This window comes from Burkholderia sp. BCC0419 (genome assembly GCF_902830285.1).
In the GTDB taxonomy this organism is placed as follows: domain Bacteria; phylum Pseudomonadota; class Gammaproteobacteria; order Burkholderiales; family Burkholderiaceae; genus Burkholderia.
In genome coordinates, this window is the sequence record NZ_CADESR010000001.1 from 1,197,472 (window position 1) to 1,253,849 (window position 56,378).

At 66.8% G+C, this 56,378-nt stretch carries 55 protein-coding genes (2 of these 55 only partly in view); 40 read left to right on the forward strand and 15 right to left on the reverse strand.

Annotation, left to right across the window (positions count from 1 at the left end; translation table 11 throughout):
- Together aceF and lpdA are read left to right on the forward strand one after the other, a co-directional pair.
- Positions 1-421, forward strand: the 3' portion of a protein-coding gene (gene aceF / locus HWW87_RS05255; RefSeq protein ID WP_175819519.1) for a dihydrolipoyllysine-residue acetyltransferase. Its footprint begins 1,232 nt before the window's first position; only the last 421 of its 1,653 coding nucleotides appear in the window; the start codon falls outside the window, past its left edge; the stop codon is at positions 419-421.
- 284 nt (positions 422-705) lie between these two features.
- Positions 706-2,478 (forward strand): dihydrolipoyl dehydrogenase, encoded by a 1,773-nt coding sequence (lpdA, locus tag HWW87_RS05260; RefSeq protein ID WP_175819520.1) that lies wholly within the window; start codon positions 706-708, stop codon positions 2,476-2,478.
- Positions 2,479-2,632: 154 nt separating this feature from the next.
- Here the strand turns inward: lpdA and HWW87_RS05265 are convergent, their stop codons facing one another.
- A complete protein-coding gene (locus tag HWW87_RS05265) occupies positions 2,633-3,076 on the reverse strand; it encodes a hypothetical protein (protein WP_244107140.1) in 444 nt (147 codons plus the stop codon).
- A 159-nt stretch (positions 3,077-3,235) separates the two neighbouring features.
- The gene (locus tag HWW87_RS05270; protein WP_006478382.1) at positions 3,236-3,802 is read right to left on the reverse strand and encodes a phasin family protein; all 567 of its coding nucleotides are present in this window, start codon (positions 3,800-3,802) and stop codon (positions 3,236-3,238) included.
- A 654-nt stretch (positions 3,803-4,456) separates the two neighbouring features.
- Here HWW87_RS05270 and pbpG point away from each other — a divergent pair.
- Positions 4,457-5,623 (forward strand): D-alanyl-D-alanine endopeptidase, encoded by a 1,167-nt coding sequence (pbpG, locus tag HWW87_RS05275; protein WP_175819521.1) that lies wholly within the window; start codon positions 4,457-4,459, stop codon positions 5,621-5,623.
- 113 nt (positions 5,624-5,736) lie between these two features.
- Here the strand turns inward: pbpG and HWW87_RS05280 are convergent, their stop codons facing one another.
- Entirely contained in the window at positions 5,737-6,546 is an 810-nt protein-coding gene (locus tag HWW87_RS05280) for an IclR family transcriptional regulator (protein WP_050013008.1), read from the reverse strand.
- 182 nt (positions 6,547-6,728) lie between these two features.
- Between HWW87_RS05280 and HWW87_RS05285 the strand changes: the two genes are divergently transcribed.
- From HWW87_RS05285 to iscX, 12 genes are all read left to right on the forward strand, one after another.
- Positions 6,729-7,451 (forward strand): (Fe-S)-binding protein, encoded by a 723-nt coding sequence (locus HWW87_RS05285; protein ID WP_175819522.1) that lies wholly within the window; start codon positions 6,729-6,731, stop codon positions 7,449-7,451.
- 34 nt (positions 7,452-7,485) lie between these two features.
- Complete coding sequence (locus HWW87_RS05290; RefSeq protein WP_175819523.1) at positions 7,486-8,898, forward strand: lactate utilization protein B; 1,413 nt, start codon at positions 7,486-7,488, stop codon at positions 8,896-8,898.
- Positions 8,899-9,026: 128 nt separating this feature from the next.
- Positions 9,027-9,254, forward strand: a complete 228-nt coding sequence (locus HWW87_RS05295; protein WP_175819524.1) for a hypothetical protein — start codon at positions 9,027-9,029, stop codon at positions 9,252-9,254.
- Between the two features lie 101 nt (positions 9,255-9,355).
- On the forward strand, positions 9,356-9,838 hold the full coding sequence (locus HWW87_RS05300) for a low molecular weight protein-tyrosine-phosphatase (protein WP_175819525.1): 483 nt from the start codon (positions 9,356-9,358) through the stop codon (positions 9,836-9,838).
- A gap of 114 nt (positions 9,839-9,952) precedes the next feature.
- Positions 9,953-10,492, forward strand: a complete 540-nt coding sequence (iscR, locus tag HWW87_RS05305) for a Fe-S cluster assembly transcriptional regulator IscR (RefSeq protein WP_009691731.1) — start codon at positions 9,953-9,955, stop codon at positions 10,490-10,492.
- 65 nt (positions 10,493-10,557) lie between these two features.
- On the forward strand, positions 10,558-11,781 hold the full coding sequence (locus tag HWW87_RS05310; RefSeq protein ID WP_174389661.1) for an IscS subfamily cysteine desulfurase: 1,224 nt from the start codon (positions 10,558-10,560) through the stop codon (positions 11,779-11,781).
- Positions 11,782-11,848: 67 nt separating this feature from the next.
- Complete coding sequence (gene iscU, locus HWW87_RS05315; protein ID WP_006478389.1) at positions 11,849-12,256, forward strand: Fe-S cluster assembly scaffold IscU; 408 nt, start codon at positions 11,849-11,851, stop codon at positions 12,254-12,256.
- 66 nt (positions 12,257-12,322) lie between these two features.
- A complete protein-coding gene (gene iscA / locus HWW87_RS05320; RefSeq protein WP_014896627.1) occupies positions 12,323-12,646 on the forward strand; it encodes an iron-sulfur cluster assembly protein IscA in 324 nt (107 codons plus the stop codon).
- A 96-nt stretch (positions 12,647-12,742) separates the two neighbouring features.
- Positions 12,743-13,270, forward strand: coding sequence for a Fe-S protein assembly co-chaperone HscB (hscB, locus tag HWW87_RS05325; RefSeq protein ID WP_006491598.1), 528 nt, complete (start codon positions 12,743-12,745; stop codon positions 13,268-13,270).
- 53 nt (positions 13,271-13,323) lie between these two features.
- Positions 13,324-15,192, forward strand: a complete 1,869-nt coding sequence (hscA, locus tag HWW87_RS05330; protein ID WP_175819526.1) for a Fe-S protein assembly chaperone HscA — start codon at positions 13,324-13,326, stop codon at positions 15,190-15,192.
- 88 nt (positions 15,193-15,280) lie between these two features.
- Complete coding sequence (gene fdx / locus HWW87_RS05335; RefSeq protein ID WP_006478392.1) at positions 15,281-15,622, forward strand: ISC system 2Fe-2S type ferredoxin; 342 nt, start codon at positions 15,281-15,283, stop codon at positions 15,620-15,622.
- A gap of 19 nt (positions 15,623-15,641) precedes the next feature.
- Positions 15,642-15,851, forward strand: coding sequence for a Fe-S cluster assembly protein IscX (gene iscX, locus HWW87_RS05340; RefSeq protein WP_006478393.1), 210 nt, complete (start codon positions 15,642-15,644; stop codon positions 15,849-15,851).
- A gap of 149 nt (positions 15,852-16,000) precedes the next feature.
- Here iscX and HWW87_RS05345 read toward each other — a convergent pair whose 3' ends face one another.
- From HWW87_RS05345 to HWW87_RS05365, 5 genes are all read right to left on the reverse strand, one after another.
- Positions 16,001-16,729, reverse strand: coding sequence for a glycine zipper 2TM domain-containing protein (locus HWW87_RS05345; protein WP_175819527.1), 729 nt, complete (start codon positions 16,727-16,729; stop codon positions 16,001-16,003).
- Positions 16,730-17,076: 347 nt separating this feature from the next.
- On the reverse strand, positions 17,077-18,603 hold the full coding sequence (gene lysS / locus HWW87_RS05350) for a lysine--tRNA ligase (RefSeq protein WP_175819528.1): 1,527 nt from the start codon (positions 18,601-18,603) through the stop codon (positions 17,077-17,079).
- A 73-nt stretch (positions 18,604-18,676) separates the two neighbouring features.
- Positions 18,677-19,781, reverse strand: a protein-coding gene (prfB, locus tag HWW87_RS05355) for a peptide chain release factor 2 (RefSeq protein WP_102961735.1) whose coding sequence is annotated in 2 segments (ribosomal slippage) — positions 18,677-19,699 and positions 19,701-19,781 — 1,104 coding nt in all. Because the reading frame shifts where the segments join, the coding sequence is not laid out codon by codon here.
- 153 nt (positions 19,782-19,934) lie between these two features.
- A complete protein-coding gene (gene recJ, locus HWW87_RS05360) occupies positions 19,935-21,632 on the reverse strand; it encodes a single-stranded-DNA-specific exonuclease RecJ (RefSeq protein WP_175819529.1) in 1,698 nt (565 codons plus the stop codon).
- Positions 21,633-21,646: 14 nt separating this feature from the next.
- Positions 21,647-22,723, reverse strand: a complete 1,077-nt coding sequence (locus HWW87_RS05365) for a regulator (RefSeq protein ID WP_175819530.1) — start codon at positions 22,721-22,723, stop codon at positions 21,647-21,649.
- A gap of 150 nt (positions 22,724-22,873) precedes the next feature.
- Between HWW87_RS05365 and HWW87_RS05370 the strand changes: the two genes are divergently transcribed.
- The 9 genes from HWW87_RS05370 to ftsB all read left to right on the forward strand — a co-directional run bounded on the left by HWW87_RS05370 (position 22,874) and on the right by ftsB (position 33,963).
- Entirely contained in the window at positions 22,874-24,127 is a 1,254-nt protein-coding gene (locus HWW87_RS05370) for a lipoprotein-releasing ABC transporter permease subunit (protein WP_174389654.1), read from the forward strand.
- 55 nt (positions 24,128-24,182) lie between these two features.
- Positions 24,183-24,878: a lipoprotein-releasing ABC transporter ATP-binding protein LolD gene (gene lolD / locus HWW87_RS05375; RefSeq protein WP_034174517.1), complete on the forward strand. Its 696-nt coding sequence runs from the start codon at positions 24,183-24,185 to the stop codon at positions 24,876-24,878.
- Between the two features lie 66 nt (positions 24,879-24,944).
- Complete coding sequence (locus HWW87_RS05380) at positions 24,945-25,733, forward strand: TatD family hydrolase (protein ID WP_175819531.1); 789 nt, start codon at positions 24,945-24,947, stop codon at positions 25,731-25,733.
- A gap of 57 nt (positions 25,734-25,790) precedes the next feature.
- Positions 25,791-28,280 carry a DNA internalization-related competence protein ComEC/Rec2 gene (locus HWW87_RS05385; RefSeq protein ID WP_175819532.1) on the forward strand — a complete coding sequence of 830 codons (2,490 nt, stop codon included), beginning with the start codon at positions 25,791-25,793 and terminating at the stop codon, positions 28,278-28,280.
- A gap of 240 nt (positions 28,281-28,520) precedes the next feature.
- A complete protein-coding gene (locus tag HWW87_RS05390; protein WP_175819533.1) occupies positions 28,521-29,366 on the forward strand; it encodes an alpha/beta hydrolase in 846 nt (281 codons plus the stop codon).
- A 190-nt stretch (positions 29,367-29,556) separates the two neighbouring features.
- Positions 29,557-31,215, forward strand: coding sequence for a CTP synthase (locus HWW87_RS05395; RefSeq protein WP_175819534.1), 1,659 nt, complete (start codon positions 29,557-29,559; stop codon positions 31,213-31,215).
- Positions 31,212-32,066 (forward strand): 3-deoxy-8-phosphooctulonate synthase, encoded by an 855-nt coding sequence (gene kdsA / locus HWW87_RS05400; RefSeq protein ID WP_175819535.1) that lies wholly within the window; start codon positions 31,212-31,214, stop codon positions 32,064-32,066. Before HWW87_RS05395 ends, kdsA begins: the two co-directional genes overlap by 4 nt.
- Positions 32,067-32,172: 106 nt before the next feature.
- Positions 32,173-33,456, forward strand: a complete 1,284-nt coding sequence (gene eno, locus HWW87_RS05405) for a phosphopyruvate hydratase (protein ID WP_175819536.1) — start codon at positions 32,173-32,175, stop codon at positions 33,454-33,456.
- Between the two features lie 81 nt (positions 33,457-33,537).
- Complete coding sequence (gene ftsB / locus HWW87_RS05410; protein WP_027784847.1) at positions 33,538-33,963, forward strand: cell division protein FtsB; 426 nt, start codon at positions 33,538-33,540, stop codon at positions 33,961-33,963.
- 89 nt (positions 33,964-34,052) lie between these two features.
- Here the strand turns inward: ftsB and HWW87_RS05415 are convergent, their stop codons facing one another.
- The 3 genes from HWW87_RS05415 to HWW87_RS05425 form a co-directional block, all read right to left on the reverse strand.
- Complete coding sequence (locus tag HWW87_RS05415; RefSeq protein WP_174431793.1) at positions 34,053-34,418, reverse strand: hypothetical protein; 366 nt, start codon at positions 34,416-34,418, stop codon at positions 34,053-34,055.
- 136 nt (positions 34,419-34,554) lie between these two features.
- The gene (hslO, locus tag HWW87_RS05420; RefSeq protein ID WP_175819537.1) at positions 34,555-35,505 is read right to left on the reverse strand and encodes an Hsp33 family molecular chaperone HslO; all 951 of its coding nucleotides are present in this window, start codon (positions 35,503-35,505) and stop codon (positions 34,555-34,557) included.
- Between the two features lie 25 nt (positions 35,506-35,530).
- Complete coding sequence (locus HWW87_RS05425) at positions 35,531-36,055, reverse strand: gamma carbonic anhydrase family protein (protein ID WP_006478410.1); 525 nt, start codon at positions 36,053-36,055, stop codon at positions 35,531-35,533.
- A gap of 143 nt (positions 36,056-36,198) precedes the next feature.
- Between HWW87_RS05425 and HWW87_RS05430 the strand changes: the two genes are divergently transcribed.
- The 11 genes from HWW87_RS05430 (at position 36,199) to HWW87_RS05480 (ending at position 45,553) form a co-directional block, all read left to right on the forward strand.
- The gene (locus HWW87_RS05430; protein WP_175819538.1) at positions 36,199-37,056 is read left to right on the forward strand and encodes a ferritin-like domain-containing protein; all 858 of its coding nucleotides are present in this window, start codon (positions 36,199-36,201) and stop codon (positions 37,054-37,056) included.
- Between the two features lie 180 nt (positions 37,057-37,236).
- Positions 37,237-38,127, forward strand: coding sequence for an alpha/beta hydrolase (locus tag HWW87_RS05435; protein WP_174431797.1), 891 nt, complete (start codon positions 37,237-37,239; stop codon positions 38,125-38,127).
- An 82-nt stretch (positions 38,128-38,209) separates the two neighbouring features.
- Complete coding sequence (locus HWW87_RS05440; protein ID WP_175820678.1) at positions 38,210-39,040, forward strand: 3',5'-nucleoside bisphosphate phosphatase; 831 nt, start codon at positions 38,210-38,212, stop codon at positions 39,038-39,040.
- Between the two features lie 72 nt (positions 39,041-39,112).
- Positions 39,113-39,745, forward strand: coding sequence for an L-threonylcarbamoyladenylate synthase (locus HWW87_RS05445; protein ID WP_174431798.1), 633 nt, complete (start codon positions 39,113-39,115; stop codon positions 39,743-39,745).
- A gap of 47 nt (positions 39,746-39,792) precedes the next feature.
- Positions 39,793-40,455, forward strand: a complete 663-nt coding sequence (locus HWW87_RS05450; RefSeq protein ID WP_011549479.1) for a site-2 protease family protein — start codon at positions 39,793-39,795, stop codon at positions 40,453-40,455.
- Between the two features lie 8 nt (positions 40,456-40,463).
- Entirely contained in the window at positions 40,464-41,666 is a 1,203-nt protein-coding gene (locus tag HWW87_RS05455) for a tryptophan--tRNA ligase (RefSeq protein WP_174431800.1), read from the forward strand.
- Between the two features lie 8 nt (positions 41,667-41,674).
- Positions 41,675-42,277, forward strand: a complete 603-nt coding sequence (locus HWW87_RS05460; protein ID WP_175819539.1) for a class I SAM-dependent methyltransferase — start codon at positions 41,675-41,677, stop codon at positions 42,275-42,277.
- A gap of 46 nt (positions 42,278-42,323) precedes the next feature.
- Positions 42,324-43,229 carry a 4-hydroxy-tetrahydrodipicolinate synthase gene (dapA, locus tag HWW87_RS05465; protein ID WP_175819540.1) on the forward strand — a complete coding sequence of 302 codons (906 nt, stop codon included), beginning with the start codon at positions 42,324-42,326 and terminating at the stop codon, positions 43,227-43,229.
- Positions 43,230-43,340: 111 nt separating this feature from the next.
- On the forward strand, positions 43,341-44,486 hold the full coding sequence (gene bamC / locus HWW87_RS05470; RefSeq protein WP_175819541.1) for an outer membrane protein assembly factor BamC: 1,146 nt from the start codon (positions 43,341-43,343) through the stop codon (positions 44,484-44,486).
- 4 nt (positions 44,487-44,490) lie between these two features.
- Entirely contained in the window at positions 44,491-45,267 is a 777-nt protein-coding gene (locus tag HWW87_RS05475) for an MBL fold metallo-hydrolase (protein WP_175819542.1), read from the forward strand.
- Positions 45,268-45,388: 121 nt separating this feature from the next.
- Entirely contained in the window at positions 45,389-45,553 is a 165-nt protein-coding gene (locus tag HWW87_RS05480; RefSeq protein WP_174389636.1) for a hypothetical protein, read from the forward strand.
- Between the two features lie 322 nt (positions 45,554-45,875).
- On the opposite strand, the gene HWW87_RS05485 is transcribed toward HWW87_RS05480, so the two are convergent.
- Positions 45,876-47,096 (reverse strand): cupin domain-containing protein, encoded by a 1,221-nt coding sequence (locus tag HWW87_RS05485; protein WP_175819543.1) that lies wholly within the window; start codon positions 47,094-47,096, stop codon positions 45,876-45,878.
- 32 nt (positions 47,097-47,128) lie between these two features.
- Here HWW87_RS05485 and HWW87_RS05490 point away from each other — a divergent pair, with 32 nt between their 5' ends.
- Positions 47,129-47,671 carry a peptidylprolyl isomerase gene (locus HWW87_RS05490; protein WP_174431805.1) on the forward strand — a complete coding sequence of 181 codons (543 nt, stop codon included), beginning with the start codon at positions 47,129-47,131 and terminating at the stop codon, positions 47,669-47,671.
- Here HWW87_RS05490 and HWW87_RS05495 read toward each other — a convergent pair.
- Both HWW87_RS05495 and mutS read right to left on the reverse strand, forming a co-directional pair.
- Positions 47,651-48,919 carry a hypothetical protein gene (locus HWW87_RS05495; RefSeq protein ID WP_175819544.1) on the reverse strand — a complete coding sequence of 423 codons (1,269 nt, stop codon included), beginning with the start codon at positions 48,917-48,919 and terminating at the stop codon, positions 47,651-47,653. The genes HWW87_RS05490 and HWW87_RS05495 overlap by 21 nt on opposite strands.
- A complete protein-coding gene (gene mutS, locus HWW87_RS05500; RefSeq protein ID WP_175819545.1) occupies positions 48,900-51,557 on the reverse strand; it encodes a DNA mismatch repair protein MutS in 2,658 nt (885 codons plus the stop codon). The genes HWW87_RS05495 and mutS overlap by 20 nt, the downstream gene beginning before the upstream one ends.
- A gap of 348 nt (positions 51,558-51,905) precedes the next feature.
- Here mutS and HWW87_RS05505 point away from each other — a divergent pair, with 348 nt between their 5' ends.
- From HWW87_RS05505 to HWW87_RS05520, 4 genes are all read left to right on the forward strand, one after another.
- Positions 51,906-52,232: an EthD family reductase gene (locus tag HWW87_RS05505; RefSeq protein WP_175819546.1), complete on the forward strand. Its 327-nt coding sequence runs from the start codon at positions 51,906-51,908 to the stop codon at positions 52,230-52,232.
- 164 nt (positions 52,233-52,396) lie between these two features.
- Positions 52,397-53,338 (forward strand): LysR family transcriptional regulator, encoded by a 942-nt coding sequence (locus HWW87_RS05510; RefSeq protein ID WP_175819547.1) that lies wholly within the window; start codon positions 52,397-52,399, stop codon positions 53,336-53,338.
- Between the two features lie 125 nt (positions 53,339-53,463).
- Positions 53,464-54,189, forward strand: a complete 726-nt coding sequence (locus tag HWW87_RS05515) for an alpha/beta hydrolase (protein WP_175819548.1) — start codon at positions 53,464-53,466, stop codon at positions 54,187-54,189.
- Between the two features lie 264 nt (positions 54,190-54,453).
- Complete coding sequence (locus HWW87_RS05520) at positions 54,454-55,149, forward strand: isoprenylcysteine carboxylmethyltransferase family protein (protein WP_175819549.1); 696 nt, start codon at positions 54,454-54,456, stop codon at positions 55,147-55,149.
- Between the two features lie 117 nt (positions 55,150-55,266).
- On the opposite strand, the gene HWW87_RS05525 is transcribed toward HWW87_RS05520, so the two are convergent.
- A protein-coding gene (locus HWW87_RS05525; protein WP_175819550.1) for an NAD(P)/FAD-dependent oxidoreductase crosses the window boundary here: on the reverse strand, positions 55,267-56,378 show its 3' portion. Its footprint extends 511 nt past the window's final position; 1,112 of the gene's 1,623 nt are visible here — the last part of the coding sequence; the start codon falls outside the window, past its right edge; its stop codon occupies positions 55,267-55,269.

Consider the following 56,378-nt stretch of genomic DNA (forward strand, 5'->3'; position numbering starts at 1 on the left):
ACAGTACTTCCACGTCGGTTTCGCGGCCGATACGCCGAACGGCCTCGTCGTGCCGGTGATCCGCGATGCGGACAAGAAGGGCCTCGTCGACATCGCGAAGGAAATGAGCGACCTGTCGAAGGCCGCGCGCGAAGGCAAGCTGAAGCCGGACCAGATGCAGGGCGGCTGCTTCTCGATCTCGTCGCTCGGCGGGATCGGCGGGACCAACTTCACGCCGATCATCAACGCGCCGGAAGTGGCGATCCTCGGGTTGTCGCGCGGCCAGATGAAGCCGGTGTGGGACGGCAAGCAGTTCGTGCCGCGGCTCATGCTGCCGCTGTCGCTGTCGTATGACCATCGCGTCATCGATGGTGCGGAAGCCGCGCGGTTCAATGCGTATCTCGGAGCGTTGCTCGGGGATTTCCGTCGCATCATTCTTTGATGAGCTGAGGGGCTCGCGGGGGCGTGGGGTTTTTGTCGGTTCGCCATGTCCCGTCGTTGAACCTGTTTTGCCAACGGTCTGCTAGCGTCGCCCCTGCGCGGGGCGGCGGTCACTTTTCTTTGTCTTCCAAAGAAAAGTAACCAAAAGAAAGGCGCGTCCTTGGGCGGACGGCAAAGGTGGTCCTGCCCAACGTCGCGTTCTCTCGTCAGGCCGCATGTCGTCAGGTTCCGTCTTTACGCCAGTCCCTCCCTCTCTCTCTGCAGCTAATCAAGAAGGGGACAGTCATGAGTCTCATCGAAGTCAAGGTTCCGGATATCGGCGATTTCAGCGGCGTCGATGTCATCGAAGTCAACGTCAAACCCGGCGACGTGATCGAAAAAGAGCAAACGCTCATCACGCTCGAATCCGATAAAGCCTCCATGGAAGTGCCCAGCGACGTCGCCGGCACCGTCAAGGAAGTCAAGGTCAAAGCCGGCGAGAAAGTCTCGCAAGGCACCGTCATCGCCATCGTCGAAGCCTCGGCAGGCGCAGCCGCACCCGCTCCCGCGAAAGCACCGGAACCGGCCAAGCCCGCAGCGGCCGCACCGGCTCCGGCCGCAGCCGCTCCGGCGCCCGCGCCGCAAGCCGGCAGCTACGGCGGCGCCGCCGACATCGAGTGCGACATGCTCGTGCTCGGCGCCGGCCCCGGCGGCTACTCGGCCGCGTTCCGCGCCGCCGATCTCGGCATGAAGACGGTGCTCGTCGAACGCTACTCGACGCTCGGCGGCGTGTGTTTGAACGTCGGCTGCATCCCGTCGAAGGCGCTGCTGCATACGTCGCTCGTCGTCGAGGAAGCCGCGGCGCTCGCGTCGCACGGCATCACGTTCGGCAAGCCGGAGGTCGACCTCGACAAGCTGCGCGACTTCAAGGGCGGCGTCGTCAAGAAGCTGACGACGGGCCTCGCCGGCATGGCGAAGGCACGCAAGGTCGAAGTGGTCACCGGCGTCGGCGCGTTCGTCGATCCGTTCCACATGGAAGTGCAGGGCGAAAACGGCAAGAAGGTCGTCAAGTTCAAGCAGGCGATCATCGCCGCGGGCTCGCAAGCCGTGAAGCTGCCGTTCATGCCGGAAGACCCGCGCGTCGTCGATTCGACGGGCGCACTCGAACTGCGCCAGTTGCCCAAGCGCATGCTCGTGATCGGCGGCGGCATCATCGGCCTCGAAATGGCGACGGTGTACTCGACGCTCGGCGCCGAGATCGACGTCGTCGAAATGATGGACGGCCTGATGATGGGCGCCGACCGCGATCTCGTGAAGGTCTGGGAAAAGTACAACGCAAAGCGCTTCGGCAACGTGATGCTGAAGACCAAGACGGTCGGCGCGGAAGCGAAGGAAGACGGCATCTACGTGAAGTTCGAGGGCGAGAAGGCGCCGGCGGAAGCGCAGCGCTACGACCTCGTGCTCGTCGCGGTGGGCCGCAGCCCGAACGGCAAGAATATCGGTGCCGACAAGGCCGGCGTCGCGGTCACGGATCGCGGTTTCATCGACGTCGACAAGCAGATGCGCACGAACGTGCCGCACATCTTCGCGATCGGTGACGTCGTCGGCCAGCCGATGCTCGCGCACAAGGCCGTGCATGAAGGCCACGTCGCCGCGGAAGCCGCGCATGGCGAGAAGGCGTACTTCGACGCACTGCAGATCCCGTCGGTGGCCTACACCGATCCGGAAGTGGCGTGGGCCGGCAAGACCGAAGACCAGTGCAAGGCCGAAGGCATCAAGTACGGCAAGGCGGTGTTCCCGTGGGCCGCATCGGGTCGCGCGATCGCGAACGGCCGCGACGAAGGCTTCACGAAGCTGCTCTTCGACGAGGAAACCCATCGCGTGATCGGCGGGGCGATCGTCGGCCTGAACGCAGGCGACCTGATCAGCGAAGTGTGCCTCGCCGTCGAGATGGGCGCGGACGCGGAAGACATCGGCAAGACGATCCATCCGCACCCGACGCTCGGCGAATCGGTCGGCATGGCCGCCGAGCTGTACGAAGGCGTCTGTACGGACCTGCCGCCGCAGCGCAAGAAGTAACGCGACCGGCACGGCCGGCCAAAGGGTCGGCCAGAAAAAGCGCCGCCGCTCGGGACCTCCCGGGAGGCGGCGTTTTTTTCGGCACCTGGCAACGCGGCCAGGTGTGGCTGCCTATGCCGAAGCGCGGTACCGGACACACGCAGAACCGACGGGACTAATTCGCGGCCCTGATAAATTGTGCAACGGTGCCGAGTTTTTCGCCGAGTCGTTTGATGAACGCCCGCGATTCGTCGCGTGGTGCGGCAGCGCCGTGGGGCGGGGGCTGCTCGCCCGTCGAGATATCGATCGTCAGGTAGGTTTTGTCCGGATTCGATTTCGCCGGCATGACCGCGATTACATATCGGTAGTGGCTGATCTCGTCCTCTCCAGCGATCACATGTTCGTCGGCAATGTCGACCGTCCCGTTCTTCGCCAGCAATGACCGGGCCGCATCCACGACGTTGGCGAAGGGCAACTGGAGTGCGTACATTTCCGTCGACGGCGGTGTTTGCGTCCGTTGAGGCGGCGCGGTGGCCGGGGCGGCCGTGGCACGGTCAGCCAGCGCTGCCGCGACGGAAATGACTGCTGCGAAGGTGATGTATCTGAGCGTTCCGTACATGAATGAAATGCGGGCGCAACGTTCTTCTTCGTGACGGCCCCGTGTGGTCGCGCAACCGACGATGGCAATTTCCCGGAAGGGGTGCCACCAGATTGCACGGTCCGGCGCCAGAAACGAAAAAGCCGCGCTGGGCGCGGCTCTTTCAGGAGCAGGGGACGCTTACGCGGCCGGCTTGCTCGAACGACGTGCGGCAGCGGCGGTTGCAGCCTTCGTGGCGACGGCAGCAGCGGCGTTGAAGTTCGTTTCAGCGATTTCGACGGCTTGCTTCGTGGCCTTCTGAACCGTTTCGTACGTGGTGTTCGCAGCGTTCAGTGCCGACTTCAGCGCGGCGACAGCCGTTTCCGAACCGGCCGGGGCGTTCTTCGCGACGTTGTCGACGAGTGCCTGGACCTTCTTGTTCTGCTCTTCGAATTGCGCTTCGGCAACCTTCGCGAACTCGGCTTGCGTCGACGATGCGATTTCGTACAGGTGACGGCCGTACGACAGCACCTTTTCCGCGACCGGCTGCGACAGGCTCGCCTGCAGCGCGATCAGTTCCTGCGCGTCCTTCACCGACAGCAGACGCTGGGCATTTTCCTGGCTCTCGGTCAGCGTCGACTTCACGACCTGCAGGTTGAGTTCGATCAGCTTTTCGACGCCTTCGAACGCCTTGGTCGTCAGACCGAACAGGCTTTCGAGGTTGGCTTTTTGGGCGGCGGCGATTTGCTCGGGGGTCAGCAAGGACATGTCAAGCTCCTGAAAAGCGATCGCGTCGATCGCAGGATAAAGGGCACTACACTGGGGAACTTCGGCGATACGTGCTTTGTGCAACGCAGCAATGAGGCCTATTTTAGGGCACAGAAAACGGATGTCAAGTACTTTTTGTGCGTTGCACAATCGCGACAAATTATCGATAAAACAACAAGTTATCGCGGCCGTCCGGAATCGGTTTCAGCCGCGTTCCCACATGGTGCGCACGGCGACGGGGCAAGCGCGCCGCACCATGATCACGCACAGGTAAACCTGACAGGTCCATGGAACGTTATCCTTCTGTTCCTGTCGAAAAGCGCGCCGTTTCGATGCGCGTGCCGTGGCGACGTGCCACCGCCACGGTCGAGACCGGCGCCTTTGGCACGCCGAGCACCGGATACGTAGTTTCCCCGCTTTAAATCGCCTCCGAAGTGACGTTATCTCAATTAACCGTGTGGTAATCGGGAGACGGGCGCTGTCGGGCAGTGCATCCCATGGATTTTTTCGATGGGATCGGAAGGGTCGATTGGCCGGAGGTTGGCCGACTCTTACATTCCGGTTTAAAGACGATCGGTAAGTGCCTAATATTGCTCTTTTTTTAAGCTTTAACTACACTTGCGGAAACCTCCCGCCCGCTTTGTCCAGACCCCAATGAAAGCCGAATCGTTTTCACCGCGCAGACTGTTGCAGAGCATGACGCTCGGCACCGCTGTGTCGGTCGCAGTCGCGTTGCTCGCGACCACCGCGTCCGTCACGCCTGCTGACGCCTTCGCCGCCACTGCGAAGACCCAAGCCGCCAAGAAAAAGGCCGTCGCTCCTGCTTCGTCAGCGAAGAAGAAGTCGGCCCAGGCGAGCTCCGACAAATCCGCGAAGGTCGCCGCGGCCGATGCGCCGCGCGCGAAAGCGTCGCGAAAGCGCGTGACGCTCGCGGCGAACAGCGTGCATGGCGGCCATCGCGGCGCGGTGCGCAAGGTCGCGTTCCAGCCGCGCCGTCCGACGGTCGGCCAGGCGTTCGGCCTGCACGACACGCCCGACGCGCTCGCGCTGCGCTCCAGCGTCGCGTACGTCGTCGACCAGAATTCCGGCGAGCCGCTGTTCGACAAGAATTCGCACGCGGTCGTGCCGATCGCGTCGATCTCGAAGCTGATGACGGCAATGGTCGTGCTCGACTCGAAGTCGCCGATGACCGACTCGCTCGAAGTCACCGACGAAGACCGCGACTACGAGAAGGGCACGGGCTCGCGCCTGTCGGTCGGCTCGGTGCTGTCGCGCGAGGACATGCTGCACATCGCGCTGATGGCGTCGGAAAACCGCGCTGCCGCCGCGCTGTCGCGTTACTACCCGGGCGGCCGTCCGGCGTTCATCGCGGCGATGAACGCGAAGGCGAAGTCGCTCGGCATGACCGATACGCATTTCGAGAATTCGACCGGCCTGTCGAGCTCGAACGTGTCGAGCGCGCGCGACCTCGTGAAGATGGTCAATGCGGCGTACCAGTACCCGATGATCCGCCAGTTCTCGACCGATCGCACCTACGAGGTGTACACGGGCAAGCGCAACCTGGTCTACAACAGCACCAACGCGCTGATCCGCGGCAACGGCTCGTGGGACATCGGGCTGCAGAAGACGGGCTTCATCAACGAAGCGGGCGAATGCCTCGTGATGCAGGCGACGATCCACGGCCGGCCGATGGTGATGGTGCTGCTCGATTCGTTCGGCAAGTACTCGCGCTTCGCCGACGCCTCGCGCCTGCGCAACTGGCTCGATGCCGGCGGCGGCGAACGCTTGACGGCGGCCAACACGCCGAACGGCGGCACCTGATCGGGTGCGGCGGTTCGCCGCCGTACCGGTCACCGCAACGAAAAAGCCCCGCACTCGCGGGGCTTTTTTTGTCCGGCGAAACCGGAGTCGGAGCCGGGCCGATGGCGCGCGGCTTACGCCTGCCGCTGCAGCCCGTCCACGTCCTTCGCGGGCGCCGGCCGGTAGCCGAGCGACTCCGAGATGGTGAGCGCCGTCCGGCTCAACTGGCCGAGCCACGCGTCCTGCAGGCGGTCGGCCGGTGCCGACAGCGACAGGCCCGCAACGAGCTTGCCCGAATCGTCGTAGATGCCGGCCGCGATACAGCGCACGCCGAGTTCGAGCTCCTCGTTGTCGCGCGCGCACGATTGCTGGCGGACGATGGTCAGCTCGCGCTCGAGCTTCGCGATATCGGTGATGCTGTTCTGCGTATGGCCGGACAGCCCCGTGCGCGTCGCATACGCACGCACGCGCGACGTTTCGTCGGCCGCGAGGAACAGCTTGCCGACCGACGTGAGGTGCAGCGGCGCGCGGCCGCCGATCGCGCGGACGACCTGCATCCCCGAGCGCTCGGAGTACGCGCGCTCGATGTAGACGATCTCGTCGCCCTGGCGCACCGACAGGTTCACGGTCTGTCCGGTGAGGCGGTGCAGTTCGCGCATCGGCATCAGCGCCGCGTCGCGCACCGACAGGCGCGCCTTCACGAGATTGCCGAGCTCGAGCAGCCGCATGCCGAGGCGGTAGGTGCCGGGATCGGAGCGGTCGACCAGGCGGCAGGTCACCATGTCGTTGAGGATGCGGTGCGCGGTCGACGGGTGCAGCTCCGTGCGCTGCGCAAGTTCCTTCAGGCTGACGGGGTCACTGTGCGCGGCGAGCGCGTCCAGCAACCGCATCATGCGTTCGATCACCTGGATCGACGTTTTTGAATCCGGAGTGGGTTGGCTCATGTCGGGGGAGGAATCGGTTGACGCGTCAGGCGGTGTTGGTCGATTGTATCTCGTATCGTGAAAAAAGCGAACGCCGTTCGAGGAAGTCCTCGTTTCGTGCGCTGCGGGCTTGCGCGCGGGCCGGCGTTGGTCTTGCCGACCAAACGTCGGATAATGAGAGCCGTTTTCTCGAAGGAGCACGTATGCGAGTCGGTTTGTTCGTGACCTGCCTGGTCGATCTGATGCGCCCCGAAATCGGCTTTTCGGCGCTCAAGCTGATTCGCGACGCCGGCTACGAGGTGATCGTGCCGCCCGCGCAGACCTGCTGCGGCCAGCCGGCCTACAACTCGGGCGACCGCGCGCTCGCGCGCGACCTCGCGGAAAAGACGCTGCGCGAGTTCGAGCCATTCGATTACGTCGTCGCGCCGTCGGGTTCATGCGGCGGGATGATTCGCGCGCACTACGGCGACCTGTTCCGCGACGATCCCGAGCTGATGGGGCGCTACACGCGCTTCCAGCAGAAAGTCTACGAACTGACCGATTTCCTCGCGAACGTCGCGAAGGTGTCGCTCGCGCCGGGTGAATTCGCCGGCCCGGTCACCTATCACGACGCGTGCTCGGGCCTGCGCGAGCTCGGCGTGAAGGCGCAGCCGCGCGCGCTGCTCGCGCAGCGCGGCGTGGCCGTCACCGAGATGAAGGACTGCGAGCACTGCTGCGGCTTCGGCGGCACGTTCGCTATCAAGTACGGCGACATCTCGGCGGCCATCGCGGACGAGAAATGCGCGAACGTGCGCGCGTCGGGCGCGGGCGCCGTCGTGCTCGGCGATCTCGGCTGCCTGCTGAACATCGAAGGGCGGTTGCGCCGCACCGGCGACCGCGACACGCGCGTGCTGCACGTCGCGCAGGTGCTGGCGGGCGACGTCTGACGCCCGGCTCCGCTTACTTTTCCCCGATACCGCGATGCAAGTCCAATCGATGCATTTCAAGGCGCGCGCCGGCCAGAAACTGGCCGACCAGCGCCTGCAGCAGAACCTGAAGAAGCTGTCGACGAAGTTCGTGTCCGCGCGCGCCGATGCGATGACCGCGATCGACTTCCCGGCCACGCGCGCCGCGCTGAAGGCGCGCCGCAACCGCGCGCTGGAGAATCTCGACGTGTGGCTCGAGGCGTTCGAGCGCGCGGCGACGCGGCGCGGCACGACGGTGCTGTTTGCCGAGACGACCGAGGACGCCGCGCGGCTCGTGGCCGACATCGCACGCCGGCACGACGTGAAGAAGGTCATCAAGACCAAGTCGATGGTGTCCGAGGAAATGCGCCTGAACGCGGTGCTCGCCGAGATGGGCGTGCAGTCGATCGAGACGGACCTCGGCGAATACATCCTGCAGATCAACGACAACGAGCCGCCGAGCCACATCATTGCGCCCGTCGTGCACAAGGACAAGGACGAGATCGCCGACCTGTTCGCGCGCACGCACCAGCGCGAGCGGCTCACCGAGATCCCGGACATGACGCGCGAGGCGCGCGAGGTGCTGCGCCCGCATTTCATGTCGGCCGACATGGGCGTGACGGGCGGCAACTTCGTGATTGCCGAGACGGGCTCGGTCGCGATCGTGACGAACGAAGGGAACGAGGGCATGTGCACGGTGATGCCGCGCGTGCATGTCGCGGTGACGGGCATCGAGAAGGTGCTGCCGACGCTGGAGGATCTCGCGACCGCGATGCGTCTGCTGCCGCGTTCCGCGACGGGGCAGAAGACGTCGAACTATTTCTCGCTGCTGACCGGGCCGCGCGGGCCGGGCGACGAGGACGGCCCCGAGCACAACTACGTGGTGCTCGTCGACGGCGGCCGCACCGGCCTGATCGGCGGCGAATTCCAGGAGATGCTGCGCTGCATCCGCTGCGGCGCGTGCATGAACCATTGCCCGGTGTACCAGAAGGTCGGCGGTCATGCGTACGGCTGGGTCTATCCGGGGCCGATGGGATCGGTGCTGACGCCGAGCTACGTCGGGCTCGACCGCGCGCTCGACCTGCCGCAGGCGGCGACGCTGTGCGGCGAATGCGACAGCGTATGCCCGGTCGGGATTCCGTTGTCGCACCTGTTGCGCACCCTGCGCGAGAAGCAGGTCGAGCGCCATCTGCGGCCGTGGCGCGAGCGCGCGGCGCTCGCCGCGTGGGGCTTCTTCGCACGGCGGCCGATGCTGTATGCGCTGACGACCAAGCTCGCGGTGCGCATCCTCGAGCGGCTGGGCGGCAACGGCGGCACGCTGCGGCGCCTGCCGATGATGGGCGGCTGGATGGACACGCGCGACATGCCGACGCCGACCGGGCGGACATTCCGCGAGCTGTATGCGGCGTCGCAAAGCCACCTCGGCTGACACTGTTCAGCGGGCAGCAACAGTGCGTTCGCTATTTGTATATTTATCTCGATAGATGCGGTCTATAGAATCTCGTCTGTAGTCTCCGGAATTGGGTTTCGGGGTACGAGGTCAAGGAGGTCCGCATCATGAAAAAGACAATATCGATGTACTGGCCGCTGGCAATCGTGGTTCCGCTGGCAGCGGTTGCCTATCTGCATGCGATGGCCGGTGCGCCGTCGCGCGGCCCGCTCGCGGTTCACCAGGCGTCCGCCGAACTGGCGCGCGCGGTGTCGTTCGGGCTGGTCGGCGACGCGGCGCAGCCGCTGCCGGCGGCGTCCGGCGACATCGTGCTCGCGGTGCCGAAGGCGCTGTAACGCATGGCGCCGTCGCTTTGCGCGGCGGCGCGATTTCGGTCGCCTTTGTATAATGGCGCGTTCTTCTCCCACGCGGCCCGCCGCGGCTTTTCGATAGTGCGATGACCCGCGTTGCGATCTGTTTCGTCTGTCTCGGCAACATCTGCCGTTCGCCCACCGCGGAAGGCGTGATGCGCCACCAGGTCGACGCGGCCGCGCTGGCCGACCGGATCGCGATCGATTCGGCCGGCACCGGCGACTGGCACGTGGGCGAGCCGCCCGATACGCGTGCGCAGGCGGCCGCGCGCAGCCGCGGCTACGATCTGTCGACGCTGCGCGCGCGGCAGGTGAGCGCGGCGGATTTCGAGCAGTTCGACCTGCTGCTCGCGATGGACGAAGCGAATCTCGCCGAGCTGCGCCGCCGTTGCCCGCCGCAGCATCGCGACAAGGTGCGCCTGCTGATGGAATTCGCGCCGGGCGCGACCGAAACCGAAGTGGCCGATCCGTATTTCGGCGGCACGCAGGGCTTCGAGCAGGTGCTCGACCAGGTCGAGCGCGCATGCGCGGGCCTGCTGGAGACGCTCCGCGCGCGTACGGCGCGCTGACCGCGCGATATTCAGCGGTCTGCGAATACCCTTTCAAAGGCATGGATACTTGACTAAATTCGTCAAATATTTATACTTGACCAAAATCGTCAAGATTGCAGTCCCCTAGACACCATGAGACTCACCACCAAAGGCCGTTTCGCCGTCACGGCGATGATTGACTTGGCACTGCGCCAGGAGCAGGGCCCGGTGACGCTTGCAGGCATCAGCCAGCGCCAGCGGATTTCGCTCTCGTATCTCGAACAGCTGTTCGGCAAGCTGCGCAGGCATGAAATCGTCGAATCCGTGCGCGGCCCGGGCGGCGGCTACAACCTCGCGCGTCGCGCGCAGGACGTCACCGTTGCCGACATCATCATTGCGGTCGATGAACCGCTCGACGCCACGCAGTGCGGCGGCAAAGGCACGTGCGACGGCTCGAAGCAGCCCGACGGCCATTGCATGACGCACGAGCTGTGGTCGACCCTGAACCAGAAGATGGTCGAATACCTCGATTCGGTGTCGCTGCAGGATCTCGTCGATCAGCAGCGCGCACGCGAGGGCGCCCCTGCGGTGTTGCGCGACCGTCGCACGCCGGAGCCCGTCGCCGCACCGGCCGAGCCCGTGCGCACGATGCCGCTCGGCCCCAATTCGGTGTTCAACATCGCGAGTTCGTGAGCGCGAAGGCGCCCGCCATACCCCATAACGCACATAGTCCCTGCACAGAATACCCGGAGCGACAGATGACCCAAGAGACTCTCCACCTGCCCATCTATATGGATTACAGCGCGACGACGCCCGTCGATCCGCGCGTGGTCGACAAGATGGTGCCGTACCTGCGCGAGCAGTTCGGCAACCCGGCGTCGCGCAGCCATGCCTATGGCTGGGACGCGGAGCGTGCAGTCGAGGAAGCGCGCGAACAGGTGGCTGCACTCGTGAACGCCGATCCGCGCGAGATCATCTGGACGTCCGGCGCCACGGAGTCGGACAACCTTGCAATCAAGGGCGCCGCGAACTTCTACAAGGGCAAGGGCAAGCACATCATCACGGTGAAGACCGAGCACAAGGCCGTGCTCGATACGTGCCGCGAGCTCGAGCGCGACGGTTTCGAAGTCACCTACCTCGACGTGAAGGATGACGGCCTGATCGACCTCGACGTGTTCAAGGCCGCGCTGCGCCCGGACACGATCCTCGTGTCGGTGATGCACGTGAACAACGAGATCGGCGTGATCCAGGACATCGAGACGATCGGCGAGATCTGCCGCGAGAAGGGCATCGTGTTCCACGTCGATGCCGCGCAGTCGACCGGCAAGGTCGGGATCGACCTCGCGAAGCTGAAGGTCGACCTGATGTCGTTCTCGGCACACAAGACCTACGGCCCGAAGGGCATCGGCGCGCTGTACGTGCGTCGCAAGCCGCGCGTGCGCATCGAAGCGCAGATGCACGGCGGCGGCCACGAGCGCGGCATGCGTTCGGGCACGCTGCCGACGCACCAGATCGTCGGCATGGGCGAAGCGTTCCGCATCGCGCGCGAGGAAATGGCGACCGAGAACGAGCGCGTCCGCATGCTGCGCGACAAGCTGCTGCGCGGCCTGTCGCAGATCGAGGAAACCTACGTGAACGGCGACATGGATCACCGTGTCCCGCACAACCTGAACATCAGCTTCAACTTCGTCGAAGGCGAGTCGCTGATCATGGCGATCAAGGACGTCGCGGTGTCGTCGGGCTCCGCGTGCACGTCGGCGTCGCTGGAGCCGTCGTACGTGCTGCGTGCGCTCGGCCGCAACGACGAGCTCGCGCACAGCTCGATCCGCTTCACGGTGGGCCGCTTCACGACGGAGCAGGAAGTCGACTTCGTGATCGATCTGCTGAACAGCAAGATCGCGAAGCTGCGCGAACTGTCGCCGCTCTGGGAAATGCACCAGGACGGCATCGATCTGTCGACGATCGAATGGGCCGCACACTGATACCGCATTGAATGCAACCGCGCGCGGATTGGCGCACGCAGACGTAACGAGTCAAGGAGTCTGAGTCATGTCTTACAGCAACAAGGTTCTGGATCACTACGAAAACCCGCGCAACGTCGGTTCGTTCGCGAAGGACGACGACACGGTCGGCACGGGCATGGTCGGCGCGCCGGCTTGCGGCGACGTGATGAAGCTGCAGATCCGCGTCGGCGCGGACGGCGTGATCGAAGACGCGAAGTTCAAGACCTACGGGTGCGGTTCGGCGATCGCATCGAGCTCGCTCGTCACCGAATGGGTGAAGGGCAAGACGCTCGACGAGGCACTGTCGATCAAGAACACGCAGATCGCCGAAGAACTCGCGCTGCCGCCGGTGAAGATTCACTGCTCGATCCTCGCGGAAGACGCGATCAAGGCAGCCGTGGCCGACTACAAGAAGCGCCACGACACCAAGGAAAGCGATCAGGCAGCAGCCTGAGCGGCATCGAGAGCGGCTAGGGAAGGAACGCGGCGAGCCCCGGTGGCGCGCCGCGGCAAGGACATCATGGCAATTACACTGACCGAAAAAGCAGCACAGCACGTCCAGAAATACCTCGTCCGTCGCGGCAAGGGGGTGGGCCTGCGGCTTGGCGTTCGCACGACCGGGTGCTCGGGGCTCGCGTACAAGCTCGAGTATGTCGACGAGCTGGCTCCCGAGGATCAGGTGTTCGAGAGCCACGGCGTGAAGGTCATCGTCGATCCGAAGAGCCTCGCCTATATCGACGGCACCGAGCTCGACTTCGCCCGCGAAGGCCTGAACGAAGGGTTCAAGTTCAACAACCCGAACGTGAAGGACGAGTGCGGGTGCGGGGAATCGTTCCGCGTGTGACGCGGCTCCCTCCGCGCGATGCGGGCAAGAGGCGGCACGGGCCGCCTTTTTAATGTGCGGCGTTTGCCGCGCGACGAACCGGAATTGAACGCGACGATGGTTTCGCTGAAAGACAGCCATTTCGACCTGTTTCACCTGCCGGCGCAATTCGCGCTCGACGAGACGGCGCTCGACGCCGCCTACCGGACGGTGCAGACGCAGGTGCACCCGGACCGCTTCGCGGCGGCCGGCGATGCGCAAAAGCGCATCGCGATGCAATGGGCCACCCGCGCGAACGAGGCATACCGCACGCTGCGCGATCCGCTGAAGCGCGCGTCCTATCTGCTGTCGCTGCGCGGCGTCGACATCGGCGCCGAAAACAACACGGCGATGGAGCCGGCATTCCTGATGCAGCAGATGGAGTGGCGCGAGGGCATCGAGGATGCCGCGGCCGCCCGCAACGTCGACGCGCTCGATGCGTTGCTCGCCGAGTTGCGCGACGAGAAGCGCGTGCGCGTCGAGCGCCTCGGCACGCTGCTCGACAGCGGTGCCGACCAGGCCGCCGCGGAAGCCGTGCGTCAGCTGATGTTCATCGAACGGGTCGCGTCGGAAGTGGGCGCGCAGATCGAGCGTCTCGAAACTTAACCGCGTGCCTTGCGCACGCGCAGCAAACGGGCCGAGCGCCCGAACGAACCAAGATGGCTTTACTGCAAATTTCCGAACCGGGCATGGCGCCGGCGCCGCACCAGCGGCGACTCGCCGTCGGGATCGATCTCGGCACGACGAACTCGCTCGTCGCCGCCGTGCGCAACAGCGTGCCTGAAGTCCTGCCGGACGAAGCGGGCCGCGTGCTGCTGCCTTCGGTGGTCCGTTACCTCGAGAAGGGCGGCCGCCGCATCGGCCACGAAGCGAAGGAGCAGGCCGCGACCGATCCGCGCAACACGATCGTGTCGGTCAAGCGCTTCATGGGCCGCGGCAAGGCCGAGGTCGAAGGCGCGGCGAACGCGCCGTACGAATTCGTCGATGCGCCGGGCATGGTGCAGATCCGTACGATCGACGGCGTGAAGAGCCCGGTCGAAGTATCGGCCGAGATTCTCGCGACGCTGCGTTATCGCGCTGAAGATTCGCTTGGCGACGATCTGGTCGGCGCGGTGATCACGGTGCCCGCGTACTTCGACGATGCGCAGCGCCAGGCGACCAAGGACGCCGCGCGCCTCGCGGGCCTCAACGTGCTGCGCCTGCTGAACGAACCGACCGCCGCGGCGATCGCCTATGGTCTCGACAACGCGGCCGAAGGCCTTTACGCGGTGTACGACCTCGGCGGCGGCACGTTCGACCTGTCGATCCTGAAGCTGACGAAGGGCGTGTTCGAGGTGCTGGCCGCGGGCGGCGATTCCGCGCTCGGCGGCGACGATTTCGACCACGCGCTGTTCGGTCACGTGCTCGCGCAGGCCGATATCGACGCGAAGACGCTCGCGCCCGAGGACGTGCGCCTGCTGCTCGATCGGGTGCGGGTGCTGAAGGAAGCGCTGTCGTCCGCGCCGCAGGCGGTGCTCGACGTGACGCTGTCGAGTGGCGCGCATCTCGTTCAGACGATTTCGCACGACACCTTCGCATCGCTCGTCGCGCCGCTCGTGCAGCGCACGCTCACGCCGACCCGCAAGGCGCTGCGCGATGCGCAGGTCACGCCGGCCGACATCAAGGGCGTCGTGCTCGTCGGCGGCGCGACGCGCATGCCGGTGATCCGCGACGCGGTCGCGAAGTATTTCGGCCAGCCGCCGCTCGTGAACCTCGATCCGGACCAGGTCGTCGCGCTCGGCGCGGCGATCCAGGCCGACCTGCTCGCGGGCAATCGCGGCACCGGCGACGACTGGCTGCTGCTCGACGTGATTCCGCTGTCGCTCGGTGTCGAGACGATGGGCGGCCTCGTCGAGAAGATCATTCCGCGCAACTCGACGATTCCGATCGCGCGCGCGCAGGAATTCACGACCTTCAAGGACGGCCAGACCGCGATGGCGATCCACGTCGTGCAGGGCGAGCGCGAACTCGTCGCCGACTGCCGGTCGCTCGCGCGCTTCGAGCTGCGCGGCATTCCGCCGATGACGGCGGGTGCGGCGCGCATTCGCGTGACCTACCAGGTCGATGCGGACGGGCTGCTGTCGGTGTTCGCACGCGAACAGCACTCGGGCGTCGAGGCATCGGTCGTCGTGAAGCCGTCGTACGGCCTCGCCGACGACGACATCGCGAAGATGCTGGAAGACAGCTTCAAGACCGCCGAAATCGACATGCGCGCCCGCGCGCTGCGCGAAGCGCAGGTCGAGGCGCAGCGGATGCTCGAGGCGACGCAGGCCGCGCTGGCGGCCGACGGCGAACTGCTCGAGGCCGGCGAGCGCGAGCAGGTCGACGCGCTGGCCGCGGCGTTGCGCGTGGTCGCGCAGGGCGACGATACGCATGCGATCGAAGCGGCGACCAAGGCGCTGGCCGACGGTACCGACGAATTCGCGGCGCGCCGGATGGACAAGAGCATCAAGCGCGCGCTGTCGGGCCGCCGGCTCGACGAGATCTGAATCCACGAACCGCGCATCGGCCGGCAACGGCCCGCGCGATGATGAACCGTGCGGCGCGTGGCGCCGCACCCTGACTGACGGAACGGACATGCCTCAACTGGTGGTGCTGCCTCACGTCGAACTGTGCCCGGATGGCGCAGTGATCGACGCGACGCCCGGCAAGAGTATCTGCGACAACCTGCTCGATCACGGGATCGAGATCGAGCATGCATGCGAGAAGTCGTGCGCATGCACGACGTGCCACGTGGTGATCCGCGAAGGCTTCAACGATCTGACGCCGTCCGAGGAGGACGAGGACGATCTGCTGGACAAGGCGTGGGGCCTCGAGCCGACGTCGCGCCTGTCGTGCCAGGCGATCGTGAAGGAAGATTCGGACCTGGTGGTCGAGATCCCGAAGTACTCGATCAACCACGCGAAGGAAAATCACTGACAGGAACCGGAGGCAGGCGATGAAATGGACCGATTCGCGTGAAATAGCCATTGCGCTGGCGGACAAGCACCCGGACATCGACCCGCAGCGGATCAACTTCGTCGACCTGCGCCAGTGGGTGCTCGAGCTCGACGGTTTCGACGACGATCCGACGCACTCGGGCGAGAAGATCCTCGAGGCGATCCAGGCACACTGGATCGACGAATCGGATTTCGACGACGAGGACTGACCGACCGGTCAGGGCGTGCGCCGCAACGTGTACGCCGCGCCCATGAAAAACGGCTCGTGAGCGCTTGCTCGCGAGCCGTTTTCGTTTTTGTCGGGCTGCCTGCGCACGACACGCGCGCAGGGGACGCCGGCAATGATGCGATCAGCTGCTTACGCGCCGACCAGCGTGCCGTTCTCGATCCGCACGCGCTGGCCCTGGCCGAACGGCGGCGGGTTGTGGTACGTGAACGTGCGCGTCGCGCCGCTTTCCATCTGCACTTGCACCTGATAGTCGGTTTCCGCGCGGACCTGCTTCTCGACCTGGTTGCCGGCGAGACCGCCGCCCAGCGCGCCGATGATCGTCATCGCGGTGCGGCCGTTGCCGTTGCCGAACTGGTTGCCGAGCAGGCCGCCCGCCGCTGCGCCGCCCACGGCGCCGATCCCCGAGCTCTGGCCCGGCGTGCGCGACTGCGTGATCGCGACGACCGTGCCGCAGCTCTGGCAGTAGGTTTGCGCAGGCGTCGACGGCTGCTGCGCGTATTGCGGCGGCTGCGGGGCGGTCGTGTGACGGCGGTGCGGCGCAGCCGGGCGCGGCGCCGGCTTCGGCTCGGCCTGCGCGACGGCGGCCTTCTGCTGCGCGGCGGCCTGTTCCGCTGCCTGCCGCTGCGCTTGCGCGGCGAGCGCAGCGCTGGCGGCCGCGGCCGTATCGACGGCCGGCTGCGACGCGATCAGCGCGGCCTGGGTCTGGCCGTTCTGTTCGTTGCTGCTGGTGGCTTTCGGGAATACGCCCGTGATCGCTGCCGTCGCGGCGAGGCTGGCGACGATGACGGCGCCGGCCGCGGTGGCGATGAGCGGGTGGAGGCGTTGCTTTTGCGGCGTGGTCTGATTCTGGTTGTCCATTTTTTTCTCCAAGGTCGATCCGGATCGGCGCGCTGTGCCGGAGCAGGATCCCACGCTCGGGAGCGAGCAGACTTGGCGTTCCGGCGCCTCGTTCTGGTCCCGTGGTCATGCGTGGTGACGCAACAGGAGTGTCGTCCACGGCCAAGCGCCGCGCCGTATCAAGGTGTAACGAATTGCAGCGGGGCGCCGGCGGCCGTTTCCGGGAAAACCCGGAGAAGGGCGTCGCGACGAGGGAATAAAACGGGGGAGGATCGAGGGCCGGCAGACGCCGGCTGGCGGGATTTACGCGTCGTTACAAAGCTGATGCGTGCGCGCCACGGGGCGCGGCGCACACGCGCTTGCGGCCGTCAGTCTTCGCGGCGCAGGTGCGGGAACAGCAGCACGTCGCGGATCGTCGGGCTGTCGGTCAGCAGCATCACGAGACGGTCGATGCCGATCCCGCAGCCGCCGGTCGGAGGCATCCCGTATTCGAGCGCGCGGATATAGTCGGCGTCGAAGAACATCGCTTCCTCGTCGCCCGCATCCTTCTGCTCGACCTGCTTCTTGAAGCGCGCGGCCTGGTCTTCCGGATCGTTCAGCTCCGAGAAGCCGTTCGCGATCTCGCGGCCGGTCATGAACAGCTCGAAACGCTCGGTGATGCCCGGCACCGTATCCGATGCGCGTGCGAGCGGCGACACCTCGACCGGGTAGTCGATGATGAACGTCGGTTCCCACAGCTGCGCTTCGGCCGTTTCCTCGAACAGCGCGAGCTGCAGCGCACCGATGCCTGCGTTCAGGAACGCCGGCTGCGACACGTCGACGCCGAAGCGCTTCAGTTCGGTGCGCAGGAACGCGTCGTCCGACAGCTGGCCGTCGGTGTAGTCGGGTGCGTACTTCCGGATCGCCTGCGTGATCGTCAGGCGATGGAACGGCTTCGCGAGGTCGAGCTCGCGGCCCTGGTACTGGATCGTCGCGGTGCCGAGCGCATCGATCGCCGCCTGGCGGATCAGTTGCTCGGTGAAGTCCATCAGCCAGCGGTAGTCGGTGTACGCGGCGTAGAACTCCATCATCGTGAATTCCGGGTTGTGACGCGGCGACACGCCTTCATTCCGGAAATTGCGGTTGATCTCGAACACGCGCTCGAAGCCGCCGACGATCAGGCGCTTCAGGTACAGCTCCGGCGCGATGCGCAGGAACATCTGCATGTCGAGCGCATTATGATGCGTGACGAACGGCTTCGCGGCCGCGCCGCCCGGGATCGGGTGCAGCATCGGCGTCTCGACTTCCATGAACTCGGCGTTGTCCATGAACTTGCGGATCGACGCGATCGTCTTGGTGCGGGCGCGGAACGTGTCGCGCGTTTCCGGCGTGACGATCAGGTCGACGTAGCGCTGGCGGTAGCGCATTTCCTGGTCGGACAGGCCGTGGAACTTGTCCGGCAGCGGACGGAGCGCCTTCGACAGCAGGCGCAGCTCCTTGCACTGGACCGACAGCTCGCCCTTGTTGGTGCGGAACAGCACGCCGCGCGCGGCGACGATGTCGCCGAGGTCCCACTTCTTGAACGCGTCGTAGGTGTCGGCGCCGATGTCGTTCGGCGTCACGAAGAACTGGATCTGGCCCGACCCGTCCTGCACCGTCGCGAAGCTCGCCTTGCCCATCACGCGCTTGAGCATCATGCGGCCGGCGACCGACACCTCGACCGGGTTCGCTTCGAGCGCGGCCTTGTCCGATTCGGCGAATTTGGCCTGCAGGTCGGCTGCGTGGTGCTCGGGCCGGAAATCGTTCGGATAGGCCACGCCTTGCTCGCGCAACGCGCGCAGCTTCTCGCGGCGCTCGGCGATGATCTGGTTGTCGTCCGCCGTGACGGCGGGCTGCGTTTGGGTCGGTTCGGTCATGATGGTCGGAATTCGGAGTGGGGTGCGGCAACGCAAACGGAAAGGGCGGCGCGGGCTGGCCGCGCCGCGGCGCTTACACGCCCTGTTTGAGGCTCGCGCTGATGAAGTCGTCGAGGTCGCCGTCGAGCACCGCCCGCGTGTTGCTCATTTCGACGTTCGTGCGCAGGTCCTTCACGCGGCTCTGGTCGAGCACGTACGAGCGGATCTGGTGGCCCCAGCCCACATCGGTCTTGCTCGATTCGAGCTTGTCCTGCTCGGCCTGGCGCTTGCGCATTTCGACTTCGTACAGGCGCGACTTCAGCATCGCCATCGCTTCGGCGCGGTTGCGGTGCTGCGAGCGGTCGTTCTGGCACTGCACGACGATCCCCGTCGGCATGTGCGTGATCCGCACCGCGGAGTCGGTCTTGTTGATGTGCTGGCCGCCCGCGCCCGATGCGCGGTACGTATCGATGCGCAGGTCGGCCGGGTTGATCTCGACTTCGATCGAGTCGTCGATTTCCGGATAGACGAACACCGACGAGAACGACGTGTGGCGGCCGCCCGACGAGTCGAACGGCGACTTGCGCACGAGGCGGTGGATGCCCGTTTCGGTGCGCAGGAAGCCGTACGCGTATTCGCCCGTGACCTTGACCGTCGCGTTCTTGATGCCGGCGACGTCGCCGTCGGACTCTTCGAGCACCTCGGCCTTGAAGCCCTTGCGTTCGCAGTAGCGCAGGTACTGGCGCAGCAGCATCGACGCCCAGTCGCATGCCTCGGTGCCGCCGGCGCCGGCCTGGATGTCGATGAAGCAGTTGTTCGGATCGGCCGGGTTCGAGAACATCCGGCGGAACTCGATGTCGCCGACGCGCGCCTCGAGCTTCGCGGCGTCGTCCTCCGACGCGAGCAGCGTATCCTCGTCGCCTTCCTCGCGTGCCAGCTCGAACAGGTCGAGCGCGTCGCGCAGGTCGCTATCGAGCGCGGTGAGCGTCGTGACGACGCCTTCGAGCAGCTTCTTCTCGCGGCCGAGCGCCTGGGCGTTCTTCGAATCGTTCCAGACGTTCGGGTCTTCGAGTTCCTTGTTGACTTCGGTCAGACGCGCAGCTTTGGCGTCGTAGTCAAAGATACCCCCGAAGCTCGCCCGCGCGATTGCGCAGGTCGAGCAGGGAGCTTTCGATCGCGTTGAGACGTTCCGCTTCCATGATCGTTCGCTGTTCCGGCTTCGTAAAAAAGCGGAATTATAGCTGATCGGCAGGCTTGCCCGGTGACGCAAACGGTGCCTGTACGCGTGTTGACGGCCCCGTCCGGCGCGGCGCGCACGCGTGCGGCGGCGCGTCGCGGGCCGGGTGGCGTGCTCAGCCGGCCGCGTGTTCGACGATCAGCTGGACGCGCGTGACGCCGTTCCACGTATCGGCGACGAGCCGGTACGCGACCAGCGCGCTCGCCGGCAGCGGCTCGGTGTGGTTGAACCAGATCGCGTTGAAGCGCTGGCGGCCGCGCGCGAGCTGCAGCTTCAGATGCTTTTCCTTCACGAGCGATTGCGATACAACGTCGAATTCGCCCGAGAAAAGCGGGGCCGGAAACCCTTGCCCCCAGACGGCTTCATCGAGCAGGCCGACGAACTGCGGCGTGAAGTACGCGTCCTCGAGTTCGCCGTCGGTCTCGATCACGCGGGCGAGCGCGTCGTCGGACAGCCATTCGCGCGCGACGGCCTCGAACGCGGCCGCGAAGCGCGGCACGTTTTCGGTGTCGAGCGTGAGGCCGGCCGCCATCGCGTGGCCGCCGAACGCGACGATCAGGTCCGGTTCGCGTTTCGACACGAGGTCGAGCGCGTCGCGCAGGTGGAAGCCGGCGATCGACCGGCCCGACCCCTTGACCCGCCGGCCTTCGTCGTCGGCGTGCGCGAATGTGAACGACGGGCGGTGGAATTTTTCCTTGAGCCGGCCGGCGACGATGCCGATCACGCCCTGATGCCACTCGGGATTGAACAGCGTGATCGTGCATGCGTCGGCCGGATCGACGTCGGCCAGATCGGCGAGCGCCTGCTGCTGCATGCCGGCCTCGATTTCGCGGCGCTCGCGGTTCATCACGTCGAGCTGCTGCGCGAGATCCCATGCGCGGCCGATGTCGTCGGTGATCAGGCATTCGATGCCGAGCGACATGTCGGACAGCCGGCCGGCGGCGTTCAGGCGCGGACCGAGGCCGAAGCCGAGGTCGAAGCCCGACGCGGTGCGCGCTTCGCGCGCGGCGGCGCGGAACAGCGCGGCGATGCCCGGCTGCATGCGGCCGTTGCGGATGCGCTGCAGCCCTTGGGCCACGAGCACGCGGTTGTTGCCGTCGAGCCGCACGACGTCGGCGACGGTGCCGAGCGCGACGAGGTCGAGCAGGCCGTCGAGGCGCGGCTCGGCTTCCTTGCTCGCGAACGCGCCGCGGCGGCGCAGCTCGGCGCGCAGCGCGAGCAGCACGTAGAACATCACGCCGACGCCGGCGAGGTGCTTGCTCGGGAACGCGCAGCCGGGCTGGTTCGGGTTGACGATCGCGCGTGCGGCGGGCAGCGCGTCGCCGGGCAGGTGGTGGTCGGTCACGAGCACGTCGATGCCGCGTGCGTTCGCGGCTTCGACGCCCGCGACGCTCGCGATCCCGTTGTCGACGGTGATCAGCAGGTCGGGCTTGCGCGCGGCCGCGAGTTCGACGATCTCGGGTGTGAGGCCGTAGCCGTATTCGAAGCGGTTCGGCACCAGGTAGTCGATCTGCGCGCCGAACATCCGCAGGCCGCGCACCGCGACCGCGCAGGCGGTCGCGCCGTCGCAGTCGTAGTCGGCGACGACCAGCAGGCGCCGCTTGTCGGCGATCGCGTCGGCGAGCAGCACCGCCGCATCGGCGCAGCCTTTCAGCTCGGTGGGCGGGACGAGGCGCGCGAGCGCGGTCTCGATGTCGACGGGCGACTGCACGCCGCGCGACGCGTACAGGCGCGCGAGGACGGGGTGCAGGCCGTGGCGCGCGAGCACTTCGGCGTCGACGGGCACGACGGGGCGGGTAACGATCCGGGTCATTCGGGGTCTGCTGGTTATTCGAACAGGGAGGCGAGCGCGCGGCGGCGCCAGAACTTGCGCAGGTCGCCGCGCGTCGCGTGCAGCGTCACGGAGCTCGTGTCGCCGCACAGCGTGACATCGACGGCGGCCAGCTCGCCGTTCTGCAGCGCGGCGAGCGCCGGCGCGAACCAGTCGCGCTCGAGCGCGGCGAGCCCGTCGTGCCAGCGTGCCCAGTCCTGTTCGATGAATGGAGTGGTCAGCGCCGGCAGTTCGACGAGCGTCGCGCCGTCGATAGCGGACAGCGTGCCGAACGTCGCGGGCGGGCTGCCGGCTTCGGTTTGCGCGGCGCGCGCGAGGCCGCGCGCGGCGGGCGACGCGGACAGCACGCGCGCGAACGGTTTGCCCACAGGCTTCAGCGTGCCCTGCGCATGGAACCAGATCGAATTGACGGCCGGCAGCCCACGGGCCTCGCGCGCTTCGTTCACCGGATGCTGGAACCAGGCCATCTGCACTTCGTTCTGCAGTTTCATCCACATCCGCGAGCGCTCGCCCGTATGCGCCTCGTGCGGCAGCCAGATCTCGATGTTGCGGCCGCTGGCGCGCAGCGGTGCGGCGCCGGCGAGGCGCGCGAGCTGGTCGCTCGACAGATACCAGCGCGCCGGGTTCGGCGCTTCGAGCCGCACGCCCAGCTCCTCGATCAGCGGCCGCGCGACCGCGAGCAGCGCGGCCGCGTCGCCGTCGTCGAGCGCGAGGGCGGCCGGATCGACGAGCACCAGGTGATCGTGCGCGATTTCGACGTGCACGGGCTCGACGCACGCCCATGCGTGCGCATCGGGATCGCCGCCGTCGGCCAGCAGCATGTAGGGCGCGAGCGGTGCCTCGTCCGCGGCGTTGCCCTGCGTGGCGCCGAACCGGCTTGCCAGCCAGCGCTCGTGCGGCAGCGTGCGCTGGAAGTCCTCGCCGGCCACGCGCTCGACGAGGCTCGCGCGGGCGAGCAACTTCTGGAGCGCGGGGCTGTCCAGCGTGTGCAGGGACGAGGCCGCATCGGCCGCCGACGGCAGCGCGAACGGAACGAGAAAATGGAGGCGTCGGTCGTGCATGATGGTGCGCATTGTATGGCAAACTGCGCGCGTGATCGGGCCGGCTGACGGCCCGTTCGCGTCCGGCGGCCGTTTTTCGACCGTGCCCGGGCTGCCGGCCGCCACCCGGCGGCGGTCCGGCCGCGGCGCGCCTGTCCGCCGTAACCAGCAGAAAGGATTCGCTTGAAACTTCCGTACGAATGGCAGATCGGCTGGCGCTACACGCGCGCCGGCAAACGCACGACCGGCAACGGCTTCATTTCCTTCATCGCGCTCGTGTCGATGCTCGGGATCGCGCTCGGCGTCGCGGCGCTGATCGTCGTGCTGTCGGTGATGAACGGCTTCCAGAAGGAAGTGCGCGACCGCATGCTGTCGGTGCTCGCGCACGTCGAGGTGTTCTCGCCGACGGGTTCGATGCCCGACTGGCAACTGACCGCGCAGGAAGCGCGCCGCAATCCGTCGGTGATCGGCGCGGCGCCGTACGTCGACGCGCAGGCGCTGCTCACGCGCCAGGACGCGGTGAGCGGCGTGATGCTGCGCGGCGTCGAGCCGTCGCTCGAGCCGCAGGTGTCCGACATCGGCAAGGACATGAAGGCCGGCCAGCTCGGCGCGCTCGTGCCGGGCCAGTTCGGCATCGTGCTCGGCGACGCGCTCGCCGGCAACCTCGGCGTGACGGTCGGCGACAAGGTCACGCTCGTCGCGCCCGAAGGCTCGATCACGCCGGCCGGCATGATGCCGCGCCTGAAGCAGTTCACGGTCGTCGGCGTGTTCGAGTCGGGCCACTACGAATACGACAGCACGCTCGCGATGATCAACATCCGCGATGCCGAGGCGCTGTTCCGGATGAGCGCGCCGACCGGCGTGCGGCTGCGGCTCACCGACATGCAGAAGGCGCCGCAGGTCGCGGTCGAGCTGTCGCATACGCTGTCGGGCAGCCTGTACATCCGCGACTGGACCCAGCAGAACAAGACGTGGTTCTCGGCCGTGCAGATCGAGAAGCGGATGATGTTCATCATCCTCACGCTGATCATCGCGGTGGCCGCGTTCAACCTCGTGTCGTCGCTCGTGATGACGGTGACCAACAAGCAGGCCGACATCGCGATCCTGCGCACGCTCGGCGCGCAGCCGGGGTCGATCATGAAGATCTTCGTCGTGCAGGGCGTGACGATCGGCTTCGTCGGCACCGCGACCGGCGTCGCGCTCGGCTGCCTGATCGCGTGGAGCATCCCGTGGCTGATCCCGATGATCGAGCACCTGTTCGGCGTGCAGTTCCTGCCGCCGTCGGTGTACTTCATCAGCGAGCTGCCGTCCGAACTCGTCGCGAGCGACGTGATCCGGATCGGGCTGATCGCGTTCGCGCTGTCGGCCGTGGCCACGCTCTATCCGAGCTGGCGCGGCGCGAAGGTGAAGCCGGCGGAGGCGCTCCGCTATGAATGACCGCGCGACCGCATTCGCGGATTCACGACAACACAACAGACAGGATTCGGCAGGTATGCAGGAATACGTGCTTCAGGCGCGCGGGATCACGAAGGCGTTCGTGCAGGGCGGCTTCAACGTGCAGGTGCTCAACAATACCGAGCTGACGGTGCGGCGCGGCGAGAAGCTCGCGGTCGTCGGCGCGTCGGGCTCCGGCAAGAGCACGCTGCTGCACGTGCTGGGCGGGCTCGACGAGCCGAGCGCCGGCGAAGTGTCGTTGCTCGGCAAGCCGTTTACGCAGCTCGCCGAACGCGAGCGTAACGAGCTGCGCAACCGCGCGCTCGGTTTCGTCTACCAGTTCCACCACCTGCTGCCCGAGTTCACGGCGCTCGACAACGTCGCGATGCCGCTGCGCATCCGCCGGATGACGACCGAGGACGCGCGCGAGCAGGCACAGGCGATGCTCGAACGCGTCGGTCTCGGCCCGCGTGCGAAGCACCGGCCGGGCGAACTGTCGGGCGGCGAGCGGCAGCGTGTCGCGATCGCGCGCGCGCTGGTGACGAAGCCGGCCTGCGTGCTCGCCGACGAGCCGACCGGCAACCTCGACGGCACGACGGCCGACACGGTGTTCAACCTGATGCTCGAACTGTCCGAGACGCTCGAAACGAGCTTCGTGATCGTCACGCACGACCCGGATCTCGCCGCGCGCTGCGACCGCATCATGCGGCTGCGCGACGGGGTGCTGCACGAGGAGCCGGCGCTGCCGGTGTAAGAAGCAACGCGCCTTTGGCCGGCCGCCGGCTCGTCCGGCACGGCGCAACGGCGCAGGACCGCTGCCATGTGGATCGACACGCACTGCCATCTCGATGCCGCCGAGTTCGACGCCGACCGCGACGCGGTCGCGCAGGCTGCGCACGCGGCCGGCGTGTCGCGCATCGTGATCCCGAGCATCGGGCGCGACAACTTCACGACGGTGCGCGAACTCGCGCAGCGCACGCCGGGCGCGGCGTACGCGCTCGGCATCCATCCGATGTATACGCCGCAGGCCCGCGACGCGGATCTCGACCGGCTGCGCATGGAGATCGAGGCGAGCCTCGACGATCCGCGTTTCGTCGCGATCGGCGAGATCGGGCTCGACTATTTCGTGCCGGGGCTCGACGAAGACCGGCAGCAGTTCTTCTACCAGGGCCAGCTCAGGCTGGCGCGGGAATTCGATCTGCCGGTGCTGTGCCACGTGCGCAAGTCGCAGGACCGCGTGCTGGCCGGGCTGCGCCGTTTCGGCGTGCGGCGCGGCATCGCGCATGCGTTCAACGGCAGTTTCCAGCAGGCCGAAGCGTATCTGGCGCAGGGGCTGCATCTCGGCTTCGGCGGCAACGTGACCTTCACGCGCGCGCGGCAGATCCGCCGGCTCGCCGCGGAATTACCGCTCGACGCGCTCGTCGTCGAGACCGACGCGCCCGACATCGCGCCCGAATGGGCATACAAATCCCGCAATACGCCCGACCAGGTGCCGCGCATCGGCGGCGTGCTCGCCGAATTGCGCGGGCTCGATGCCGGCGAATTGTCCCTATGCACTTCGGCTAACGCGCTCGCCGCGCTGCCGCGACTCGCACTTTCGTCCGCATAATCGTTGCCGGAACGCGCTGCATTGGCAGGGGCGGCGCCGGGTCGACGAGGAGGCGGAATGCGCGTGTGGTGGATCGCGTTCGCGCTCGGCGTCGTCGTGCTGCAGCGGCAGGCGGCGTTGCCGGGGGCGATCGCATGGGCGGTCGGAGCAGCCGTGCTCGCGGGCTGCGCGGCGCTGGGCGCGTGGTGCGTGCGTCGTCGGCGCACGCGTGCGGTCGTCGTGTGCGGCTGGATGCTGTGCGCGCTCGCGGCCTGCGTCGCGGGGTTCGGCTATGCGGCCGCGCGAGCCGAATGGCGGCTGCGCGACAGTCTGCCGGCAGAGTGGGAAGGGCGCGACATCGTCGTCACGGGCGTGATCCGCGGGTTGCCCGTCGTCGACGAGACAGGCGCGCGGCTGCTGTTCGCGGTCGAATCGAACGATGCGGGGCTCACCCGTTTTCCGCCCTTGATCCGGTTGTCGTGGCGCGCGTATGGCGCATCCGCGACACGCGATGCGCTGCCCGATTTGCATGCGGCCCAGCGCTGGCGTTTCGTCGTGCGTCTCAAGCGTCCGCATGCCGAGGCCAATCCCGGCGTGCGCGACAGCGAGGCGGCGTGGCTCGCCGCGGGCATTCGTGCGATCGGCTATGTCAGTGCGCCGCGTCGGGCGGTATTGCTCGATGCGCGCACATCGGGATGGCGTGCATCGATCGATCGGGTGCGCGACACCCTGCGGGCACGCATCGGCGAGGTGCTCGGTGCCGAAGCGGCGCATCGCGGCATCGTCGCCGCGCTGGCGATCGGCGACCAGTCGGGCATCGGCGACGACGACTGGCGCGTATTGCGCAATACGGGCACGAGCCACCTGGTCGCGATTTCCGGTCTCCATGTCGGGCTGGTCGGCGCGATCGCCGGCTGGCTCGTCTCGATGATCTGGCGCCGCGTGCGCTGGCGCGCGCGGGCCGCGACGCTCGTGTTGCCGGCGCCGTACGCGGCCGCGCTCGCCGCGCTGGCCGCCGCGGCGGGCTACGCCGCGCTCGCCGGCTTCAACGTGCCGGCGCAGCGCGCGTGGTGGATGATCGCGGGCGGCGGCATCGCGTATCTGGCCGGCCGCAGCGTGCCGACGTCCGCGGTGCTGTGCGCGGCGCTCGGCGGCGTGCTGCTCGCCGATCCGTGGGCCGTGCTGTCGGCCGGGTTCTGGCTGTCGTTCGGCGCGGTTGCCGTGATCCTGCTGGCCGTCGCCGGCTGGCGCGCGGTGCGTGAGATCGACGAGATCGACGAAGCGGGCGCGGAAAGCGGCACGGCCGGCTTGCGGCGCCGGTTGCGCGGGTGGGCTACGCGCTGCCGGCGCCGCATCGCCGAGGCGACGCGCGTGCAGTACGCGGTGACGATCGGTCTCGCGCCGCTCACCGCCGCGTGGTTCGCGCAGGTTTCCCTGTCGGGCCCGTTCGGCAATGCGTTCGCGATTCCGTGGGTCAGCTCGGTCGTGACGCCGGTCGTGCTGGCCGGCATCGCGTTGCCGCCGCCGCTCGATACGGCTGCCTTCCGGCTTGCGCATGCGGCGCTCGCACCGATGATGACGCTGCTCGGGCACCTGGCCGACTGGCCGGGCGGCGTGTTCTGGCTGCGTATGCCCGACTGGCCGGTGCTGGCGCTGGCCTGCGTGGGTGTCGTGTGGGCGCTGATGCCGCGCGGCTGGCCGCTGCGCTGGGCGGCGCCGCTCACGTGGCTGCCGCTCGTCGCGCCGGCGCCGGATGCACCGCCGCCGGGCGGCTTCCGGCTGACCGTGCTCGACGTCGGGCAGGGCGCGGCGGTGCTGGTCGAAACCGCGCGGCGGACCTTGCTGTTCGATGCGGGGCCGGGTGCGGAGTCGTCCCACGCCGGTACGCGGATCGTCGCGCCGGCGTTGCGGGCGCGCGGCATCGCGACGATCGATTCGCTCGTGCTCAGTCATGCGGATGCCGATCATGCGGGCGGCGCACCGGCCGTCTATGCGGCCACCGACGTGCGCCAGCTGCTGGCCGGCATTGCGCCGCGGCACCGGCTGTGGCGCGATGCGCAGGCGGCCGGCGTGGCCGATCGGCTGCCTTGTGCGGCCGGGCAGCGGTGGACCTGGGACGGCGTCGTCTTCACGATGCTGTGGCCGCCGGGCGGGGTGGGCACGGGTTCGTCGAACGGACAATCGTGCGTGCTGCGCATCGATGCGGGCGGCACGTCGGCCCTGCTGACGGGCGACATCGAGGCCGCCGCCGAGCGCCGGCTGGTGGCCGATGCGCGCGACGCGCTGGCCGCGCAGATCCTGGTCGTTCCGCACCACGGCAGCCGCACGTCGTCGATCGAGCCTTTCCTCGATTCGGTCGGGCCGCGCGTCGCGGTATTTCCTGTAGGCTATCGCAATCGTTTCGGGCATCCGCACCGGACCGTGCTCGCCCGCTACGAGGCGCGCGGGATTCCGCTGCCGCGTACCGATCGCGACGGCGCCGTGCGGTTCGACGTCGCGCCGGCCGGCGGCGGGTTTGCATTCGCGCGCTATCGCGACGAACGGCGCCGGTACTGGATGGACCGGTAAGCGCGGCGAAGGCCGGCGTATCAGGACAGAAAGCGCGGGGCCGGCGTAGCGTGCCGAAGCACGGTTCCAACAGAATACGAAGCATGGGACTGGCGTAAGCGCTGAAGCACCCACTCCCGCCGACCGCGAAGCATGGGGTGGGAGTAAGTGCTGAAGCACTAACTCCCACCGACCGCGAAGCATGGGACGGGAGTAGGTGCTGAAGCACCCACTCCCGTCGACAAAGGAGACATCGGCGTTTTGAAGGACATCCTCCACTTCTCGCATGCGAACGGCTTCCCGGCGTCGACGTACCGGACGATCTTCGCCGAACTGGCCGACGACTACGAGCTGCGCTACATCGAACGGATCGGCCACGACCGCCGCTACCCGGTGACGCGCGACTGGCCGCATCTCGTCGAGCAACTGCTCGACGACATCGGCAGCCGCTACGAGCGCCCGGTCTGGCTCGTCGGCCATTCGCTCGGCGGCTACCTGTCGTTGATGGCTGCGCTGAAGAAGCCGCAGTGGGTGCGCGGCGTCGTGATGATCGACTCACCGATCATCGCGGGCTGGCGTGCCGGCGCGCTGCGCGCGAGCCAGTGGGCGGGGCTCGACGAGCGGCTGTCGCCGGCCGCGGCGACGCGCAACCGGCGCACGCGCTGGATGAGCCGCGACGAAGTGTGGCGGCACTTCCGCGAGAAGCCCGCGTTCGCGCGCTGGGACGAGCGGATGCTCGCCGACTATATCGACCACGGGATTCCGCAGGCCGGCGCCGACGGCGAGCGCGCGCTCGCATTCGACCGGCAGGTCGAATACCTGATCTACCGGACGCTGCCGCACACGCTGGGCCCGCGGCTCGCGCACGGTGCGCCGGTGCCGCTAGGCTTCCTCGCCGGCACGCGCTCGCGCGAGGTGCGGCAGGTCGGGCTCGATGCGACGCGCCGCGCGACGCGCGGGCGCATCGAATGGCTGGAGGGCAGCCATCTGTTCCCGATGGAACGGCCGATCGAGACCGCGCGCGCATTGCAGCGGATGCTGAATTCGCTGAAGGCGGAAGAGGGCAGCGCTTTGCAGACCGGCGCGCCGCTCGCGAAGCGCGCCTGACGTTTCGTCGGGCGGCCGGAACGCCCGCCGGCGCATGCGCGCGGCGCCGACCGGCCGGCCGGTTCGCGCCACCGCGCACGGTCGGCGCGGGCCGGCGCGGGTCGGCCCGAAAGGGCGCGATCATCGCGCCAATTGCTGAGAAAAGGGCGGGCTTTACGGTATAATCCGTTTTTCCCGCGAGCATCCAGCGATGACCAAATATGTTTTCGTCACCGGCGGCGTAGTTTCTTCCCTCGGCAAGGGTATTGCCGCCGCCTCTCTCGCCGCGATCCTCGAATCGCGCGGTCTGAAAGTCACCCTCCTCAAACTCGATCCCTACATCAACGTCGATCCCGGCACGATGAGCCCGTTCCAGCACGGCGAAGTGTTCGTGACGGAAGACGGAGCGGAGACCGACCTCGACCTCGGCCACTATGAGCGCTTCATCAGCACGAAGATGCGCAAGGCCAACAACTTCACGACCGGCCAGATCTACGAATCGGTGATCCGCAAGGAACGCCGCGGCGACTATCTCGGCAAGACCGTGCAGGTCATTCCGCACATCACGAACGAAATCCAGGCGTTCATCGAGCGCGGGGCGGCATCGGCCACCTGCGGCGAGCCGGACGTCGCGATCGTCGAGATCGGCGGCACGGTCGGCGACATCGAGTCGCTGCCGTTCCTCGAGGCCGCGCGCCAGATGAGCCTGCGCCTCGGCCGCAACAGTGCGTGCTTCGTGCACCTGACGCTCGTGCCGTACGTCGCGACGGCCGGCGAGCTGAAGACGAAGCCGACCCAGCACAGCGTGCAGAAGCTGCGCGAGATCGGCATCCTGCCGCACGTGCTGCTGTGCCGCGCGGACCGCCGCATCCCCGACGACGAATCGAAGAAGATCTCGATGTTCTCGAACGTGCCCGAAGACGCCGTGATCTCGGTGTGGGACGCCGACAGCATCTACAAGATTCCGCAGATGCTGCACGACCAGGGCCTCGACCGGATCATCTGCGAGGAACTGAAGCTGTCGCCGAAGGACGCCGACCTGAGCATGTGGTCGGAACTCGTCGAGAAGCTCGAGAACCCGCAGCACGAAGTGACGATCGGCATGGTCGGCAAGTACGTCGATCTGACCGAGTCGTACAAGTCGCTGATCGAGGCGCTGCGCCATGCGTCGATCCACACGTCGACCAAGGTCAACATCGAATACATCGACTCGGAAGAGCTCGAGGCGAACGGTGTCGACAGCCTGAAGCATCTCGACGCCGTGCTGGTGCCGGGCGGTTTCGGCCGTCGCGGCACGGAAGGCAAGATCGCCGCGGTTCGCTACGCGCGCGAGTCGAAGGTCCCGTATCTCGGCATCTGTCTTGGCATGCAGCTCGCGGTGATCGAATTCGCGCGCGACGTCGTCGGCCTGAAGCAGGCGAACAGCACGGAATTCGATCCGGACACGCCGGAACGCGTGGTCGCGCTGATCACCGAATGGTATGACCGCGACGGCAAGGTCGAGACGCGCACCGAGGAATCCGATCTCGGCGGCACGATGCGCCTCGGCTCGCAACGCTGCCCGATCAAGCCCGGCACGATGGCCGCAGAGATCTATGGCAAGGACGTGAACGAGCGCCATCGCCACCGTTATGAAGTCAATAACCGCTTCGTGCCCCAGCTCGAAGCCGGCGGCCTTATCATCAGCGCCCGTACCCCGAGCGAGGATCTGCCGGAAATGATGGAGCTGCCGCGTTCGATGCACCCGTGGTTCGTCGGCGTCCAGTTCCACCCGGAATTCACGTCCACGCCGCGTGACGGTCATCCGCTGTTCAAGTCGTTCGTCGAAGCCGCGCTCGCCAACAAGCAAGCGCGTGGAGTGCAAGCATGAAGCTGTGCGATTTCGAGGTCGGTCTCGACAAGCCTTTCTTCCTGATCGCGGGTACCTGCGTCGTCGAATCGGAGCAAATGACGATCGATACGGCGGGTCGCCTGAAGGAGATCTGCGAGAAGCTGAACGTTCCGTTCATCTACAAGTCGTCGTACGACAAGGCAAACCGCAGCTCGGGCAAATCGTTTCGCGGCCTCGGAATGGACGAGGGCCTGCGGATCCTCGGCGAAGTGAAGCGCCAGCTCGGCCTGCCGGTGCTGACCGACGTGCATGCGATCGAAGAGATCGAGCAGGTCGCGTCTGTCGTCGACGTGCTGCAGACGCCGGCGTTCCTGTGTCGTCAGACCGATTTCATCCATGCGTGCGCGCGCTCGGGCAAGCCCGTCAACATCAAGAAGGGCCAGTTCCTCGCGCCGCACGACATGAAGAACGTGATCGACAAGGCGCGCGACGCCGCACGTGAGGCCGGTCTGTCGGAAGACCGCTTCATGGCGTGCGAGCGCGGCGTCTCGTTCGGCTACAACAATCTCGTGTCGGACATGCGTTCGCTCGCGATCATGCGCGAGACGAACGCGCCGGTCGTGTTCGATGCGACCCACTCGGTGCAGTTGCCGGGCGGGCAGGGCACGAGCTCGGGCGGCCAGCGCGAATTCGTGCCGGTGCTCGCACGTGCGGCGGTCGCGACGGGCGTCGCGGGCCTCTTCATGGAAACGCATCCGAATCCGGCCGAGGCGAAGTCGGACGGCCCGAATGCGGTGCCGCTGAACCGGATGGGTGCGCTGCTGGAGACGCTCGTCACGCTCGACCAGGCGGTGAAGCGCAATCCGTTCCTGGAAAACGATTTCAATTAAAGATCGAATGAACCTTGCGACGGCTTCGCGCGTCTGTAGCGAAAGCGGTTCCGGCACGCACGCCGTCGCAGTTTGAAGAATCCATCGTCATTCTCAGAGGAAACCCATGAGTGCAATCGTAGATATCATCGGCCGCGAGATTCTGGATTCGCGCGGCAACCCCACCGTCGAATGCGACGTGCTGCTCGAATCGGGCACGATGGGCCGCGCGGCGGTGCCGTCGGGCGCATCCACCGGCTCGCGTGAAGCGATCGAACTGCGCGACGGCGAAGCCGGCCGCTACAACGGCAAGGGCGTGCTGAAGGCGGTCGAGCACATCAACACCGAAATCTCCGAAGCCATCATGGGCCTCGACGCGTCGGAACAGGCGTTCCTCGACAAGACGCTGCTCGAACTGGACGGTACCGACAACAAGTCGCGTCTCGGCGCGAACGCGATGCTGGCCGTGTCGATGGCCGTCGCGAAGGCCGCCGCTGAAGAAGCCGGCCTGCCGCTGTACCGCTACTTCGGCGGTTCGGGCGCGATGCAACTGCCGGTGCCGATGATGAACATCGTCAACGGCGGCGCGCACGCGAACAACAGCCTGGACATCCAGGAATTCATGATCGTCCCGGTCAGCCAGCCGACGTTCCGTGAAGCGCTGCGTTGCGGCGCGGAAGTATTCCACGCGCTGAAGAAGATCCTGAGCGACCGCGGCATGAGCACGGCGGTGGGCGACGAAGGCGGTTTCGCACCGAACTTCGGCAGCAACGACGAGTGCCTGTCGACGATCCTGCAGGCGATCGAGAAGGCCGGCTACCGTGCGGGCGAAGACGTGCTGCTCGCGCTCGACTGCGCGGCATCCGAGTTCTACCACGACGGCAAGTACCAGCTCGCGGGCGAAGGCCTGCAACTGTCGTCGGCCGAATTCACCGACTACCTCGCAACGCTCGCCGACAAGTTCCCGATCGTGTCGATCGAGGACGGCATGCACGAAAGCGACTGGGACGGCTGGAAGCTGCTGACCGATCGCCTCGGCAAGACGGTGCAGCTCGTCGGCGACGACCTGTTCGTCACGAACACGCGCATCCTGAAGGAAGGCATCGAGAAGGGCATCGCGAACTCGATCCTCATCAAGATCAACCAGATTGGTACGCTGACCGAAACGTTCGCGGCGATCGAAATGGCGAAGCGCGCGGGCTACACGGCCGTGATCTCGCACCGCTCGGGCGAAACGGAAGATTCGACGATCGCGGACATCGCGGTCGGCCTGAACGCCGGTCAGATCAAGACGGGTTCGCTGTCGCGCAGCGACCGCATCTCGAAGTACAACCAGTTGCTGCGTATCGAGGAAGATCTCGGCGACATCGCGAGCTACCCGGGCAAATCGGCTTTCTATAACCTGCGCTAACGCGCTACTATCGGGTTCGTCATCTCGACGCCGCTCTGTGCCTGTGCGCGGAGCGGCGCTTCTTATATCTGCGTCTCTTACATGCGGCTTGTCACTGTCGTCCTGATTGCCTTGCTGGCGCTCATTCAGTACCCCCTATGGTGGGGACACGGCGGCTGGCTGCGGGTGCACGAATTGCGTCAGCAGCTCGACGACCAGCTTCAGAAGAACGCGGACGAGAAGCTGCGCAACGAGCGCACCGCCGGTGAAGTGCAGGATCTGCAGAGCGGCACCGCGGCGATCGAGGAGCGTGCGCGCTACGAGATGGGCATGGTGAAGGACGGCGAAGTGTTCGTGCAGTTCGTGTCGCCGAACGCGCCTGCAGGGCCGCTGAACAACACGCCGTCTAATACGTCGACGCGCGGCACCGTCTCCGCGGCGCCGGTGCGGGTCGTGCCGAATCCGCAGTCGATCGCGAAACCGTCGCGGCATCACGGCGGCGACAAGGGCAAGGCGGCGCATCACTGAGCGCGGTACGTCGAATCCATTGAAAAAGCGCGGGAAATGCCGCGCTTTTTTATTTCCTGCCAGTCGTCAATCGATCGGGCGATGCCTGCTCACCACCACCAGCCCGGGTAGCCGTAACTGACGCCGGTGCCCCAGCGATTCCCCCATCCGCCGTAGTACCCGCCGTAGACCGTCACGGGCGGCGGCGAGTAATAGGCCCACGCGCGCGCGGCCGCTTCGGCTGCCATCGCGCTGTTCTGCTCGCGCAGGACCTGCTGGTCGATCTCGTCGTAGCGCTTGCGTTCGGCGCTCGACAGCACGGGCGGCTGGCCGCCCGACGCACCCGGTTCGGGCAGGCGGCTCAGGAGCGTGGAAGTCGGCGGCGGCATCGCGCAGCCGGCAAGCGCGAGCGTCCCGGCGGCCGTGCTCGTCAGGACGAGGGTGCGAATGGTGCAAAACGGGCGGAGGCGATTCATGTGTTTCTCCTGCAGCGCGCCGATCGTGAAAGCGGCTGGCGTGGAAGGCCGGGCCTCCGGCGCCTGAGCCGCGCATGCGGCGCTCGTGCGTCATTATGCGCCCGTGCCGCGCCGGTGGCGGGCACGGGCGCGCGGCTCAGTGACGCTGATCGGTCGCGGGCGCGATGCCGGTTTCGACACCGGGTGCCGCGAACAGTTGCGCGACGTCGACCGGATCGAATTCGTAGCGCTGGTTGCAGAATTCGCAGTGGATCTCGACGTGGCCGCGCTCGACGATCACGCTGTCGACTTCTTCATGACCGAGCATGCGCAGCATCGCACCGACCTTCTCGCGCGAGCACGAACACTGGAACCGCGTGCCGGCCGGTTCGAAGTGCTGCACGTTTTCCTGCCAGAACAGCCGGCGGAACACGACTTCCGGTTCGACCTCGAGCAGTTCTTTCGCGGACAGCGTGCCGCCGAGCGTGCACACGCGCTCCCACGTGTCGATATCGGTTTCGGCGTTGCGCGGCACGATGCCGCCGTCGCCCGGCAGCTTCTGCAGCAGCATGCCGACCGCGCGGTCGCGATCGGCCGCGAGCCACAGCCGCGTGTCGAGCTGCTCCGAGTGATGCATGTAGTGCTCGAGTACCTGCGACACCGATTCGAGCGGGCCGTCGACGCCGTTCAGCGGCACGATGCCCTGGTACGGCTGTTGGCCCGGCAGCTTGTCGGCCGGGTCGAGCGTGATCACGCAGCGGCCGTGGCCGCTCGCGTTGACGAGCGCCGCGAAGCTCGTGTCGTCGCCGATCGTCTGCGCGGCGTCACCCGCGAACTTCGCGGTGGCCCGCATCGACAGATCGGACCCGCACTGGACGACCAGCATCTGGACCGGCCCGTCGCCGAAGATCTGCATGATCAGGGTGCCGTGAAATTTCAGGTTCGCGGACAGCAGCGCGCACGCGGCCATCATCTCGCCGAGCACCGTGCGCACGGGGGCAGGGTAGTCGCGGCGGGCGAGCACTTCCTGCCACGTGTTGCGCAGCGAAACGATCTCGCCGCGCACGGGCGCCGCATTGAACATGAATTTCTGTAACTGGTCGCTCACTCTTCTTCCTTGAAATCCGTGCGAATCACCCGATCCGCACGAGTTGCTCCTTGAAATGCGCGCGTCGCTCGACATACGTCTTCGCGTTTGCGCGCAGCCGCGCGACGTCTTCGGCCGACAGCTCGCGCACGACTTTCGCCGGTGCGCCGAGAATCAGCGAGTTGTCCGGGAACGTCTTGCCTTCCGTCACGACCGCGCCGGCACCGACCAGACAGTTGCGGCCGATGACCGCTCCATTCAAGACCACCGCCTGAATCCCGATCAGCGAACCTTCGCCGATCGTGCAGCCGTGCAGCATGGCCTGGTGCCCGATCGTCACGTTTTCGGCAATCGTCAGCGGAAAGCCCGGGTCGGTATGCAGGACGGCGCCTTCCTGGACGTTGCTGCCGGCGCCGACCGTAATCGTCTCGTTGTCGCCGCGAATCGTCGCGCCGAACCACACGCTCGCGTTTTCCTCGAGCACGACCTTGCCGATGATGGCCGCCGTATCGGCGACGAACACGCTTTCGTGGATCGTCGGGGCCGTCTCGCCCAGCTTGTAGATCGTCACGGAGTCTCCTTGTCTGTTCGATGATGGGCGCCGGTAGAATGGCGCGTCCGGTTTGCCCGGCGCATGGCGCCGCGGAACAAACGCATATTGTAAACCGTCGCGTGCCTGTGCTCCCGCGATGCGTACGCAAGGTGTCCCCGTTTATGAGCATCACGTCTTCTTCTTTCAGCCAGGCGCCGACCTGTGTGCGCAGCGTGGCGCTCGATGCGCTGCGTGTTGCCGAGCCGGCGGCTAAGGCCGCGCAGGTGCGCGCGCTGTACGATGCGCTACTGGCCGGGCAGGCCGCGATCGCGCCGTCGCTTCAACTGCGCGAACCGGCCGATCTGCCCGGGCGCCCGGCGCGGCCGCCGCTCGTCGAGCCGCGCCAGCTCGAGCGGCGCAGCATGCGGTCGCCCGAAGGGCGCGCCGTGCTGCTGCACGCGCTCGCCCATATCGAATTCAATGCGATCAATCTGGCGCTCGACGCCGTGTGGCGCTTCGCCGGGCAGCCGGCCGCGTTCTATGCGGACTGGCTGAAGGTCGCGGCCGAGGAGGCCTATCATTTCACGCTGCTGTCCGACCGGCTCGCGGCATTCGGGCACGCATACGGCGATTTTCCCGCGCACAACGGCCTGTGGGAGATGTGCGAGCGGACCAAGGACGACGTGCTGGCGCGCATGGCGCTCGTGCCGCGGACGCTCGAGGCCCGCGGGCTCGACGCGTCGCCGCCGATCCGCGCGCGGCTCGTGCAGGCGGGCGACGACGTGTCGGCCGCGATCCTCGACGTGATCCTGCGCGACGAAATCGGCCATGTCGCGATCGGCAACCGCTGGTTCCGCCATTTGTGCGACGCAGCCGGCCGCGACCCCGTGCCGACCTATCGGCAGCTCGCCGGGCAATACCACGCGCCGCGGCTGCGCGGGCCGTTCAATTTCGATGCGCGGCGCGATGCCGGCTTCGAGCAGGCCGAACTCGACGAACTGGCCGCGCAGGATGCGGCGGACGGGAGCGCCGCTCATTAGCCGGATCGCTTTCGGCTGCGTCCGGGGCGGCCGTCGGCGGGCTCGCGTGCCCGCGGCCGATGGCATCTTCCTGCTTGGCCCCGTACGACCTCGCCGCTAGAGCGCTACCTCGATCGCCGGCTGCCGGAACCGGGGCGTCGCCGCTATAATCGAACGACCATTCTTTTTTTGGCGGCTGCAATGAGTGCCTCGAGCTCTGTTTCCGATTTCGTCACGGTGCGCGGCGTCCAGCTGCATGTGCGGCGCTGGGGCCGGCCCGATGCGCCGACGCTGTTCATGCTGCACGGCTGGATGGACGTCGCGGCGTCGTTCCAGTTCGTCGTCGATGCGCTCGCGGGCGACTGGCAGGTGATCGCGCCCGACGCGCGCGGCTTCGGGCTGTCCGACTGGCCGGTCGCGCGGCAGGGCGGCGGCCACTACTGGTTCCACGAATACCTGGGCGACCTCGATGCGCTCGTCGACCGCTATGCGCCGACCGGCGAGGTCAACCTGGTCGGACACAGCATGGGCGCGAACGTCGTGTGCCTGTATGCCGGCGCACGACCGGAACGCGTGCGGCGCGTGGTCGACCTCGAAGGGTTCGGGCTCGCGCCGGCCCGCGCCGAACAGGCGCCGCGCCGGCTGCGCGGCTGGCTCGACGAGCTGCGCGAGCCGCCCGCGCTGCGGCCGTACGCATCCCTCGACGACGTGGCGGCCCGCCTGATCAAGACCAATCCGCGGCTCGACCCGCGCCGCGCCGCGTTTCTCGCCGCGCACTGGTCGAAACGCGGCGACGACGGCCTCTACCACCTGCTGGCCGACCCGGCGCACAAGATGCCGGGCCCGCTGCTGTACCGGCTCGACGAAGTGATGGCGATCTGGAAGCAGGTGCGCGCGAAGGTGCTGCACGTCGAGGCCGTCAATTCGCCGACGCTCGCGCATCTCGCCGGCGACATCCCGCTGCCCGAATTCAAGGCGCGCTTCAACGCATTCCCCGACTGGCGCGAGAAACTCGTCGAGGATGCCGGCCACATGGTGCATCACGACCAGCCCGCGCAGATCGCGGCGCTGATCGAGGCGTTCTGCGCGTAGGTGCGTGGCGCCGGCGGCACGGCAGGCGGGCGGCGCAATTGCCGCGTTGCAGTAGAATGAGGCCTTACCTGCCATGCCGACAATGAACGCCGATCTCCACTGCCATTCCAATGTTTCCGACGGGTTGCTGTCGCCTGCCGACGTCGCGCGCCGTGCGCATGCGGGCGGCGTGACCCTGTGGGCGCTGACCGACCACGACGAGATCGGCGGCCAGGTGGCGGCGCGCAGCGAGGCGGAAGCGCTCGGCATGCGCTACCTGAGCGGCGTCGAGATCTCGGTCACGTGGGCATCGCGCACCGTGCACATCGTCGGTCTGCACATCGATCCCGCCCATCCGGCGCTGGTCGACGGCCTGTACCGTACGCGCCACGGCCGCGCGGCGCGCGCGCTGGCGATCGCGGAGCAGCTCGCGACGCTCGGCATTCCCGGCGCGTACGAAGGCGCGCTGAAATACGTATCGAATCCCGACCTGATCTCGCGCACGCACTTCGCGCGCTTTCTCGTCGAGAACGGCCACGCCGAATCGACATCCGACGTGTTCGACCGCCTGCTCGGCGACGACAAGCCCGGCTTCGTCCCGCATCGCTGGGCGTCGCTGTCCGACGCGGTCGGCTGGATCCGCGCGGCAGGCGGCGAAGCGGTGGTCGCGCATCCGGGCCGCTATCGCTATACGCCGGTCGAATTCGACGCGTTCTTCGGCGAGTTCATCGATCTCGGCGGCCGCGCGATCGAGGTCATCACGGGCAGTCACACGCCCGACCAGTACCGCGAATACGCGGACGTTGCGCGCCGCTTCGGCTTCGAAGTGTCGCGCGGCTCGGATTTCCACGCGCCGGGCGAGGGCCGTGTCGAGCTCGGCGGCCTGCCGCCGTTGCCGCCCGACCTGACACCGGTCTGGGAGCGCTGGCTCTGACGCCGGGCGGCTTCGGGCCGCCCGCGTGGCCGCCGAGGCGCAAATCCGACTTCTCCCTCTTTACGTGTCCCCATGTCCCAGTTCTTCAGGATTCATCCGGATAATCCGCAGCCGCGCCTGATCAAGCAGGCGGTGGAGATCGTCAGCAAGGGCGGCGTGATCGCGATGCCGACCGATTCGAGCTATGCGCTCGCGTGCCATCTCGACGACAAGGATGCGGTCGAGCGCGTGCGCCGGATTCGCGGCCTCGACGAGAAGCAGCACATGTCGCTGCTCGTGCGCGACCTGTCGGAGCTCGCCAACTTCGCGATGGTCGACAACCGCCAGTACCGGCAGATCAAGTCGGTGACGCCGGGCCCGTACGTGTTCATCCTGCAGGCGACGAAGGAAGTGCCGCGCCGGCTGTCGCACCCGTCGCGCAAGACGATCGGGCTGCGCGTGCCCGATCACGCGATCACGCTCGCGCTGCTGGAGTCGCTCGGCCAGCCGCTGCTCGGCACGACGCTGATCCTGCCGCCGGACGACGAACCGCTGAACGATCCCGAGGAAATCCGCACGCGGCTCGAGAAACAGGTCGACCTCGTGATCGACGGCGGTGCCTGCCCGCGCGAACCGTCGACGGTGATCGACCTGACCGGCGATGCGCCCGAACTCATCCGCGCGGGGCGCGGCGCGCTCGAACCGTTCGGACTCTCGGTCGCGTAAGCGTGCCGTTCATTTTTGCGCGAGTGCGCTTGTTACAATAACGCGATATGGATGCTTCCCTGATACAGACCATCGCCGTCTACGCGCTGCCCGTGATCTTCGCGATCACGCTGCACGAGGCTGCGCATGGCTACGCCGCGCGCCTGCTCGGCGACAACACCGCCTACGCGATGGGGCGCGTGTCGTTCAATCCGATGCGCCACATCGACCCGCTCGGCACGATCGCGATCCCGCTCGCGATGTATTTCCTGACCGGCGGTGCGTTCCTGTTCGGCTATGCGAAGCCGGTGCCGGTGTCGTTCGGCAACCTGCGCAATCCGCGCTGGGGCAGCCTGTGGGTCGCGCTCGCGGGCCCGGCCTGCAACTTCGTGCAGGCGCTCGTCTGGGGCCTGCTGACCCTCGTGCTGCCGGCCGTCGGCGTCGACGAGCCGTTCTTCACGCGGATGGCGTTCGCCGGCGTCAGCGCGAACCTCGTGCTCGGCGTGCTGAACCTGTTTCCGCTGCCGCCGCTCGACGGCGGCCGCATCCTGGCGGCGTTGCTGCCGACCAGGCAATCGATCGCGCTGTCGCGCATCGAGCCGTACGGTTTCATCATCGTCCTCGTGCTCGTCACGACGGGCGTGCTGACGAACTTCTGGCTGCGTCCGCTCGTCAATGTCGGCTACGCCGTCCTGAGCGCCATCCTGTCTCCCTTCGCCTCGCTTTTCTAACGACAATCATGTTCCCAGAACGTATTTTCTCCGGCATGCGACCCACCGGGTCGCTGCACCTCGGTCATTACCACGGCGTGCTGAAAAACTGGGTGAAGCTGCAGTCCGAGTACCCGTGCTTCTTCTGCGTCGTCGACTGGCATGCGCTGACGACGCACTACGAGACGCCCGAGGTCATCGAGAAGAACGTGTGGGACGTGCTGATCGACTGGCTCGCGTCCGGCATCGATCCGGGGCAGGCGACGCTGTTCATCCAGAGCAAGGTGCCGGAGCACGCGGAACTCGCGCTGCTGCTCGGCATGAGCACGCCGCTCGGCTGGCTCGAACGCGTGCCGACCTACAAGGAGCAGATGGAGAAGCTGAAGGACAAGGATCTGTCCACCTACGGCTTCCTCGGCTACCCGGTGCTGATGGCCGCCGACATCCTGCTGTATCGCGGCTCGCTCGTGCCGGTCGGCGAGGACCAGGTGCCGCACGTCGAGATGACGCGCGAGATCGCGCGCCGCTTCAACTACCTGTACGGCCGCGAGCCCGGTTTCGAGGAGAAGGCGCTCGAAGCCGCGAAGAAGCTCGGCGGCAAGCGCGCGAAGCTCTATCACGAGCTGCGCAACGCGTATCAGCAGGAAGGCGACGACGAGGCGCTCGAACAGGCGCGCGCGATGCTGCAGGAATCGCAAAGCCTGTCGATGAGCGATCGCGAGCGCCTGTTCGGCTATCTCGAAGGCTCACGCAAGATCATCCTGGTCGAGCCGCAGGCGCTGCTGACCGAAGCGTCGCGGATGCCGGGCCTCGACGGACAGAAGATGTCCAAGTCGTACGGCAACACGATCGGCCTGCGTGAGGACGCCGAGACGATCACGAAGAAGGTCCGCACGATGCCGACCGATCCCGCACGCGTGCGTCGCACCGATCCGGGCGATCCCGACAAGTGCCCGGTGTGGCAGCTTCACCAGGTCTATACGGACGAAGCGACGCACGAATGGGTGCAGAAGGGCTGCCGCTCGGCGGGCATTGGCTGCCTCGACTGCAAGCAGCCGGTCGTCGAAGGCATCCTGCGCGAACAGCAGCCGATGCTCGAACGTGCGCAGAAGTACATGGACGATCCGTCGCTGCTGCGTGCGATCGTCGCGGACGGTTGCGACAAGGCGCGCAAGTACGCGACGGAAACGATGCGCGACGTGCGCGACGCGATGGGCCTGTCGTACAACTGATCCGGCGCATGAGCGAATCCGTCATCGCCGCCGCGGGCGGCCACGTCGGCCAGGCCGAGCCGTCGCGCTGGGTTGCGCAATGGGCGCGGCTCGTGCCGGCCGGCGGTGCGGTGCTCGACGTCGCCGCGGGCGGCGGCCGCCATGCGCGCTGGTTTGCGTCGCGCGGGCATCCGGTCGTCGCGCTCGACCGCGATCCGGCCGCGCTGGCCGCGTTGCGCGCGATTCCCGGCGTCGACGCCCGCGCGGCCGATCTCGAAGGCGCGCCGTGGCCGCTGCCGGCCGGCGAGCGGTTCGTGGCCGTGATCGTCACGAATTACCTGCATCGTCCGCTCTGGCCCCATCTGCTCGATGCGGTGGCGCCGGGCGGCGTGCTGATCTACGAAACCTTCGCGCAAGGAAACGAAACGGTCGGAAAACCGTCCAACCCCGCGTTCCTGCTCGCCCCGGGCGAGCTGCTGGACGCCGTACGCGGCCACCTGCGGGTGGTCGCGTACGAGGACGGTTTCGTCGCCGCGCCGCGCGAGGCGTTCGTCCAGCGTCTCTGCGCAGTGCGCGAGGGCGCGACCCCGAAGGCGGGGGCGGGAATTCCACGTTACGAACTGCCCGGCTAATCCGCTACAATCCAACGTTTACCGGTACATCAATCAATCGCGTTTCATGGCTAACGGCACCCAAGACGGCATTCAAATCCGCGGCAGCATCCCCGCGATCGTCACCCCGATGCTCGAAGACGGCAGTCTCGACCTGCCGGCGTTTCGCAAACTGGTCGACTGGCACATCGCGGAAGGCACCGATGCGCTCGTCGTCGTCGGTACGAGCGGCGAGTCGGCAACGCTCAGCGTCGAAGAGCACATCCTGATGATCCGCACGGCGGTCGAGCATGCGTCGAAACGCATCCCGATCATCGCGGGCGCGGGCGGCAATTCGACCGCCGAGGCGATCGAGCTGACGAAGCAGGCGAAGGCGGTCGGCGCGGACGCGACGCTGCAGGTCGTGCCGTACTACAACAAGCCGACGCAGGAAGGCATGTACCGCCACTTCCGGACGATCGCCGAAGCGGTCGACCTGCCGGTGATCCTGTACAACGTGCCGGGCCGTACGGTCGCGGACATGACGCACGAGACAACGCTGCGCCTCGCGCAGGTGCCGGGCATCATCGGCGTGAAGGAAGCGACCGGCAACATCGATCGCGCCGCGCACCTGATCAAGGCCGCACCGAAGCATTTCGCGATCTACAGCGGCGACGATCCGACCGCGATCGCACTGATGCTGCTCGGCGGCCACGGCAACATCTCGGTGACGGCGAACGTCGCGCCGCGCGCGATGAGCGAGCTGTGCCGCGCGGCGCTGGCCGGCGACGTAGCGACGGCGCGCGAGCTGCACATGAAGCTGCTGTCGCTGCACAAGAATCTGTTCATCGAGGCGAACCCGATCCCGGTGAAGTGGGCGCTGCAGGCGATGGGCAAGATGCAGGGCGGCATCCGGCTGCCGCTCACGGCGCTCGACGAGCGCTGCCACGATGCCGTGCGTTCGGCCCTCGTCGAGGCCGGCGTTCTCGCCTGATGCCGAGGCGGCCGCGTCCTGCGGCCGCCGGCTCGACCCCTGATCAACCCGCACCGGCCGGCTCCGTCCGGCGCCGCTCCTGACGAGCGTTCTAGCAAGACGAAGGATTTCATGAAACGTTTCGCCTTTTCCTCTCGCGCCATCCAGCTGTCGGTGGTGGCGCTGGCGCTGGGCGCGCTCGCTGGCTGCGATACGCTGAACGACTACCTGGCCCCTGACCGGGTCAACTACAAGAACACCGGCTCGGCGCCGCCGCTCGCGGTGCCGAGCGACCTGAAGCCGGTGCAGACGACGCAGCAGTTCGTCGCGCCGCCGACCAACGCCGGGCTCGGCACGCTGCCGCCGCGGGCCACCACGCAGGCCGGCAACGCGACCGACGGCATCCCGAGCGCGCAGGATCCGCTCGGCATGCACATCGAGCGCGACGGCGATCGCCGCTGGCTCGTCGTCGACGGCCGGACGCCCGAGCAGTTGTGGCCGATCCTGAAGGAGTTCTGGCAGGAGAACGGCTTCTCGCTGAAGACCGATGCGCCGTCGACGGGCATCATGGCTACCGACTGGGCCGAGAACCGCGCGAACATTCCGGACGACTGGTTCCGCCGCACGATCGGCAAGGTCATCGATTTCGCCTATTCGTCGGGTACGCGCGACCGCTTCCGCACGCTCGTGAACCGGACGTCGGACGGCAACACCGACATCTCGATCACGCACAGCGCGATGGAAGAAATGATGGTCGGCCCGCAGGGCGGCACGTCGTCGCGCTGGGAAGAGCGTCCGCGCAATCCGGTGCTCGAAGCCGTGTTCCTGTCGAAGCTGATGCAGAAGTTCGGCCTGACCGACGCGCAGGCGAAGCAGTTGCTGACCGATGCGCGCCCCGCGACGGCGCCGGCGCAGGTCGGCGATACGAGCAGCGGCGCGGCGACGCTGCAACTGGCCGAGTCGTTCGACCGCGCGTGGCTGCGCGTGGGCCTGGCGCTCGACCGGACCAACTTCACGGTCGACAATCGCGACCGCGAGAAGGGCATGTACACCGTGCGCTACGCGAATTCGATGGAAGAGCTCAAGCGTGACGGCCTGTTCGGCAAGCTGTTCTACGGCGGCCCGTCGGCGGCCAAGCCCGGCAAGGAATATCTGATCAACGTGCGCGCGCAGGGCAATGGCGGCACGCAGGTCGCGGTGGTCGGCGCGAACGGCCAGGTCGACAACTCGTCGGACGCGCAGCGGCTCATTTCGCTGCTGCACGCGCAGCTGAACTGAGCGCGTGCGATTCGCCAGCCTCGGAAGCGGCAGCGAAGGCAATGCGCTGGTCGTCGAGGCCTCGAGCGGCACGACGACCACCCGCGTGCTGCTCGACTGCGGCTTTTCCGCCAAGGAGGTCGAGCGCCGGCTCGGCCGACTGAATCTCTGCATCGCCGATCTCGATGCGATCCTCATTACCCATGAACACAGCGATCACGTCGGCAGCGCGCTGACGCTCGCGCGCCGTGCGTCGCTGCCGCTCTACATGAGCTGGGGCACCGCGCGCGCGGTCGGCGCGGACGAGGCCGATGTCGATCTCCACGTGCTGTGGGGCGACGAGACGGCCGCGATACGCGATCTGGCCGTGATGCCCTACACGGTCCCCCACGATGCGCGGGAACCGCTCCAGTTCGTCTTCATGGACGGAAGCCGCCGGCTCGGCGTGCTGACGGACGTCGGGATGGCCACGCCGCACATCACGGCCGTCCTGAGCGGCTGTGACGCGCTGGTGCTCGAATCCAACCACGATACCGCGATGCTGGCCGCCAGCCGCTATCCGCAGTCGCTGAAGGCGCGGATCGGCGGCAACCACGGCCACCTGAGCAACGATGCGGCGGCCGACATCCTCGCGTCGCTCGAACGCAGCCGTCTCCAGCACCTGGTCGCGGCCCATCTGAGCCAGCAGAACAACCAGCCGGAACTGGCCCGCCAGGCGTTTGGCGGCGTACTCGGGACGGACGGGGAAGACGTGATCGTGGCCTCGCAGGACGCGGGCTTCGACTGGTTGACGCTCGGATGAGCGGGCAAGGGCTGCTGCGGCGGCCCCAGGCGGCTGCCGGGCGCTCGATGCGAAAGCGGCAGACGTAAAAAAACCGGCCCTCGGGCCGGTTTTTTTCAGCTGATGCTGAAGGCTTACTGGCTTGCGCCCGAAGCCGGAGCAGCCGTCGCTGCCGAAGCAGCCGACGCCACTGCAGCAGCAGCGTCGCTCGCAGCAGCCGTTGCCGACGAAGCAGCAGCCGAAGCGTCGCTCGCAGCACCAGCAACTGCCGAAGCAGCCGACGAAGCAGCAGCCGATGCGTCGCTAGCAGCCGACGAAGCAGCTTGATCAGCGCTCTTGTTGCAAGCAGCCAGTGCAACAGCAGCCAACAGGGAAGCTACGAGGAGGGATTTCTTCATGATCACGTCCTTTTATGGTTAAAGGTAAGCAACAGCGCGAAACAATACCGGTAATGTGCTCCAACACCGACCTGGGCCGCTGGTGGAGACGCACTTCTAGAGCGTGAATCTTCCCTACGGCTTGGGCGGAAATTATATGCACTTTCCTATCGACCGTCGACAAATGCGGGGTCAATACGTTGTCTTTCCCATACAGAATTTGATCTGTACGGGCATACGGGGCGACTCACACTAATTCCGGCTGCCGACCCGTAGCCAGCCCGCACGATACCACTCGTGCAACAAGGCTGTCATCGAGGGAACCCGGGATAGTGTTACAAACCGTTTCGCCTCCATCTGGCGTTGATTGGCCAGTTCGGGCAGCCATTCATCGGCTTGCTCGAGCGGTCCTTCCTCGCCATTAATGAAGTACGAGCGCGCGTTATACATCAATGCGGCCCTTCTGTCGAGACGCACGCCACGGCGTGATGCTTGCGCGACGAACGCGGCTTCGGACAGCGGACGCTCGGGCGGGTCGAAAACGACGTTCGATTTGGGTTCGCTCAGGTAGCAGCCGAGGAATTCGGCGACGTCGCGCTTGCGCCAGCGGATCGCGTCGACGATCTCGGCGACACGTTCGACCATCGCCGGCGGCAGTTGCGCGGGCGCGTCGACGGCCGGCTGCTTCGGATCGCGGTAGAGGTCGTCGCCGGCCGCGTCGCGCAGGCCGCCGCGCTCCGCGAGGTAGTACAGGAACTGGGCGCCCAGCTCGCCAGCGGACGGGGCCCGGAAGCCGATCGAGCAGGTCATGCACTCGCCTTCGGCAACGCCGTCGTGCGCGATGTGCGGCGGCAGGTACAGCATGTCGCCGGGCTCCAGCACCCATTCGTCGCTCGGCTCGAAGTTTTCGAGGATCTTCAGCGGCACGTCCGGCTGCAGCGACAGATCCTTCTGCGCGCCGACCCGCCAGCGGCGCCGGCCTTCGACCTGCAGCAGGAATACGTCATATGAGTCGAAGTGCGGGCCGACGCCGCCGCCGTCCGTCGCATACGAGATCATCAGGTCGTCCAGCCGCGCGTCGGGGATGAAGCGGAAGCGGTCGAGCAACGCGCGAGCCGCGTCGACGTGCAGGTCGAGCCCCTGCACGAGCAGGGTCCAGGATTTGCGCGTGACCGCAGGCAGCGAGTCGGGCTCGAACGGACCGTGGGCCAGTTGCCACTTGTTACGAAAATGAGTGATCAATCGCGATTCCGCGTCATAGTCGGCGGCGAGCTCGAACAATGCATCGCGCGTGACCGGCGACGCGACGCCGGGGATCGCCTGGCGGATCAGCAGCGGCTTCTTTTGCCAGTAGCCGCGCATGAATTGCGCCGGCGTAAGACCGCCGAGCAGCGGCGTGGGAAGATCGGAGTGCGGCGCGCCGAGCGGGGCGGCAGCGGTATCCCGCGGTTCGGCTTGAGACCGGTTGCGCATCGTATAATGAGACTTGTATTTGGGAGAATTGGATGAAAATCGCAAAAAACACCGTCGTATCGGTCACTTACAAGCTGTCGGACGCACAGGGCAATCTGATCGAGGAAAGCGACGAGCCGATGGTCTATCTGCACGGCGGCTATGATGGCACGTTCCCCAAGATCGAGGAACAGCTCGACGGGCACGAGGCGGGCTACCAGGCGCAGGTCCAGCTCGAGCCGGAGGACGCGTTCGGCGACTACGATCCCGAGCTCGTGAAGATCGAGCCGCGCGATCGTTTTCCCGAGCCGCTCGAAGTGGGCATGCAGTTCGAAGGCACGCCGGAAGACGCTGACGAGGAAGTCGACTCGCTGATCTATACGGTCACCGATATCGCCGAAGACAAGGTCGTGCTCGACGGCAATCACCCGCTGGCGGGCATGGCGCTGCGTTTCGCGCTGACCGTCAAGGACGTTCGCGAAGCCACCGAAGACGAAATCGAGCACGAGCACGCGCATGGCGCGGAAGGGCTCGAGATCGTCGACGAGGATGACGACGAAGACGGCGAAGCGCCGTCAGGGCGTACCCTGCACTGAGCTTGGCAGGCCCGGCGCCGGCCCCGATGCGGGGGGCGGTGCCGGCCACGACGCGCCGCCCGGTGCGGCGCCGTCGCCCTGCAACGGCGGCGCGACCGACGACGAGTCGGGCAGCGCCGGCAGCGCGGGGATTTCCGGCATCTGCGGCAGCGGCACGTCGTCGCGCGGCACGAGCGGCAGGGTGGGCGGTACCGGCAGGTTCTTCGGCACCTCCTGCAGGCTCACGTTGAAGATCGTCTGCCGCGCCGGCGATACGCTTATCTTTACCCACTGATTCGCCGGATGGCGCGGTCCGATCGCGACCCGCGTCACGTTTCCTACCAGCTCACCGTCGTCGGCATGCAGCGGACGGTCGATCAGAAAGCCGTTCGCCAGCGGTTCGCCGCTCGCGTGCATCACCAGGATCGGGCCGCGGAACGTCGCCGCCGCCTTCACCAGCGTTCGTTTCAGTTCACGGAAGCCGTCGCGCACGCGCGACCGGTTGAAACGCAGCCACGCGAAGCGCTCCGAGCGTTCATAGCGTTCGAACTGCGGATCGCCCTCGAAAATCACGACCATCGCGCGCGCTTCGCGCCGCTTTGCATATTCGGCCGCGTGGTCGATCCAGAAGCCGTTCGCGATGATGCGGTCCTCGAATTCGCCGTTGCGGCCGCCCGCCGTCAAATAATGGTTGTTCGGCGCCGGCGCATTGAGTGCGACGTAGACGATGTCGTCGCGCATCCAGCGTGCGTTCTCGCGATATGGCCGGAACCGTGCGACTTCGCTCTCCCGCGTAATCTGCAGCGCACCGGGGTCGGGCAGCGCCGACTCGGCGAGCAGCGTCTGTCGCAGGAAATCGAGCCGCTCGACCGGATCGTAGCCGCCGCCGGCTGCGGTGTTGCACGCGATCCAGTCGTCGTGGCCGGGAATGAACACGAGCGGCACGCGCGCCGAATCCAGGATCGCGCCGCGCTGCGAATACAGCGCGTCGCGGCATGCTTCCTTCGAGCCTTTGAGATCGCCCGCGTAGACGACGAACGCGAGGTTGCGCTCGCGTGCGATCGCATCGAGCAGCCGCTGCGCGGCCGGTTCGTCCGCCGGCCCGTTGATGACGCCCGATACGACCGCGAACGAGTAGGGCGCGGCGCTGCGCTTGGGCGGCGCGGCCAGCGCACCGGCCTGCGCCAGCGCAAGCACCGCCGCGGCGAGCGCGGCGGCGGCGCGGGCCGGCAGGCCCCGCGGAATGCGCTTACGCGTGCCCGTCGGCATCGTGCGACCGGACCAGCGTGCGCAGTTCGTACAGCAGGTCGAGCGCCTCGCGCGGCTTGAGATCGTCGGGATCGATGTCGCGCAGTTTTTCGAGCGCCGGATGCGGCGCGTCGGGCAGCGCCGGCGCGTCCGCGCATTCGAGATCGTCGACGGCCGCCGGCGGCGCGCTGAACAGGTCGAGTTGCGGTGTGTGCTGGGAGGCCGACTGCTGTTCGAGATACGCGAGGTGCTTGCGCGCGGCGCGGATCACCGGCGCCGGGACGCCCGCGAGCTGCGCGACCTGAAGGCCGTAGCTCTGGTTCGCCGGGCCTTCGTTGACCGCGTGCAGGAACACGATCCCGTGACCGTGCTCGACGGCCGACAGGTGGACGTTGGCCGCCTGCGGGAATTCGGCCGGCAATTGCGTCAGCTCGAAGTAGTGCGTCGCGAACAGCGTGTAGCACGCGTTGTGCGCCAGCAGGTGGCGCGCGATGGCCCAGGCGAGCGCGAGGCCGTCGAAGGTCGACGTGCCGCGGCCGATCTCGTCCATCAGCACGAGGCTTTGCGGCGTCGCGTCGTTGAGGATCGCCGCGGCTTCGGTCATCTCGACCATGAAGGTCGAGCGGCCGCCCGCGAGATCGTCGGCTGCGCCGATGCGCGTGAAGATCCGGTCGATCGGGCCGAAGCACGCCGACTTCGCCGGCACGTAGCTGCCGACGTACGCCATCAGCGCGATCAGCGCGGTCTGCCGCATGAATGTGGACTTACCGCCCATGTTCGGCCCGGTGATCAGCAGCAGCTTGCGCTCGGTGCCGAACCGGCAGTCGTTCGCGATGAACTGCTCGACCTGCGCTTCGACCACCGGATGGCGGCCCTGCTCGATTTCGATGCCGATCTCGTCGGTGAAGGTCGGCGCGACCCAGTCGAGCGTGCGTGCGCGTTCGGCGAAGGCGGCGAGCAGGTCGAGCTCGGCGAGGGCCGATGCGACGCGCTGGCACTCGGGGATGAACGGCAGCAGCGCCTGCAGCACCGAGTCGTACAGCGCGCGCTCGCGCGCCAATGCGCGCTCCTGTGCGGACAGCGCCTTGTCCTCGAAGGTCTTCAGTTCCGGCGTGATGTAGCGCTCGGCGTTCTTCAGCGTCTGGCGGCGGCGGTAATCGTCGGGCACCTTGTCGGTCTGGCCGCGCGTGACCTCGATGTAGAAGCCGTGCACCTTGTTGTATTCGACGCGCAGGTTCGCGATGCCGGTGCGCGCGCGCTCGCGCGCTTCGAGATCGATCAGGAACTGCCCGCAGTTCTCCGAAATGTCGCGCAGCTCGTCGAGCTCGGCATCGTAGCCGCGCGCGATCACGCCGCCGTCGCGCACCATCGCGGCCGGCTCGGTGGCGATCGCGCTCGTCAGCAGGTCGAGGCATTCGGCGGGCGGCGCGAGCGCCGCGTCGACGCGCGCGAGCGCATCCGCGTTCGCGACGATCGCGCCGATGCGCTCGCGCAGCGTCGGCAGCGCGGCGAACGTGTCGCGCAGGCTCGACAGGTCGCGCGGGCGCGCGGACAGCAGCGCGAGCCGCCCGGTGATCCGTTCGACGTCGGCGATCTGGCGCAGCGCGCTGCGCAGCGCATCGAGGCTCGCGTTGGCCGGTGCATCGAGCAGCGCGCCGATCGCCTGTTGGCGCGACTGCGCGGCGACCGAGGCGCGCGGCGGGTGATGCAGCCAGTGACGCAGCAGGCGGCTGCCCATCGTCGTGCAGCAGGTGTCGAGCAGCGAATACAGCGTGGGCGACTCGGTGCCGCGCAGTGTCTCGGTCAGTTCGAGGTTGCGGCGCGTGGCCGGATCGAGCCCGATGTATTCGGTTTCGTTCTCGACCTTCAGGCTGCGCACGTGCCGCAGTTGCTGGCCTTGCGTGGCCGCTGCGTAGAGCAGCAGCGCGCCGGCTGCGCCGCACGCGCTCGTCAGCGAATGCGCGCCGAACCCGTCGAGGCTCGCGACGTCGAGCTGGTCGCACAGACGCTGCGTGCCCGACGCGATGTCGAAGTGCCAGGCCGGCACGCGCTTGCTTGCGCCTGCGCCGGCGGGAATGGCGTCGGTCGCACCGTCCGGCGTCAGGATTTCGGCCGGCCGGATGCGTTCGAGCGCGGCGGCAAGCTGCTCGGGCTCGATTTCGGCGAGCCGCAACGCGCCGCTCGCGAGGTTCAGCCACGCGAGGCCGATATTGACCGCGACGCCGCGCTTGTTGTGGCCGGTGCACATCGCGAGCAGGTAGACGTCGTTCTTGTCGGACAGCAGCGCGGCATCGGTCAGCGTGCCGGGCGTGACGACGCGCATGACCTTGCGCTCGACCGGGCCCTTCGACGTGGCCGGATCGCCGATCTGCTCGCAGATCGCGACCGATTCGCCCATCTTCACGAGCTTCGCCAGATACTGCTCGACCGCGTGATGCGGGACGCCGGCCATCTTGATCGGCGTGCCGGCCGACGCGCCGCGCTGCGTGAGGGTCAGGTCGAGCAGGCGTGCCGCTTTTTCCGCATCCTCGAAGAACAACTCGTAGAAGTCGCCCATCCGGTAGAAGACGAGCGTGTCCGGATGATCGGCCTTGATGCGCAGGTACTGCTGCATCATTGGGGTATGGCCGGCAAAGGCCTCGGGCGACAGCGTGGTCATAGGTCAGGCATGAAGTTGTTGCTTGGGTTGCCCGAGTTTACCAGTGGCTTCGATGTGAACGTGCGAAGTTGGCCGTTTGGCCGATTACCGGTGGTGCCGAGGAGTAGCGATTTGAAAGACGGACTCACGCGACTGCCGACCCACGAAGCGTCCGACATCGCCTAACCGCTCCCGAATCGCTGGGCACCCAGCGCCACCAAATTGGCAAGACGGGTTCGCCGCTGCTTACAATCAGAAAAATGAGCGCGCCGATTCTGGAAGAAGCCTTGACGACGCCTACATTGGCGACCTCGATGTCGTCTCGCGGGCGGCGGCGCCTCGATTACCGTGCAGCAACAGGAGAACCCGATGATCAAAGTCAGTGTCATGTACCCGTACGCCGCAGGCGCGCGATTCGACCATACTTACTACCGCGACAGGCATATGCCCATGGTGAAACAGCGGCTCGGCGCGGCATGTCTGTACTACACGGTGGACAAGGGCATCGCAGGCGGTGCGCCTGGCGCCGACCCTGTTTATGTCGCCAAGTGTGACTTCGTCTGCACGTCCGTCGAAGCTTTCCAGGCAGCCCGCGACCCGCACGCGCAGGAGATCATGGCCGACATAGCCAATTACACGGATATACAACCCGTGCTGCAAATCAGTGAAGTGATCGTGGAGCGTTCGGAAGGCTGACCAAGGTTCGGATATCGCCAAGCACCGCCTCCGCGTATGGCGTAGCGATGGAGCGCTCGCGCTATCGTGGCGCAGGTCGCGCTCCGTTGCCCTGATCGGGTACGCTCGCCGCCGCGGCAAGGGCGGGACGACATTCCGTGCGTCGAGCCACGAATGAAGAGTCTATGAAGCCACTGGATCTGACGCGTTTCGATCTCAATCTGCTGGTCGTGCTCGAAGCGCTGTGGGTCGAGCGGCACGTCGGCCGCGCGGCCGAACGATTGCATTTGACCCAGTCCGCTACCAGCCATGCGTTGTCGAGGCTGCGTACGGCCTTCGACGATCAGCTTTTCATCCGCAACCCGCGCGGGATCGTGCCGACCCCGCTGACCGTGGAATTGATGCCGCGAGTGGCGGCCGTGCTCGAGTCGGTCAGGCTCGTGGCCAGCCCGCGCGGCCCGTTCGATCCCGGCCGCTTGCAGGCGACGCTGTCGGTGGCGGCCACCGATCACGCCGTCCTGACCGTGATCGCGCCCGTTCTCGCCACGATCCAGGCCGCCGCACCGGGGCTCGTGTTGCAACTGAGGCCGGCCGACAGCGAATCCGCGCTGCGCATGCTGGACGCCGGCGAATTCGACATCGTGCTGGGGTCCGGCTCTTTTGCCCGGATCCCGCAGCGTTTCGATTGCCGGCTCGTCCACAAGGAGCGCTTCGTCGGCATCGCGCGCAAGGGCCATCCCGCGCTGATCAAGCGGGGCAGGAAGCTGCGCATGGACCTCGACGACTTCGCTCGACTGCCGCACATCCTGATCTCGCCGCGCGGCGATGCACGGGGCGCGGTCGACGAGGCGCTGGAGAGCCTCGGTCGTACCCGCAACGTGCACGTCACTTGCCCCGGCTTCCTGGCCGTTCCGTTCATGGTCGGCGCGTCACAATCGATTGCCGTGGTTGCCGAGCGAATCGCATTGCGGTTGCAGGAGACCGCGCAGCTCAGTCTGTTCGAATTGCCGCTGGCGCTGCCGACCTGGGAAGTGCTCGTCATTCGCGCCCGCGGGCGCGCCAACGAGCCCGCCGTCGAGTGGGTGACGAACATGATGATCTCCGGTCACGCAGCGGCGGGGGCCTGATGCGGCCCGAGCGACGCGACGTCATGAATCTCGTGCATCGACTCGATGTGCCGATGCCATTGGATCGTATGCCGCGGTCCTCCTAGAGTGGGGGCGTCGTTCAATCAACCCCCCAGGAGTACCCGATGAAAACCGCGCCCACGTTGGTGATGATCCCTTGCTTCGCCGGGGCTCCGTGGCAGCTCGACCAGTTGACCGCATTGCAGAACCGCGCGATGCGTACGCTTCGTTTGCCGGACGACGTGTACGAACTGGAAACGTTGGCCGATTTCATCGTCGACCAGGTGAAGGACCTCGAGCGCTACGTGCTGGTGGGCGATTCGTATGGCGCGGTCTCGTCGATCGCGGTGGCGACACGGCAGCCGAAGGGCCTCGAGGGTCTCGTGATTTCCGGCGGCTTCGCCAGGAGCCCGATCACGTCGCCGTTGCTGAAGGCGCTGGCGGCGCTTGCACCGTTCTTCCCGGGGCCGTTTTACCGGCAGACGACGCTTCGGATCCACGCGGCGCAACTGGCTTCGTCGTTCGACAGCGAAGGGGAGATTCCGTGGTCTGCCGGCAAGAGTCGCGCCTTCTTCGTCAGGGAGACGCCGCACCGCGCGTACGTCAACCGCATGCGTTCGATCGAGAAGGCGGACTATACGACCCGGCTGAAGCAGATCGACGTTCCGACGCTGATCCTGACGCCGGAAGAGGACAAGCTGATCGGCAAGGAAGCCGCGGGGATTCTCCTGAACGGCATAAAGGGCGCGCAGGAAGTCGTCATGCCGCGCACCGGCCACATGTTCAGGTTCTCGCATCCCGGTGCCTATTCGCTCGAGATCCGGAAGTTTCTGGAGCGGGTATCGCTTTAGGCGCGATCGCCGCCGAATGGATAGCGCCCGCATACCCGGCACCTTCGCCGGCGGGATACAGCCTTCGACGTTCGTGCTCTGATAGATCGGTGAAACGTTTGGCAGTCCGCTTAATCCGGTCCGTCGGCCTTTTTATTTGGCGATGCACTCGGGACTTATACCAATCAACCGCGCAAAACCGAAACTTAAATACGTTTAAATGGAATGGGCGTGATAGTCTGAAATGGCAATATATAAAAACGCAATAAATAACGGGGCACAAACATGAAGCAGGCCATAGGGGACGCGGGGGGCGCATGCGCGCAAAGTACCCTGGCGCCGCCCGCTGCAGCGGGCGCAGATGAGTCGGAGCGGATCAATCTGATCGAGCTTGGCGCGCGCGTGGCGTCAGTGACCGTGCTGGGTGTGTTTGCTTATCTGATTTACATGTCGTGGCGATCGGATCCGAGCCGGATCACGCTGATCCTGCTGCTGGTTTCCGCGATACTGACCGTCGGCATGTCGGCTTTTGCGAAATTGCCGACGCGGCGGGACTGGCACCCCGTCGCGGTGTGCTTTTCTCTTGGCGGATCGTTCTATTGCCTGGCTTATCAACTGACCGCCAGTACGCAACTGATTCCGGAGTGGGCCGGAGGCACCTGGCAAATTTGCGGGATTGCGTGGCAACTGTTCGCGAAGCTGTCGCTGGGGCGCTCGTTCGGCCTGCTGCCAGCCAATCGCGGGGTCGTCTCGACGGGTGCGTACCGGTTCATGCGTCACCCGATCTATGCCGGTTACCTGTTGTCCGAAATCGGTTTTCTGCTCGCAAACTTCAGTACCCGGAACGCGCTCACGATCGGCGTCTGGATGCTGTTGCAGATCGGGCGAATCAGAATGGAGGAGCGGGTGTTGTCGGAAGACGCGGATTATCGTGCGTACAAGACGAAGGTACGGTACCGGCTGATTCCAGGCGTGTTCTGACGGGAATGCCGAAAGCGCGCCATGGCTGAGCGTCGATGACGCGCATGGGCGCGGCGGACTTGCGAAAGCCGGCGCGCTCAGGTCACGAACCTGCGCGCGCCGGCCCCGTATCGCAGATCAGGACGCGTGCGCCGACGTCAGACTGAGCGCCACCGCTTGCGCGACCTCGATGCCGTCGATCGCTGCCGAATAGATGCCGCCCGCATACCCGGCGCCTTCGCCGGCCGGATACAGGCCTTCGACGTTCATGCTCTGGTAGTCGTCCTTGCGTCGAATCCGGATCGGCGAAGACGTGCGCGTTTCCACGCCGGTGAGCACGGCATCATGCATCGCGAAGCCGGCGATCTTCTTGTCGATCTCGGGCAGGGCTTCGCGGATCGCTTCGATCACGTAGTCCGGCAGCGCGGTGCTGAGATCGGTCGGATTCACGCCGGGCTTGTACGACGGCTCCACGGCGCCCAGCGACGTCGACGGCCGGCCCGCGATGAAATCGCCGACCAGCTGGCCCGGCGCGCGGTAATCGCCGCCGCCGAGTTCGAACGCGCGTTCTTCCCATTTGCGCTGGAACGCGATGCCGGCGAGCGGGCCGCCCGGATAGTCGTCCGGCGTGATGCCGACGACGATGCCCGCATTCGCATTGCGCTCGGCGCGCGAATACTGGCTCATCCCGTTGGTGACCACGCGGCCGGGCTCCGAGGTCGCGGCGACCACCGTGCCGCCCGGGCACATGCAGAAGCTGTAGACGGCGCGCCCGTTGCTTGCGTGGTGGACCACCTTGTAGTCGGCCGCGCCGAGTTGCTTGTGGCCCGCGAACTTGCCGAAGCGGCTGCGATCGATCAGCCCCTGCGGATGCTCGATGCGAAAACCCAGCGAGAACGGCTTGGCTTCGATGTAGACGCCGCGGTCGTGCAGCATCTGGAACGTGTCGCGCGCGCTGTGGCCCACGGCCAGCACCACGCGGTCGCACCGCAGCGTTTCCCCGTTCGACAGCTTGAGCGCGCGCACCTTGCCCTGGTCGATTTCGATGTCGTCGACGCGGGTTTCGAAACGCACTTCGCCGCCGAGTTCGTGGATCGACGCGCGCATTTTTTCCACCATGCTGACGAGCCGGAACGTGCCGATGTGCGGCCGGCTCAGATACAGGATGTCCTCGGGCGCGCCGGCCTTGACGAATTCGTCCAGCACCTTGCGGCCATAGTGGTTCGGATCCTTGATCTGGCTGTACAACT

Excerpts from the sequence above, each read along its gene's own strand:
- pbpG (WP_175819521.1), top strand. The coding sequence starts at position 4,457 with ATGAAAGCCGAATCGTTTTCACCGCGCAGACTGTTGCAGAGCATGACG.
- lolD (WP_034174517.1), top strand. The coding sequence starts at position 24,183 with ATGCAGGAATACGTGCTTCAGGCGCGCGGGATCACGAAGGCGTTCGTG.
- HWW87_RS05345 (WP_175819527.1), bottom strand. The coding sequence starts at position 16,729 with ATGGACAACCAGAATCAGACCACGCCGCAAAAGCAACGCCTCCACCCG.
- kdsA (WP_175819535.1), top strand. The coding sequence starts at position 31,212 with ATGAAGCTGTGCGATTTCGAGGTCGGTCTCGACAAGCCTTTCTTCCTG.
- HWW87_RS05280 (WP_050013008.1), bottom strand. The coding sequence starts at position 6,546 with ATGAGCCAACCCACTCCGGATTCAAAAACGTCGATCCAGGTGATCGAA.
- HWW87_RS05460 (WP_175819539.1), top strand. The coding sequence starts at position 41,675 with ATGAGCGAATCCGTCATCGCCGCCGCGGGCGGCCACGTCGGCCAGGCC.
- lpdA (WP_175819520.1), top strand. The coding sequence starts at position 706 with ATGAGTCTCATCGAAGTCAAGGTTCCGGATATCGGCGATTTCAGCGGC.
- iscR (WP_009691731.1), top strand. The coding sequence starts at position 9,953 with ATGAGACTCACCACCAAAGGCCGTTTCGCCGTCACGGCGATGATTGAC.
- lysS (WP_175819528.1), bottom strand. The coding sequence starts at position 18,603 with ATGACCGAACCGACCCAAACGCAGCCCGCCGTCACGGCGGACGACAAC.
- HWW87_RS05495 (WP_175819544.1), bottom strand. The coding sequence starts at position 48,919 with ATGCCGACGGGCACGCGTAAGCGCATTCCGCGGGGCCTGCCGGCCCGC.
- fdx (WP_006478392.1), top strand. The coding sequence starts at position 15,281 with ATGCCTCAACTGGTGGTGCTGCCTCACGTCGAACTGTGCCCGGATGGC.
- bamC (WP_175819541.1), top strand. The coding sequence starts at position 43,341 with ATGAAACGTTTCGCCTTTTCCTCTCGCGCCATCCAGCTGTCGGTGGTG.
- HWW87_RS05440 (WP_175820678.1), top strand. The coding sequence starts at position 38,210 with ATGAACGCCGATCTCCACTGCCATTCCAATGTTTCCGACGGGTTGCTG.
- HWW87_RS05415 (WP_174431793.1), bottom strand. The coding sequence starts at position 34,418 with ATGAATCGCCTCCGCCCGTTTTGCACCATTCGCACCCTCGTCCTGACG.
- eno (WP_175819536.1), top strand. The coding sequence starts at position 32,173 with ATGAGTGCAATCGTAGATATCATCGGCCGCGAGATTCTGGATTCGCGC.
- mutS (WP_175819545.1), bottom strand. The coding sequence starts at position 51,557 with ATGACCACGCTGTCGCCCGAGGCCTTTGCCGGCCATACCCCAATGATG.
- HWW87_RS05515 (WP_175819548.1), top strand. The coding sequence starts at position 53,464 with ATGAAAACCGCGCCCACGTTGGTGATGATCCCTTGCTTCGCCGGGGCT.
- HWW87_RS05445 (WP_174431798.1), top strand. The coding sequence starts at position 39,113 with ATGTCCCAGTTCTTCAGGATTCATCCGGATAATCCGCAGCCGCGCCTG.
- HWW87_RS05365 (WP_175819530.1), bottom strand. The coding sequence starts at position 22,723 with ATGCGCACCATCATGCACGACCGACGCCTCCATTTTCTCGTTCCGTTC.
- HWW87_RS05505 (WP_175819546.1), top strand. The coding sequence starts at position 51,906 with ATGATCAAAGTCAGTGTCATGTACCCGTACGCCGCAGGCGCGCGATTC.
- HWW87_RS05485 (WP_175819543.1), bottom strand. The coding sequence starts at position 47,096 with ATGCGCAACCGGTCTCAAGCCGAACCGCGGGATACCGCTGCCGCCCCG.
- iscX (WP_006478393.1), top strand. The coding sequence starts at position 15,642 with ATGAAATGGACCGATTCGCGTGAAATAGCCATTGCGCTGGCGGACAAG.
- HWW87_RS05285 (WP_175819522.1), top strand. The coding sequence starts at position 6,729 with ATGCGAGTCGGTTTGTTCGTGACCTGCCTGGTCGATCTGATGCGCCCC.
- iscU (WP_006478389.1), top strand. The coding sequence starts at position 11,849 with ATGTCTTACAGCAACAAGGTTCTGGATCACTACGAAAACCCGCGCAAC.
- hscB (WP_006491598.1), top strand. The coding sequence starts at position 12,743 with ATGGTTTCGCTGAAAGACAGCCATTTCGACCTGTTTCACCTGCCGGCG.
- HWW87_RS05270 (WP_006478382.1), bottom strand. The coding sequence starts at position 3,802 with ATGTCCTTGCTGACCCCCGAGCAAATCGCCGCCGCCCAAAAAGCCAAC.
- HWW87_RS05265 (WP_244107140.1), bottom strand. The coding sequence starts at position 3,076 with ATGTACGGAACGCTCAGATACATCACCTTCGCAGCAGTCATTTCCGTC.
- HWW87_RS05430 (WP_175819538.1), top strand. The coding sequence starts at position 36,199 with ATGAGCATCACGTCTTCTTCTTTCAGCCAGGCGCCGACCTGTGTGCGC.
- HWW87_RS05295 (WP_175819524.1), top strand. The coding sequence starts at position 9,027 with ATGAAAAAGACAATATCGATGTACTGGCCGCTGGCAATCGTGGTTCCG.
- HWW87_RS05450 (WP_011549479.1), top strand. The coding sequence starts at position 39,793 with ATGGATGCTTCCCTGATACAGACCATCGCCGTCTACGCGCTGCCCGTG.
- HWW87_RS05300 (WP_175819525.1), top strand. The coding sequence starts at position 9,356 with ATGACCCGCGTTGCGATCTGTTTCGTCTGTCTCGGCAACATCTGCCGT.
- hscA (WP_175819526.1), top strand. The coding sequence starts at position 13,324 with ATGGCTTTACTGCAAATTTCCGAACCGGGCATGGCGCCGGCGCCGCAC.
- HWW87_RS05455 (WP_174431800.1), top strand. The coding sequence starts at position 40,464 with ATGTTCCCAGAACGTATTTTCTCCGGCATGCGACCCACCGGGTCGCTG.
- HWW87_RS05395 (WP_175819534.1), top strand. The coding sequence starts at position 29,557 with ATGACCAAATATGTTTTCGTCACCGGCGGCGTAGTTTCTTCCCTCGGC.
- recJ (WP_175819529.1), bottom strand. The coding sequence starts at position 21,632 with ATGACCCGGATCGTTACCCGCCCCGTCGTGCCCGTCGACGCCGAAGTG.
- HWW87_RS05510 (WP_175819547.1), top strand. The coding sequence starts at position 52,397 with ATGAAGCCACTGGATCTGACGCGTTTCGATCTCAATCTGCTGGTCGTG.
- iscA (WP_014896627.1), top strand. The coding sequence starts at position 12,323 with ATGGCAATTACACTGACCGAAAAAGCAGCACAGCACGTCCAGAAATAC.
- ftsB (WP_027784847.1), top strand. The coding sequence starts at position 33,538 with ATGCGGCTTGTCACTGTCGTCCTGATTGCCTTGCTGGCGCTCATTCAG.
- HWW87_RS05520 (WP_175819549.1), top strand. The coding sequence starts at position 54,454 with ATGAAGCAGGCCATAGGGGACGCGGGGGGCGCATGCGCGCAAAGTACC.
- HWW87_RS05385 (WP_175819532.1), top strand. The coding sequence starts at position 25,791 with ATGCGCGTGTGGTGGATCGCGTTCGCGCTCGGCGTCGTCGTGCTGCAG.
- HWW87_RS05310 (WP_174389661.1), top strand. The coding sequence starts at position 10,558 with ATGACCCAAGAGACTCTCCACCTGCCCATCTATATGGATTACAGCGCG.
- HWW87_RS05290 (WP_175819523.1), top strand. The coding sequence starts at position 7,486 with ATGCAAGTCCAATCGATGCATTTCAAGGCGCGCGCCGGCCAGAAACTG.
- HWW87_RS05380 (WP_175819531.1), top strand. The coding sequence starts at position 24,945 with ATGTGGATCGACACGCACTGCCATCTCGATGCCGCCGAGTTCGACGCC.
- HWW87_RS05490 (WP_174431805.1), top strand. The coding sequence starts at position 47,129 with ATGAAAATCGCAAAAAACACCGTCGTATCGGTCACTTACAAGCTGTCG.
- dapA (WP_175819540.1), top strand. The coding sequence starts at position 42,324 with ATGGCTAACGGCACCCAAGACGGCATTCAAATCCGCGGCAGCATCCCC.
- HWW87_RS05435 (WP_174431797.1), top strand. The coding sequence starts at position 37,237 with ATGAGTGCCTCGAGCTCTGTTTCCGATTTCGTCACGGTGCGCGGCGTC.